This is a genomic window from Ningiella ruwaisensis (genome assembly GCF_004798935.1).
GTDB lineage: Bacteria > Pseudomonadota > Gammaproteobacteria > Enterobacterales > Alteromonadaceae > Glaciecola > Glaciecola ruwaisensis.
This window is the reverse complement of record NZ_RAHT01000001.1, coordinates 519,044-576,714: the sequence shown is the minus strand read 5'-3', so window position 1 is coordinate 576,714 and position 57,671 is coordinate 519,044. Positions and strand designations below refer to the sequence as shown.

Genomic DNA, 57,671 nt, shown 5'->3' with positions numbered 1-57,671 from the left:
CTGGATAAAGACGATAACAAGATTGTTGTTACCACAATCCAAAAGCTCAACAACTTAATCAAAAGTGAAAGCGATTTAGCTATCTACAACAAGCAGGTTGTCTTTATTTTTGATGAGTGTCATCGAAGCCAGTTCGGTGAAGCGCAGAAAAACCTGAAGAAGAAATTCAAAAAGTACTACCAGTTTGGCTTTACCGGTACGCCAATTTTCCCTGAAAACGCCTTGGGTGCTGAAACCACGGGCAGCGTGTTTGGCCAGCAGTTGCACACTTATGTGATCACTGACGCCATTCGTGATGAAAAAGTACTCAAGTTCAAAGTGGACTATAACGATGTTCGTCCTCAATTTAAGAGCATTGAGACTGAGCAGGATGATAAGAAGCTCAGTGCGGCGGAGAACAAGAAAGCTTTCTTACATCCAATGCGCATTCGTGAAATCTCGCAGTATATTCTGAACCATTTTAACCAGAAAACGCATCGAGCCTATTCTGGTGCCAAAGGGTTTAACGCCATGTTTGCGGTCAGTAGTCTTGATGCAGCGAAAGCGTACTATGAAACCTTTAAAACATTGCAGGCCGAGGCCGAAAATGGACCTACAAGTAAACCTCTGCGTATTGCGACTATCTTCTCATTTGCTGCCAATGAAGAGCAGGACGCCATTGGTGATATTTTAGATGAGAGTTTTGAAGTCAGTGCCATGAACAGCAGCGCAAAAGAGTTTTTGAGCGCCGCGATTAACGATTACAACGCCATGTTTAAATCTAACTATGGCGTGGACAGTAATGGTTTTCAGAATTATTACCGTGACCTTGCCCAGCGAGTTAAGAATCAAGAAATTGATCTACTCATAGTGGTCGGTATGTTTTTAACGGGCTTTGATGCGCCTACGCTTAACACCTTGTTTGTTGATAAGAATTTGCGCTATCACGGCTTGATGCAGGCGTTTTCTCGCACCAATCGCATTTATGATGCAACGAAGACCTTTGGCAATATTGTTACCTTCCGGGACTTGGAACAGGCAACCATTGACGCCATTACCTTGTTTGGTGACAAAAACACCAAAAACGTGGTGTTGGAGAAGAGCTACAAAGAATACATGGAAGGCTTTAACGATATTGCTACTGGCCAAGCGCGTCGAGGTTTTGTTGATATCGTAAAAGAGCTGCAAGAACGCTTTCCAAACCCAGAAAATATTGAAAAAGAACAAGATAAAAAAGAGTTTGCCAAGCTGTTTGGTGAATACCTAAAAGCAGAAAATATTCTACAAAACTACGATGAGTTTGCTGGATTAAAAGCGCTGCAAAGCTTAGATACCAGTGATGAACAAGCTGTTGAAGAGTTCAAGGCAAAGTACTATCTGGACGATGCTGACATCGAGACAATGCAAGCTATCGATATGCCGAGCGAACGTGCTATCCAAGATTATCGCTCTACTTACAACGATACCCGTGACTGGTTGCGACGCGATAAAGAAGGTCAGGACAAAGATAAGTCAACGGTAGACTGGGACGATGTGGTCTTTGAAATTGATTTGCTTAAATCGCAAGAAATCAACCTCGATTACATTCTTGAACTGATTTTTGATCACAATAAGAAGAACAAGAGCAAAGAAGGCTTGATTGAAGAAGTCCGCCGTATGATCCGCGGTAGCCTTGGCAATAGAGCGAAAGAGAGCTTGGTGGTTGATTTTATTAACCAGACAAACCTAGATGAGATCAATGACAAAGCCAGCATTATCGACGCATTCTTCAAATTCGCCCAGGCGGAGCAGAAGCGCGAAGCCGATGCCATTATTGCCTCTGAAAAGCTCAATATCGATGCTGCCAAACGCTATATTGCGTCATCACTCAAACGTGAGTACGCCTCTGAAAATGGAACTGCTCTTAATGAAGCGCTGCCCAAACTTAGCCCATTGAACCCACAGTACCGAACCCAGAAGCAAACGGTTTTTCAGAAAATTGCCGCTTTTGTTGAAAAATTCAAAGGTGTGGGTGGGCAGATATAAGTGTTATGACGTGCTGTTCAGGAACGAAGTCAAATAGCGCAAGCGTCTGAAATTTATTGATTTATAGGCTAGTTGTCTTTTACGTGGAAGGTGAATTAACAAAATGGAAAATGAAAACATAGTAAGGTTTTTGTCATCAGACATAAAAAGGAACTCCGCGTCTTCGAAGAGAGAGCCAATCGAAATTGATCTTTCTAATGATGACTTAGATGACGAGCTGGCCACATTCTTTCGTTTTATCAATAAAGTTTTAGATACTGATAACTTAGTCATACTGGCTGGTTCAGGCACGTCTTTAACATTTAATAAGCTTTCTCAGCAGAACAAAGCGCCTATCGCTCCAAGTATGTGGCACCTTTGGGACTATTGTAAAAAAGCAGATGAGAATCTTTTCCAATTGGTTTTGAAGGCAACAAATTATGATGCTATTCAAAAACATCGTGAAGAAAACGGAGATGCAAAGCCTGACATTGAACTATTATTGTCTCTATGCGATTCCTCTTTAGCCGTTGGGAACCTTTCAAATCAAAGAATTAATCAAGTAAGTAAGTTCCTTGAGCAAGCCAAAAACATAATTTTAGCTAAAACTAGCTTTACTGAATCGATCCCTGAATCAGACTGGGTTAGTCATAATAAATTTATGCGTGCAGTAGGTAGGAGGAGTGCTCAGCAACAACGACTTAAACTTTTCACGACTAATTATGACTTGGCTTTTGAGTACGCTGCATCAAATACTGGTTTTGTTGTTATCGATGGTTTTGAGTTTTCTAACCCCTCTTTTTTTAATCCTATGTGGTTCAAGTATGACATAGTGAACCGTGGACATTCCAAGAGCAGTGAAGGCGCATACATATCCAATGTGGTTCAGCTATACAAGATGCATGGCTCTGTGGACTGGAGAAAATTTAACGGTAGAGTTAGAAAGCTAGGTGCTGATAGCAAAATTGGTGAACCTGTTTTTATCTATCCAAGCAGTAGCAAGTATCAGACATCTTATGATTCTCCTTACTTAGATATGATGACTTCTTTTTTGGAAGTAGTTAAACAACCAAAAACGGCTGTATTGTGCCTAGGTTTTGGTTTTAATGATAAGCATATAAATAATGCGCTAACTATGGCGCTTAGGACTAATCCTGAGTTTATGCTGATGGTTGCAACGAAAGACCCATTCAGTGTAACGGGTTCATTTAATAATGAGATTAGGAATCTGCTAATGGCCGCTATTGACCATGGGGATGGCAGAATCGCGATAATGGATTCAACGTTTAAACAGTTTTCTAGTCTGCTACCTGAACGAAGATCAGCAACTCCCGAGGACGAACTCTTCAAAGCATTTGAGAAAATCACAGCGAGTATTAAATAAGGGAGACTATTCATGGAGCGGAAAAAGTGGTTTTCCCCGTACGATCCAACAAGACGGATTGGTAGCGTCATTAGCGTATCTGCAACCGAGCTTATCATTAACTTATCTAAAGCGGGATCTGGTGAGCCTAGTTGGTCATTCGGAAATCGAATAGCCGCTGGAGAAGTAAATGAATTTGTATTCATCGACATAGGTGAAACAGCGATACTTGGGCGCTTAGTGAAAGTGTGGATTGAGGGTGGTGAGAGATTAAGTGTTGACGGTTTGGCTGATAAACCATCTGAAAATCATCCAATTGGACTTGTTCAATTATTGGTGAGTTTGAACCCAGCTAATGGTCGTAACTACAAAGGAATTAAGCAGCATCCGAGATTAGGTAGCCAAATATATTCAGCTCACCCGTATCTGGTATCAATAATCGCTGAAGGTAAACAAGATGAAGAGCCAGGCCAAATTCATTTACCGTTAGCTTCACTTCCGCATGATGAATCCGTAACTGTTCACGTTACCCCAGAAAAATTATTTTCACGCCATTGCGCTATTTTAGGAGCAACAGGTGGCGGGAAAAGTTACTCGATGACAAACATCATAGAGCAAGTGATTAAGGCTGGAGGCAAAGCAATTATTATTGACCCGACGGGGGAATATGAGTCACTTGGCTGTGACAGTTACTATGTTGGGAATCATGCAAAAGCAACTCCATTGAATCAGTTAACTTTTCCACATTGGCAGTTTACAGACTCAGATATTAGAGCCTTTTTAAGGCCTTCAGCACAAAGCCAAGCGCCTAAACTGGAGGCTGCTATCGAGAGTCAGAAAATAGTTTGGCAATTTTGGCAGCAACAAAATCATGGCCTTGATATCAATGCAAATTACCTTTTGAACAAATCTGGCCAAGCAAAGGCTCCTTACGAAGCTGCTCTATTGTCTATGAATAGCTCTATCCAGACAGCCCCATGGATGTTTAAATACATTGCTGACCAAATTGTAAACGAGTGTGTGTGGCCAAATGGCGGTAATGCTAGTAATCCTAACCCAACTATTTGGGGCGGTAGAGCTGATAATGATGTTGGCCACTGTTTAAACCTGATAGCTCGGATTAAAGCCTATTCAAACAACCCAAATTTAAAATGGATGATTGACCCGGATGATAAATTAAAGACATTACCTAATCTTATTGATGATTTCTGTTCGCCAATAAGTAGCAATAATGTGCTGAGATTAGATCTTTCTGAAGTTCCATTTGAAGCAAACTCAAGAGAAATACTTGTTAATGCCATTGGTAGAAAATTGTTATCCGTAGCCAGGCAAGGCGCAATAAATCATGGTGCACCTCTATTAGTATTTATTGATGAAGCTCATCAATTTCTCAATAAGCGAATTGGTGAAGAAACGAACAGGTTTGAGTTGGATGCCTTTGGGAATATTGCTAAAGAAGGTAGAAAGTATGGTTTAAATACCATCATTGCTACTCAGCGACCACGTGACATTCCTGAAGATGTTTTAAGTCAGATTGGTACACTTATTGTGCATAGGTTGACCAATCAGCTGGACCAAGAAATTGTAAAAAAGGCTGTTGGCGCTATTGATCAACGTTCAGCATCTTTTCTCCCTGTCTTGGGTCAAGGAGAAGCGTTGTTGTTAGGAGTCGATTTCCCATTTCCTATGACTGTGAAAATGAAACGTCCTGCAAATGCGCCAACTTCGAAAAGCGCTGGCTTTTCTAAAAGTTGGAAACCTTTGCAAAATTAGTTTCAATTAAGACAAAACTGCTTCGCCACTTCCTAGTCAAATAGGTGCGGTTCTTTTACATCTAATTCACCGCCGGTGAGTTTATGAACCTTCACACTATCGTGTCGGAGGTTCACTATGTTCAAAAACCTATTTTTTCAAGCCAAAGCATTACCAGAGCTGTCATCTCAACTGGATACAGACATTCCACGCTACCCGCCATTCCTAAAGGGGTTGCCAGCTGCGTCACCCGAGGATTTGCAGTCCACACAAGACGAGCTAATAGCCAAACTGCGCCAGGTACTTGGCTTTAATCAGCGTGATTTTCAAAGGCTAATTCAGCCCTGCATTGATCATCTGGCTGCTTATGTCCACTTGCTGCCAGCTTCTGAGCATCATCATCACAGTGGCGCTGGTGGTTTATTACGTCACTCGTTGGAAGTTGCTTTCTGGGCGGCACAAGCTGCTGAAGGGATCATATTTGTTGCCAGTGGCACACCGGTTGAGAAAAAAGAGCTAGAGCCAAGGTGGCGTGTTGCAGCGGCTCTTGGCGGTTTGTTCCATGATATTGGTAAGCCCGTTTCAGACTTGTCCATCACGGATGAAGATGGACGCTATCAGTGGAACCCTTTTTTAGAAACCTTATCCCAGTGGACCAGTAACAACAGCATTGAACGCTATTTCATTCGCTGGCGCGACGGACGGTGCAAGCGGCACGAGCAATTTTCAATTCTGGTGTTAAACCGGGTGATGACACCTGAGTTGCTCGCCTGGTTAACCCAGCCGGGCCCTGAAATTTTGCAAGCCATGCTGGAGGCAATTGGCAATACCGATCCCGAGCATGTCCTGTCTAAATTGGTTATTGAAGCTGACCAAACCAGTGTACAGAGAGATCTTAAAGCTCAACGAATTTCCATTGACGACAATGCCCTTGGTGTCCCAGTCGAACGCTATCTACTTGATGCCATGAGGCGATTGCTTGCCAGTTCCCAGTGGTTAGTCAATCAGCGAGACGCCAGAGTCTGGGTACGAAAATCGAATCAATCAACCAATCTTTACCTGGTCTGGAAAAGCGCGGCTAAGGACATCATTGAGCTGTTGGCCAAAGACAAGATACCTGGCATCCCAAGAGATCCCGATACCCTTGCGGACATCCTCATTGAGCGAGGATTGGCCACTAAATTCGCCTCAAATGAGCGATACGAAAGCCTTGCCCCTGAAGAGCTGATCAAAGACGACAAGCCAATCTGGCTACCCATGCTGCATATATCTGAGGCCGATTTATTGTTCAGCTCGAATGTACCAAGTAGCGTGAGACTGTTTAGCAAATCTGAGTGGGAATCAACACAGCAAACACAAGCAGAGCCACAGAGTCGCTCCAGTGAGCATTCAGACTTGCCTGAAGCGTCATCATCAATCGAACACGGCAATTCGTCTGAGTCGCCATCGACAAAACCGTCCGAACAAGATGATGAAATTCGTCTTGCCAGTGATGTTAATCACCTTCAGGCAACTGAATATGCTCCAGGTGATGAATGCGAAAAGCTTAACAATTCATATGATGGCGCTATCTCAAATAACGTAAACCAGCACGATGCAGAGGCATTGAATCTGCCTGAATCTTTGGCGTGGCTCCCAGAGGCCAGTAGTGCGTTGGTTATGGTTGATGAACAGATACTGATCCGCTATCCCGATGCCGTAAGACATTGGTGTGCTCCCCGAAAACTGCTTGCTGAACTCAGTCGATTAGATTGGCTTGAACTAGATCCGGCAAACCCGACGCGTAAAGCCAGAACTGTGACTACAAATGATGGAGTTCAGGAGCAAGGGTTACTGCTGAAACTATCGATTTCTAAAGGGCTTACTGTACTGATAGACCTTTCCAATCAAGACACAGAGCCGGCGGCAGCAATTCAGAACGAAGAAGCTTCACCGCGACCGAGTCGAACTGAGACAACCAATGCCCAAGCAAAAGAACCCGCCACAAGAACGGAGCGAAAGCAAAAGCCGATTGCGGCCAATGCGAACTCAAGTACCGACCCCAAACACGCGCAGCGGCAACAGATGGTTAATTTTGTGAAAGATTTGCCCATCTTACTGACCGATGGTGATTACCCAGACGTGGATCATAGTGCCGATGGTATTCGCGTCACGATTCAAACCTTACGCCAAGTCGCCAATGAGCATGGTATTCCAGCCGGACAGCTGCTTCGGGGGATCTCGGCCAGTGACCAATGCCAGTTTGATGAGGGGGAAACGGTTCTGTTTACCGCTCACGCTAAGCGTTAATCCATTTGAAATTAAGCGATTGCAAACGGTTATTTTGCGGAGAATGAATGAAAGAAAACGCATATGAGATGCCCTGGCGCACGAACTATGAAGCCATGGCAGCAGCTGGTTGGCTGGTTGGAGCCACTGGGGCGATTGCCGCAGAAATGCTGACAGAGCTACCACCTGAGCCATTTTGGTGGATGACAGTGATTTCCTCGGGCATGGCGTTGTATCGCCTGCCTGAGGCTTATCGTCTTCATAAGTTACAGAAGGGATTAAAAGGCAAACCTTTGGCTTTTATGGAGCTGTCGCATTTGCAAAAAGTGATGGCAAAACATCCTGATGAATTGTGGTTAGGATATGGCTTTGAGTGGGATCAACGTCATGCTCAACGCGCTTATGAAATATTAAAGCGGGATAAGCAAACCTTGCTTAACCAAGGTCACGGCAAACAAATGGGTTCGACCTGGATTCATGGTGTTGAGCCCAAAGAAGAAGATGTGTACCAGCCAGTTGGTCACACTGAGGGGCACACCTTAATTGTCGGCACGACCGGTGCCGGGAAAACCCGATGCTTTGATGCGATGATCACTCAGGCCATTTTGCGTAATGAAGCCGTGATTATTATTGACCCTAAGGGAGACAAGGAACTTAAGGATAATGCACAGCGAGCCTGTATTGCCGCCGGTAGTCCTGAGCGCTTTGTGTATTTTCATCCGGGTTTTCCAGAGCATTCAGTACGTCTTAATCCCCTGAGAAACTTTAACCGGGGTACTGAAATTGCCAGCCGAATTGCGGCATTAATCCCCTCTGAAACCGGTGCTGATCCATTTAAAGCCTTTGGCCAAATGGCACTGAATAACATAGTGCAAGGTTTGTTGCTTACGTCACAACGTCCTGATCTGAAAACACTGAGGCGTTTTTTGGAAGGTGGCCCAGAAGGCTTGGTAGTAAAAGCCGTCACAGCCTGGGGGGAGCAGGTGTATCCCAATTTTAGTGTGGAGATCAAGCGCTTTACCGAAAAGGCCAATACCTTGGCTAAACAAGCCATGGCGATGCTACTTTTCTACTACGAACGCATTCAGCCCGTTGCCGCCAATACTGATTTGGAGGGCCTTTTGAGTATGTTTGAGCATGACAGAACCCACTATTCAAAGATGGTGGCCTCATTGATGCCGGTGCTCAATATGCTCACATCAAGTGAACTAGGTCCATTGCTATCACCGATTGCAAACGATGTGGATGACAGCCGGTTAATTACGGATTCTGGCCGTATTATCAACAATGCCCAAGTGGCGTATATCGGCTTGGATTCATTGACCGACGCCATGGTTGGCAGCGCCATTGGTTCGTTGCTTTTATCCGATCTCACCGCCGTGGCCGGTGACCGCTATAACTATGGTGTTGAAAATCGTCCCGTAAATATCTTCATCGATGAGGCGGCTGAAGTCGTCAACGATCCCTTCATTCAACTGCTCAACAAAGGCCGTGGCGCAAAAATGCGTTGTGTGATTGCTACTCAGACCTTTGCTGACTTTGCAGCTCGAACAGGCAGTGAAGCTAAGGCTCGCCAGGTGTTAGGTAACATCAATAACTTGATAGCCCTTCGGGTGATGGATGCCGAAACGCAGCAGTACATTACCGACAATCTGCCTAAGACTCGGTTGCAGTACATCATGCAAACTCAAGGTATGTCGTCCAACTCGGACAGCCCCGCGTTGTTTACCGGCAATCATGGCGAGCGCTTGATGGAGGAAGAAGGCGATATGTTTCCACCGCAGTTATTAGGCCAGCTTCCCAACCTGGAGTACATCGCCAAGCTTTCAGGTGGCCGCGTGATCAAAGGCCGCATTCCTATTTTAACCAGCTCTACACAGGCAGCATAAGGAGTCTGTATGCATCATTCTGTCTGTCTGAAAATGACAACACTTACCAGTAAAGAAATGCTCGCTCAGTGGCAGCAACATAACCCTCAGTTCAAGGAAGCTTTAAGACTGCTTGAAACCGACTGGCCTCATGCTCTGGCTTCAGTACACTGTTTGGCGGACTATTTAACGGATGCGCTCACGTTAGATGGCCATTCCATCTTTGATTTGTGTCTGTGCAATGGCTTGGGTAGTTATGAAGAAGTCAGTTGTGATGATGACAGTGTTCGCCTTTGGCATTTCATTGAGGCACTGACCTGGACTGCCGCCAGTGCTTTAACGGGGATTCGGCTGCGTGATCCTGACCATTTCGAGTGGGCCGCCGTGGATGGTGTGTATTTCCACACCTGGATTCGTAATCGTCCAAATCGGATGGCGTATTTGGCTGAAGGACGCATCGACGTGCGTTATGAAAGTGGTCACACGACGACAAAGCGGCTTCAACAAGTGATTAAAGCCCGGATTATGACGCCGACCGTTGCAGCCATGCTGGCCCGAGTAGAAGAGGATGTTTGGCATGAGCAAGCATAAGTCGGTTTGGCTACTGTGTCTGGCACTGATGCTGGAGATTATTGCCATTGGCGTGTTAGTGCCCGGTGATTGGACTGGCCGGGTCATTAGTAAAGAGAAGCAGATGATCCAAAATCAATTGGGCGCTCAAACAAGCTATTGGATTGGTCAAACTAGCCATCGCTGGTATCAGTCATGGATTGTGGATACACAGATGGAGCAATCTGTGCGTGATTTTCTAATCCCCACTGAAGAACAACGACTTCGTTCTAAAGGGATGGAGAACATGGGAGGCTTTTGGTTCGTCTGGGTAGAAGACCGTATTCAGTCATTTTTTGATGTGTTGTACCAAGTGTTCACTCGATTTGCTTTGCTGATGGTCTGGTTGCCCTTTGCGCTTATTCTCATGTTACCAGCGTTGTGGGATGGCTTAATGACCTGGAAGATTAAGAAGACAACCTTTGATTTTTCGAGCCCTATCATTTACCGCTACAGCATGATTATCCTGGGCTCAGGTGTCATTTTGCTGTTTATGGGATTGTTTGCCCCGCTGGCCATTCCTCCAGTGGTGTTACCGTCGATGATCATCGGTTTAGCATTGATGGCGGGATTAGCGTTAAGTCACTTGCAGAAGAAGATATGAGGCCAGTTAGACCTCATCTTGTAGAGCTAAAACCTTACGCCTACGGTATTACCGTTCTCGTCTTCAGCAGGCAAATGGTAAGTATCAATAAGGTGACCTTGAAGCCAAATATATTGAGGCATCCAAAATGAGTACTGTCGTATAAGAGCCAATACTTCTTTCATCGGTTTGTTTGCATGAGGTTCGGCAAGACGGAAGTACATGAATGAGCAATCATCTCGAAAATACTCATGAAGCTCTGAATCCGATAGCGTTTCTTTTAGCGGCCTGTTTTGTTCGTCGTCCTCATCAGGGGAATTGGCATAAATTTCGAATAGCTGCTTTTCAGTGAGCATCTCCAAGAAGTGGTCTTCAATTAAAATTCCATCACTGGTATCGACATCCATACCATCTTTGACATCAAAAGCCATGACACATCCTGAAGATAACGCCACTTCTGATGGCTTCAGTAAGTCATTAGCTTGTACAACTTGATGCCAATGATTAAAACCAACAGAGATTGCAATTTCATCGAGTGCTTGAGTGTGTGGAATAGATTTTTCACGTTTAAGCTTTCGTGCTTTTTGCTTTAAACGTTCAACCGTGGCAGAGGAAATGATTTTAGTAATTTGCATTGAGTTTCTCCTATTAGCGAATACGGTGCCCACTGCCGAGGTCGCAGAAAAAACCTAAGCAAAAAATAAATTTGATATGCATGTCGTCCCGTCCGGGTTTGCTAAAGTGGGCAGCTGGTCTCGACACGACCAATATCCTCATCATATCAACCGCATCAAAAAGATCAATTGTTAGTATTGTCTGAGTAGAACCCTCAAAACCTTCAAAAATTCGGCATCTAGCTGACCACCGAACCTGCCAATCCCAAGGCATTCTTCACTTCTCAATTCAAACAACGAGGAGTGACTATGGAACCTGTGAGTATTCCGTCCTATATCGATGATCCGCCGCACTTCCTGCTTTGGAGTGCCGATGAGATGGCTCCCATTCTGTTGGGGCTAGTGATCGGCATTTTTACCGGTAATGCCTTGGTTTTATGCCTGTTGGGGTTGGTGACAACCAAGCTCTATCGGCGTTTTCGTGATGGTCGCCCAGATGGTTTTATTCTTCACGCCATCTACTGGGCCGGACTGTTGCCAACCAAAGCCAAGACGATCCCTAACCCATTTATCAGGAGCTATCTGCCGTGAAGTTCGACGTGTTTTTAAAATCATGGCAAGGCACGCAATTAGAGAACCGATGGCAGCGGTTCCTGATTGCAGTGCTGGTGCTATCTAATTTGCTGCTTGCGGTAGCGGCATTTTCTCGCAATACCGTGGTGGCCATTCAACCACCAACCTTGTCTGAAACGGCTGAAGTGTCACGAAACCAAGCCACTCAACCTTACCTGGAGTCCTGGGGGCTCTATCTGGCTGAGCTTATGGGCAACGTGACGCCGGGTAATGTGTCTTTTATCCGGGTTGCTATCGAGCCGCTACTTTCACCTGCGGTGTACCAGCAAGTGGTCGATGCACTGGAGATTCAGGCAAGACAGATCCGTGAAGACCGAGTCACGCTCAAATTCCAACCCAGACAAGTGGAGTATGAGTATGAAACCGGCCATGTCTTTGTGACCGGTTATTCCTTGGTCTCTGGACCATCTGGAGATGAACAGCGCCAAACTCGCACTTATGAGTTTGACATCGATATTGAGCAATACCGTCCAAAGCTCAGTTGGATGGATACGTATGAGGGGCAAGCTAGAACGAAGCGAGATCGTGAAAAGTTGACCCAAGAGCAAAACCGGAGGGTGAATGATGCGAACCAAAATTAGTCGATGGATGACACCAAGCTTAATCGCAATCAGCTTGTGTGGAGTTCTGTTATCTCAAGCGTCGTATGCAGATGTGGAATTGCCAATTGTGCCAGCCAGTGTGATGAAACAGTCTGCTACTGCACATCCACCGGTTCAAAGCAATACGGTTGCAGCGGATACGCCAACAACGCTACTGATGACACCGGGGGTTAATGAACTGATCCCTGTAGCACTTGGTCATCTGAATCGAATTGTGACGCCGTTTGAATCGCCTCAGGTGAGAACAACCAGTGATGCTCAGACGCAAATTAAGGGGAATGTTGTATATGTGGCCACGGACAAAGAATCACCGGTTTCACTCTACATCACTCCGCCTGGTCAGGAAGCGCCTGCATTATCTGTCACTTTAGTACCTCGTCGTATTCCACCGCGTGAAATTACCTTAGCTATTGATGGTCAGCAGTGGCCTATCAAGGGCGTCGTGAACCGAAAAGCCGCCACTTGGGAAACGGCTCAGCCATACGTCGATAGCTTACGTGATTTACTCAGAAGCCTTGCACTAAATGAGTTACCACAAGGCTATGACATCCGTTTAGCTGGCCAAACTGACACAAGCCCGAAATGTTTTCAGCCTGGCTTAAAGTTTGGTTTTAAGCAGGGGCAAATTGTGACGGGACATTACTTCACCGTCTATGTAGGACTGGTTGAAAGCTTTGCCGATGAGCCGATAGAAGCCAGTGAAATAGCCTGTCATACACCAGATATAGTGGCAAGCGCCTACTGGCCTCGCAATATCTTGTTGCCGGGTGAAAAGACTGAGTTGTATGTGGTTGTTCGCAATCATCGTGAAGAAGCGGTGGAAAGTCAGCGACCTTCGCTTCTTGTGGGAGGTGAATAACGATGAAAGCACAATGGGAACAAATGAGCCCGAACATGAAGCGGGGCCTATCGGTTGCCGGTATTGCTGGTGGTCTCATCCTTATGGTGATGGTGTTTTCACCTAATCCTGACGATGGCTCAAGCAGTCGGAACCGACAGGAAACGATCCGGCATATTCTTACGGATACCAATACTCGTGATGTTGGGGTCGATAGTTTGGCTGCGAACGTAAAACTACTCAGTGAGCGCAATGAACAGTTACGTCGTGAAGTTGAGCGCTTGCGTCGTGACGTCGATTCAGGACGGCTAAGCCCAGGTTCGCCTTCAATACCAAGTGAGGTTAATGCGGAGTTGGCTCGGCTTAGAGCGGAGCTTGATGATGTTCGCGCTGGAGGTGATTCAGTAGCTGAAGGCACAAATAGCCGTTTTGAAGTGCCTTTATCTGCCATGGAATTGCCTAAAGAAGAAAAGCCACTGCCGTCTAACCCAGACGACTATTTTGCCAATGCGCCGCTGCCTGATCCGCTCTATCAGCAGCCAGCCAATGGCCAAGGTACACGAGCACGAGATGTTCCATTGCCGCCAATCACGATTCGTATGATTGAGCCTGAAGTGGTTGCTGAACCAGAAGTTGTAGTGCAAGAAGCGCCGCCTTTGTATTTACCGGCGGGCAGCATCATCTCAGGTACTTTGATCACGGGTTTGGATGCTCCTACTCACGAGTCTGCAAGACGTGAACCTTTTCCTGCATTGCTGAGGATTCAAAAGGAAGCCATTTTACCCAACCGATTTAGAGCGGATATCAAAGAGTGTTTCTTGATCGCCGCAGGTTACGGTGATTTGAGCTCTGAGCGTGCTTATTTGCGAGGCGAGACCATTTCATGTGTGAGAGAAGATGGTGGCGTCATTGAAACGCGACTGGATTCTTATGCCGTGGGTGAAGACGGCAAAGCAGGTATTCGTGGCCGATTGGTGTCGAAACAAGGCCAGCTGGTGGCCAAATCAATGATGGCCGGATTCCTTCAGGGCTTGGCAGGCGCATTTGATGTAAATCCTGTACCGACGATTCAGACGGGTAATGCCGGTGATACTCAGTTGTACCAGCAAGTCATGAGCCAAGAAGCATTACAAGGCGCTGCGATTAAAGGCACTGGTAAAGCATTGGATCGAGTGGCCAAGTTCTATTTGGACATGGCTGAAAATATGTTCCCAGTCATAGAGGTAGACGCTGCAAGGAAAATTGAAGTCATCGTCACTCGTGGGGCCTCATTGTCATTGGCCACTTCACAAGGGGTAGGTGCAAGAAGATGAAAAAATCCTGCATGTTGCTAACCGATCGAAGTCCGTTTCAGACAATAAGATGTGTATCCAGAGGAGAGTTAACCATGACGACATCAATGCAGAACAACCCAAAGCACCAGTCAAAACAGTGGTCTAAAGCTGGATTACTTTTATTGGCAGTCGGCTCAACCTTATTGTCTGGCTGTAGTTCATTGGGTCTTGGGAGTAGTGAATATGGATGCCCAGGTATGCCTGACGGTGTGCGCTGTTTATCCGCTCGTGAAGTCTATGAGCTTACCAGTAATGGCGCTGCACCCAAGACGATTGATGCTGTGGCGACTCGAATTGGTTCTCCCTCTGGGTATTCACAATCTGATTTAGAGACAGGACTGCTGAGCCATCCAGCATTACCTGAGACGCAGCAATCTGCACCTCTTCGCATTCCTTCAAGGGTGATGCGAATTTGGATTGCGCCTTGGGAGGATGACCGTGGAGATCTGAATTTATCCAGCTACGTGTTTACCGAAATTGAACCGCGCCGGTGGGATATTGGGGGGTCAGCACCTCGAACGGTTTCGCCAGTGCTACGTCCACTTCAGACTCAAAGCGATTCAGCCTCAGCGGGAGCTGATGGTAAGCGCGATAACTTGAGTATCTACGGAGAAACTAACGAATGACAAATGCAGTTCGCACCATTCAAACTCAGCGCCTAATGACCATTGGAGCGCTTGGTTTAATGGCGTTAATGATTTCGGAGCCCTCATTTGCGGGCACCGGTGGTGATGCTTTCACTGATGTGTGGGATACCCTAAAAGATTGGACCCAAGGTACTTTGGGACGGATCGTAGCGGGAGCCATGGTTCTGGTGGGTATTGTGGGCGGTATCGCTCGCCAAAGCTTGATGGCTTTTGCCTTGGGCATTGGTGGCGGTATGGGTCTCTACAATACGCCAACCGTCGTTGAAAGTGTTATGTCTGCAACCTTACCTGTTGTTGCTAGCACTCCAGAAGTCATTGGCACAACAGTTCCAGCAATCAGCGCCGTTTTACTGGGCACCTGATAATATAGACGGCTTCTCTTGTGCAAGGGGAGCCGTCATCTCAGTCTATCGACAATGATTTTTCGATATCGCAGATCCTTGCCATGAGTACTAAAGGATCAAACGTCGATTCTTTGAAGCCAAATTTCTTGTAGAACGTTTGCGCACTACCATCAATAGCATGGACTAAGATTCCTGCTCCACCGACAGCGTTCATTGCTTGTACTGAGCGAATGATACAATCTTTTAAAAGACCGGCTGCAATGCCTTGACCTTGATGGGCTTTATCTACTCCAAGCCTGGCTAGAATCACCATGGGAATGGGATCTGGACTATTTCTTCTTAATGAACTGAAAGCTTGCTCTCTGGAAACTGATCCCATGGCAATGGCATAGTACCCAATCACTTGATGGACTTCAGTGTCATTGACCACATACACTCTCGCGGTTCCCCGCTTTTGACTCTTTAACGCCTGCTTTCTTAACCAAGTATCGAGTTCTTCGATGCCACATTGAAAGGCGTTAATCTCGTGATCAGCAGTGAGTAGGGTTGGTGCACTTATTCCCAAGGCGCTTTCCTTTTAAACAGATCTTTCATACCTTCAAGAGTCTGTGGCTCCGCACGAAGTTCGTTATCAAACGCTTCAAAAGCCTTTGCTTCTAGAACAAAATCCCGCTGTTCTGCCAGTATACTATGCGCTTCATTGAGCGCTGCTTGCTGAATGAATACGGTTCTATCGACTTTCTTTAAACTTGCTGCGGCATCGATGATGTCTCTTACCGATGGCAGTACTCGCATGTTGATTGGGGCTGTCTTTGTAGCCATGACACCATCCTCCGTATATCTACTTAATACACAGTTTAAACGGTTTTGGCGTGTAGTCAATAGATACACGCGGTGTTGTTCTTGGAACTTTGAGAGTTGGTTAGTTGTATTTCGACGGTATGTAACTATTTTTGGTTTAAACCATTGTGAAATTTAACACCTAGAGTATGAAAAAATAGACTTAAGTAAACCAGGGGTCTAGCAGGGAGGAACCTTTCAACTTTCAGAATGATAGCTATACCTTTACTAATAATGCGTAACAACAAGTGGCACCCTAGCAAGGCACCCAATTCTTCAATCTATCTAACCGAGTCCACATAGGTGTAAAAAAAACGGGCTCAGCTAAACCGGTTGGCTAGCAACGGCGTTTCTATCATCGCTTGTCGGCGATAAAAGTGTTATGTCTGCAACCTTACCTGTTGTTGCCAGCACTCAAGAAGTCATTGGCACAACAGTTCCAGCAATCAGCGCTGTTTTACTGGGCACCTGATAAACTCAAAATATGCCTTTAAAAGGTTTGGGTCTACAAAGTCACTGCTTTGTGGGCCTTATTTTTTATCAGGATTGGCTTATTTGATCAGTCTTGGTGGGTAAATCTGTTTAACTTCAAGCACAATGCTCCTCCCTTTATGTACGCCTTTAGGTGATGTTGTTAGTTCATAAAGCCCAGAGACGGAACCATTTTCTTTATGGCGTTTTGAAAGTTCATGTTTCAACTTGTTGACTTTTAGTTTTGTTGGATTTGTTCCCTGAAAATGGCTCAATGCCTCAAGAGAACATAGTTGTCTTATGTGATCTATGATGCCCATACCAACAATAAAATCATACCGTTCAAAGCTCATCCACTTTAAACTCTCTGCAATCAGATCAATGTATTCGTTTAAGCGAATGATGCTTTCTTCCGGGGTCGTAGGACCTAAGCGAATAATATTTCCACCACCGTCAACAGTATCACGTATTTTCCAGATGGGTTCATAGTGGCCAACCCTGTTTCTAAAGTCCTTTATAAATTTAAATCGATGATGTAATGCAGTCCTTGTTGCGTTCGTGCTTTTTGCATTTGGGAATACTTGTGGAATCAATGTCGGCCAAAGTTTGGTATTTTTCACTGGGTCATCGTAGTTCTGCGTAAGTAAATTAACCCAAAAGCCAAAGCTCAAAGATGCTACAACGGTATCTGAAGAAGGTCTGGGAGTAATTGGTGTTTTACGATCTTTTTTCAGGTATTGCTTCTCAGCCTCTTTTTTCGCAGAGGGGAATTTCTTCATTAGAAACCATTCTTTGTTTCCACTGAAATGGCCGGATGCAGCTGAATGAATTGAATTTCGTAAAGTAATTTCAGTCGCCTGAAGAAGGGGGTAAAATGCTGTTGATAAGGACTTATTCCAAAGATACGTTCCAAGAGCTTCAGCATCATTTTGACAGCTGAAGTATCTGCGGTAGGTGTCCAATCGGGACTTCGAAAGCGTTACCTCTAGTGCGTTGATGAACGCTTGATCTACTTGCAAATCTTTATCTCCAATCCTATACTGTGTCTGTAAGTCCTAGATACACCCCCTCCGAGCATCGGCTCGTGATATGGCTCTAGGGCAGAATCTGACTAGAAATTGCTTTAAAATCATAGGTTTTTTGGCGAAATCTAGAAGAATTTGAAGAGGCTGCTGAAAGGCGGCCTTTTTCATTTCTGCTCGTTATAAGCTGTACACTGTTTATTCCTCCTAATTCTAACAGTTATTTCCAAATAGTTAAGCACCCTAGCAAGGCATCCAATTCTTCAATCTATCTAACCGAGTCCACATAGGACAACTGCATAGACTGGAGCCTCGATTTACATTAACGAGGACTCCTCATGCGAAAACTATCTCCAATCATTCTGGCGCTTGCGCTGTCTCCTTTGGTTCAAGCTGAACCTGTGTCTGAAGTGTCGCCCGTTGGCAAAATTGATGGCATGGTTTCTTTACCTGTCACGGGTATGAAAGCGGTCGAAAGCAATGGCCGTATTGTTTTCATGTCAGACAGTGGCCGGTTCGTCATTGATGGCACGCTCTATGATGCCTGGTCGAAAAAGCCGCTTACCAGCCTTGAAGAAATTCGTGAAGCGGGGAACACGCTGGACTTAAGTCGTCTTGGCTTAAAAATGGATGATTTGAACCCACTTACGCTGGGCGAAGGCAAAAAGAAAGTGGTGGTCTTTGTTGACCCACGATGCCCGCACTGCCATGAGCTTTTGAAACAAGCTTTACCGCTAACCAAAGAATACACCTTCCAAATACTCCCTGTGCCAGTACTTGGTCCTGATTCAGAGCGTCAGGTTCGCCAGCTTGGCTGTGCGCGTGACAAGAAAGCGGCCACCGATGCATTGCTGAATGGCCGGATTGGTAACCTAGAACAGGATGATGCCTGCAACTTAGAACCAATGCAGCGTACCTTGGTGACAGCTCAAATCCTGGGCATTCAAGGTGTGCCTTTCATCGTCGCCAATGATGGTCGCATCAGCCGAGGCCGTCCTTATGATCTTTCTGCTTGGTTGGAGGGGCGTTAATGAAAGCCTCTCTGTATTCAGGGCAACGCGCTTCAGAGCTGTTGCCAGTCTTGGCCTATTCAGACGATGAGCAACTGTTTTTCATGGAAGACCAGAGTGTTGGCTTTGGTTTTCTATGTGACCCATTGCCCGGTGGTGATGAGTCTGTTGCAGACAGGGTTAATGTTCTTCTCAACAACGACTGGCCAAAAGACACTTTGCTGCAATTTGGCCTGTACGCCTCGCCTGATATTCAAACCGACCTTCAACGCATGATGGGCTTACGGCATCGTCAATCCGATCCATTGCTTAGGGCGTCGATACGCAAACGTGCGGATTTCCTCGATGGGGGCACGGTTCAACCGATAGAAGAATCGACCCAGACTCAGGTACGCAACTTTCAACTGATCGTCACCTGCAAATTGCCTTTGGAAAGTCCTATACCGACCGAGCGTGAGTTAAGTCGAGCATCCGCGCTTCGTGCTTCTTTCTCGCAGGCGCTGGCAACGGTTGGTTTTCGCGTTACTGAGATGACTGACCGGAACTGGCTCGCGGCATTAAGTGCGCAGCTTAACTGGGGAAAAGATGCTTCTTGGCGCAATCCATCACCAATCCGCAGTGAGGCAGATAAACCACTTCGAGAGCAAGTGTTGGATTATGACCGAGCTATCAAGGTGGATAGCCAAGGTCTGATGCTGGGTGATTACCGAGTTAAAACCTTATCGTTTAAGCGCTTGCCTGAGCGGATCTGGTTTGGTCATGCCGCAAGTTTTGCGGGCGATATGATGACGGGCAGTCGCGGTTTACGCGGAAGCTTTTTGCTGAATGTCACCATTCACTTTCCTTCAGCTGAGGCGATGCGATCTCGTTTAGAGACGAAGCGTCAATGGGCGGTCAATCAGGCCTATGGCCCGATGCTCAAGTTTGTGCCGGTGCTTGCAGCCAAGAAAAAGGGATTTGATGTTCTTTTTGAAGCCTTGCAAGAAGGTGATCGTCCTATTCGGGCAAACATGACCTTAACGCTGTTTTCACCAACAGAAGAAGCGTCGATCAGCTCTGTTTCAAATGCCCGAACTTACTTCAAAGAACTCGGATTTGAGCTGATGGAAGACAAGTACTTTTGTTTGCCCATTTTTCTGAATGCCTTGCCATTTGGCGCTGACCGCCAGGCGATGAATGACTTGTTTCGATTCAAGACCATGGCGACACGGCATGTGATCCCTCTGTTGCCTTTGTTTGCGGATTGGAAAGGCACGGGCACGCCAGTGATTAACTTTGTTTCCCGTAATGGCCAGATCATGAGTGTGTCCCTTTATGACTCGGGCAGTAATTACAACTGTTGCATCGCGGCGCAATCGGGGTCGGGCAAGTCATTCCTGGTGAATGAAATCATCTCCTCCTACTTATCAGAAGGCGGGCAATGCTGGGTGATTGATGTTGGCCGCTCCTATGAAAAGCTGTGTGAAGTTTATGACGGAGAGTTCTTACAGTTCGGGCGGGACAGTGGCATTTGCTTAAATCCGTTTGAAATCGTTGAGGACTATGACGAAGAAGCGGATGTACTGGTTGGATTATTGGCCGCAATGGCCGCGCCTACGCAGTCATTAACTGATTTTCAGATGGCCAACCTAAAGCGTCAGACCCGTGAACTGTGGGAGAAAAAAGGTCGTGCCATGTTGGTTGATGATGTGGCAGAGGCCTTAAAAAATCATGAAGACCGTCGTGTGCAAGACGTGGGTGAGCAGCTCTATCCGTTTACGACACAGGGCGAATATGGCCGCTTCTTTAATGGCCACAACAATATTCGCTTCAAAAACCGTTTCACCGTTCTGGAGTTAGAAGAGCTCAAGGGGCGCAAGCACCTGCAACAAGTGGTGTTGCTTCAGCTTATCTACCAAATCCAACAAGAGATGTATTTAGGTGAGCGGGATCGTCGCAAGATTGTGTTCATCGACGAAGCCTGGGATCTGCTGACTCAAGGTGATGTCGGTAAGTTCATCGAAACCGGTTACCGTAGATTTCGAAAATATGGCGGCAGTGCTGTAACGGTAACGCAGTCGGTCAACGATTTGTATGACAGCCCTACAGGTAAAGCCATCGCTGAAAACTCGGCCAATATGTACCTGCTTGGCCAAAAAGCTGAAACCATCAACGCGCTCAAAAAAGAAGGCCGTTTGCCATTAGGTGAAGGCGGCTACGAATACCTAAAAACGGTTCATACCGTCACGGGTGTCTATTCCGAAATTTTCTTTATTACCGAAATGGGCACCGGGATTGGCCGCCTCATCGTCGATCCGTTTCACAAGCTGTTGTACTCGTCCCGTGCAGAAGATGTAAACGCGATTAAGCAGTTAACGCGCAAAGGCCTTTCTGTTGCTGATGCCATCTCCCAGTTGTTAAAGGAGCGAGGCTATGAATAAGACCACGCTTTGGCCATTTATGGCTTCTATTACTTTGTCTATTGCTGGTAGCGGTTTAATGACCAGCTGGCTCTTAATGAAAACACTCGAACCTATCCACAGCCAGTTGGCGTTAAGTACGCCCATTGCAGTCGTGGATTTTGGGGAGGCGGTGTTGTCACTGGGCCCCAATGCCAGCGAACAAGACATCGAATCCAGGTTGCTTCAGACCAATCAGCAAATTGAAAAGCTAAAAGCAGCCGGTTTTATCGTGCTGGATGCCCAAGCGGTGGTGGGTGCTGATGATTCTGTATTTGTGCCAGTAGGCTCAAAGGAGGTGTCTCATGCAGATACTCCGTAAAAGAATGCCTTGGCGGCCATATCTCATTCGGTTGACCGTTCTTGCGTTAATCATGGCCTTGGTAGGCACCTACGCCATGATGCGCTACCGAATAGGTATTGATACCCAGCAAGAGCGCTGCCTGCCTGATACCACGGTGTACCTGATTGACCTATGGAATAAAGAGCCCGTTAAGGATGGTTTGTATGCCTTCCACTCAAAAGGACTCGCTCCGTTATATAACGACGGTACTCGTATGCTGAAACGCCTAACAGGGATGCCTGGGGATGAAGTCAATGTGACGCCTGAGCATGTGCTAGTGAACGGTGCTGAAGTCTCTACCGGCATGGCATTAGCCCAGCGTCTTGGTGTGGCTGAAACAGAATTTAGCCGTTCATTGACGCTGCAAGAAAACGAATATTGGTTTTCCGGCGAGGCTGCAACAAGTTTCGACTCCCGCTATTGGAATGCCGTTAAGCGCGAGCAGATTGTCGGTCGCGCTTGGCCGCTTTGGTAGGAGGTAGATGATGCAAAGACTATGTCTCTTATTTTTATTGGTTGCTCCATTGTCTTGGGTGCAAGTTTCCTGGGCACAAGAGCCTTTTCCGTTGTCTGACGAGGACAAAAAGATCGTCGAAATGAGCCGCAGCATTTTACAAAGTGCTGTGGATGGTTCATCTGAATTTATCGAGCCTTTTGCGCCGGTTGAACAACCTGTGTCGCTCAAACACAGCGATGAATGGTTGATATTTGCGTCGTCCTCATTGGGTGATTCGTCACTGAAGCAGCTATTTAAAGAGGCCAGTGCTACCGGCGCTATTGTGTTGTTTCGGGGCATTCCTGAAGGAAAGACTTTGGGGGCGGCTATCCGTGATTGGCATACCCTGATGGCGGGACTTGATCCTGTTCCTCAGGTTCGAATCGATCCGAAAGCCTTTGTGCACTGGCGGGTGACTAGCGTGCCTGCCATTTTCCGCATAGAAGATGACAAGGTGACTGCAAGTGCACTAGGGGTTTACAGCAAGGACTGGTTGCAGCGCCAAATTGAAACTGGCAATAGCGGTTCATTGGGTCAACGAGGTCCAATTCATTCGATTTTAGAACCGGATTTGATGCAAGTGGCGATGCAGCGTTTACAGTCGCTTGACCTGGGCGCGTTAAAGAAAAAAGCCATTGAGCGTTTCTGGTCTCGCCAAACATTTACTGACTTACCCAAAGCCACGCAGTATCGGATAAGAATGGTTGATCCAACCATCGTCATGCAGCGGCCACTATTGGATGCCAATGGCCGAACATTGATCCCAGCAGGAACGCGTATTAACCCGCTAAAAGCCTTGCCATTTACTCAGCAGCTCGTGGTGTTTAATGCGTCGAACGCTGAAGAAGTGGACGCAGTAGCGCATTGGCTTGAGACGCAAGATAGGACACTGCGCCGCATTACGCTTATCACCACGCAGCTCGACCGTGCCCAAGGCTGGAATCGCCTCAATGCGCTTGAAAAGACATTGGACAGTCCGGTTTACCTTCTCAATGCCTCGCTAAAGCAGCGCTTTGATTTGCAAGTCACCCCGTCGTTTGTTCAAGCAAAGGGGCTCGCGTTTGAAATAGAAGAAATTCCAGCAAAGGAGCTTGTTCATGAAAAAGCTCAATAATACGTATCGTCGGTTGCGTACTCTCGTTGTCATGCTTGTCCTGGGTGCATCTATTCCTGCTAAAGCCGAACTGACCTGCCCAGACGCGGGTTTATTATCGGGCAAGTTGCTGACGGATGTTTGCTGGTCATGCATTTTTCCTATCCGGGTTGCAGGGCTTCCTCTTGGCTCTGGCAATGTCCCAAGCGGCGCATCAAACAAGTCATTTTGCTTGTGTGAAGACAACTTAGGCGTGCCAAGGCCAGGTATTGTTACCAGCATGTGGGAGCCAGCGCGTCTGATTGAATTGGTCAGAACGCCGGGTTGTTCGCCTTCCCTGGGAGGGATCCGTTTACCGTTAGGTGATAGACGACTGCAAGGTGGTCATGGTGAAGGTGAATACGATACCGGCGATCTTGCGTTCTACCATTACCATTATTACGCCTTTCCGCTTTTGGTCATGCTCGATTTGTTCATGGATGGCAATTGCAATGCCGATGGTTACATGGACTTTGACTTGATGTATTTGTCGGAATTGGACCCAACATGGCTGAACGATGAACTGGCCTTTTTTACTCAGCCTGAAGCGGCTGCTGTTGCTAATCCATTGGCTATTTCGGCTTGTACCGCTGATGCTGCTTCATCAACGCTTGGTAAACCCATCGATCAGTTGTTTTGGTGTGCTGGCAGTTGGGGCCATCTCTACCCGTTATCTGGCCACACCTTAGCCTTTGGCTCATTAGCAGAAAACACTAGCCATTTAGCGGCGCGTGCAATCGCGGCTCAACACAGGCGTGGTCTTGCAAGGCGAACAATGGGGAACAGTGCGCTATGCCGACCTGTTATCGAACCCATGCTGCCGAAATCTCAATACAAGATGAGTATGTTCTTCCCAGTACCGGAAACTGAAAGTGCGCATGTCATCGGTGAAAGCACCATGAAATGGGGAGAGTGGCGAACGATCCCCGGTGCCGGAGAAGATGCGCTCTACATTTTGTGGCGCTGGCAAGACTGCTGTAACTCGGGAGGTTAACCATGAAACCAACACTTTTTACCCGAGTTTTAGCGGGTGTTTTATCAATCACTATGGCGTGCTTGCCCTTACATGGTGTGGCCGCTGATGTGCAGCGCCAATCCGGCTTAAGCGGACAACAAGAAGGTAAGCAATTGCTGCAAAACTGGACGATGCCCGCACTCAATGGCAATACATTGTCGGTGCCGAATGGCAGTGGTAATGAGACGATTAACTTGCAAGAGCTTTTCCCTGGTATGGATCAGGGCTCATTGGATGTCTTAACGGGCGTTTATGGCTCTGATGCCAGTATGAATCAATTGGGGACGCAGCGCCAAGAGAGCATGGCATCCGAAAGTGGCGCTACGGGTGAAGCATTTCGCTCGCTACAGCAAATCAAAGACAGGTCTCGGCCAGATATGGTCAATGATCCGCTTTGGGCATTAACTGACGCGGTTCAAACTGACCCCAATCTATTAACCCAAAGCTTCCCCGGCTGTGAGTCTCAAGGTGAAGGCAGCCCAAATTACCAGCAATGTGACAGGCTCAATACAGCGGTTAACAGCTGCACGATTACTCACGATTACACGGCAGGCATTATTGAGCATGTTTCAGGGCCGATGAACCTTCGCTCTTGTGGTGAGGGTTGTCTTGAGGTTTGGATAGGGCGAATTGGTGACAACTACTGGAGTGGCCGTTGTAAAGTATTTGAACAGGCCATCACACTCAAAGTCGTGAATCCCGATGCGATTACCTCTGCCGTTCTTGAGTACGCCAAATGGGATGACTACATGCAAGTGTGGCTTGGCGATCAGAAAGTCTGGTCTGGGCCGAACAATAACTTTCCACCAGAAACGGCAGGTCGCTGCGAGCTCAGTACCAGTTGGGAGCGCAATCCAAATACCGATCTCACTGCCAAGCTAAAAGCGGTAGAACCAGGTTTAGAAGTGCCGGTAAAAATTCGCGTATCGGTTACGGGTAGTGGTGAGGGGTATGCTCGCATCAAGGTGCGCTTTGATCCAACCAAGGTGGTGATGAATGATGGTTGGTCACCGCAATCCTGTATCGAACAAGCAGCGGATATACCGGCGAAGTTTTCAGATTATAGTATTCAATGCACGGATCAGCCTTCTTCAACCAACGGATGTACGGTGGTCAATGGTGTTTCAGTTTGTGAATCCTATTTTGCCCCAAGCCCTGTGGCTGGCATATCGCCTTTGTGTCGGCGTGTACAAGTGAGTGTGGATGACGAAAGCTATAAGGGAATTGAAAATCAGGCCTGCCAAGTGCTTGAAGCGAACCCTTCCTGTGGCTTCATGTCGTCAGAATGTGCCGAGACCAATGATAGAGGTGAATGCATTCGTTTTACCGATACTTATGACTGTGGATTACAAACCAGCGATCCAAAGTGCGTAGTATCCAATCTTATGCCGAGTAGTTTTGAGGCCTGTGAGCCTACTCAGACGATTACGCCATTTACTGAAACCAAGCATGTACCGGATTACCAGGTGTGCGAGAAGATCAGCACGCTTACTCAGTGTCAGTTAGAGCGACGTGTATCCGCTGAAACCCATCAACAAAGCTGGTCCATTGAGCGTGGTTGCTTTAGCTCCGAAACGCTCAGCTTTGTTCCACAGCACAACAGTACTATGCAAACTGGAAACGCGACGCTGAGGATTTTTGATAATCAAAATACTGAGATAAAAATTACCGAGTCGCCATCCAAGGCAAATGGTTGGAAAACGACACTCTCACTGACGGGCAATAAGGAAACGGTGACTGAGACGAAACCGTCCATTAAATACCCTGAAATGACGTGTCCAAAAGGAACCTTGGTTGGTTCATTGTGTAAAGTCGCCAATGGGTCGATTATTTCGTGGCATGAACCTCAGGAAGTTACTCGTTCCAGATGTGAATCCGGCTGGAACAAAGTCGATTTCGATACTTGCAGCCGAGAAGTTCAGAAGTGTTTGGCTCCTGCGAAACTGAGCGCTTCATTGACCTTCTCTGGCAAGTACTTAGAACAGGACGTTGTTCATCAATCAAGTGATCCGGGCATAGACCAATGCTTGATGCAAACGGATCAGTTTACTGCCGTGCAGTGGCAGTGTTTGGATACGGGCACAAAACGAATCGACGGGTTAACGGTTGGTAGTGGCGAGTTGGCCAATCTTGGGAGCCTTTATCCAGCGGTTGTTTCGTCTCCTGTTCATTTAACCAGTCGCGGCAGCTCTGATGGACTGGGACTCTCATGCTGGAGGGCAAGAGCAACCTACAATGCTTCGACTGCTCATCCAGAGTTCAACATGGGCAGCTCAGATAGCTGGGTAGATGCCAATGGTAATACACAAACCATCGTTAATAACGGACAAAACACGACCACCAATACGTGTGCCGCGCTGGAGCAAAACCTGGCCTGCCAGTACGTCAGAACCGAATGCACTGAAGGCGGGGCTGGTCATGAAGGCTTCTGCTATATCCAAAGTTTGGTGTATGACTGCGGACAAAGCGTTGAAGTGCAAAATGCACGAATGGAAACTCAATACAACTGTGAGGGGCCAGTTCGCTGTATGGGCACAGATTGTTTAGAGCCAGAGTCAATCAAGCAGGCTAACTTTGCAGAAGCCGCAGCGATGCTTAATGCGGCGCAGTTTATGACCAATGATATGTCATGTACGGGAGCTGATGGCCAAGATAACGTCGAGTGTACGGTCTTTAAAGGTAATGCTGGCCAGTGCAAAAAAGCCGTTGGTGGCATAGTGGATTGCTGTGAAAAGCCAAGTGGCGTGTCGTTATCGGATTACATCACGATGATAGTGGCGGTTAACAAGCTTGATACGGCAGTCATGGCCATGAATCCGTCTTCGGCAATCTATGGTTCGTGGAATACGCTCAGGGAACCAATCACCAGTACCTGGAGTGCGGTTAAAGAGCCTTTTGTGTCTGCATGGGACTCTCTCATGGGGGCTGGGCCATCAACGGCTGCTGGCGCGGGAGCGGAGCAAGCTGCGACTGGCTTTATGCAGGTGTTGACCAACAAAACGGCTGAGTGGGTAGGCTCTACGTTTGGTTCGGGGGCGCAATCGGCACTGTTTAGTAACGTTGGTGGTGCGGTTGGAGCCGATGGTGTCGTTTCGGGTGGTAACTTTGCCCTGGGGGGCGCTGCGGGCGCGGTTCTGAGTACGGTTATGACGGCCTACATGATTTATTCAGTCACTATGATCCTCATTCAGCTTATCTGGAAATGTGAGCAGAGCGAGTTTGAAATGAACGCCAAGCGGGTATTGAAGAGTTGCCACTATGTAGGCTCTTACTGCAAGTCTAAGTTCTTAGGTGCCTGTGTTGAAAAACGGCAGTCATATTGCTGCTTTACTTCGCCGCTTTCACGGATCATTCAGGAACAAGTACGTCCGCAATTGGGCCTTGGCTGGGGCAGTGCCAAGTCACCAAACTGTGAAGGTTTAACCGCGAGTCAGTTAAACCAGGTGGATTGGAGCCAAGTCAATCTGGATGAATGGATAGGTATCTTATCGATAACAGGCAACCTACCCGAAGTACCGCCACTGGATCTGGAAAGACTCACTGGCTCAGGAAGTACCCTAAACGTTGATGGAAACCGTCAAAGTACCGCAGACAGAGCCATTGAACGGCTAAACGGAATGGATGCCCAGAAACTGCGTCAGGAGGCGACAGAAGAAATTTCGGGGAATAATTAAAAGAAGTTGCTTCATCAGTATTAATGGAACCAGTACTGATGAAGAAATAGAAGTGTTTGATTCATCATTCTTCCGAAGTTTACTAAATAGCTTGATCGATTAGCATAAGCTTGAGTTTTAGGGAAGCTGCGAATAGGTCCTGCGATTTAGGTATCGAGCGAAGCTTTGAGCTGACCGCCTAACTTTTGAACACCAAATTTCCAATTCTCCCCAATTTTCGGCCGGATTTCGACCCTATTTCGGGCGATTCCCGGATTTCAGACAGATCTTGGCTGTCGTCGCAACATTTGGTCTACTTTAAACAGGTTTGCCAAGGTGAATAGCATGGCTAACTGAGAGTCATTTTTCATCAGTCCTTTATAGCGTGCTTTGATAAAGCCAAACTGACATTTGATGATCCGAAACGGATGCTCTACCTTTGCCCGGATGCTGGCTTTTAAGTATTCGATGTTAATAATGGTTTTGTTCTTACGAGGATGCTTTTTCAGGGCTCGCACCTTGCCGGGACGCTCGGCAATTAGCCATTCTACATTCGAGTCTTTCAGTTCTTCCCGCTTCTCTGCGCCCTGATAACCAGCATCACCAGAGATGAATTCCTCGTCGCCGTGCAACAGGTTTTTCAACTGATTCAGATCATGTTCATTGGCGGCAGTAGTCACCAGCGTATGGGTTAAGCCGCTCTTGGCATCCACGCCAATATGGGCTTTCATGCCGAAGTGCCATTCGTTGCCTTTCTTGGTCTGATGCATATCCGGGTCACGTTGCTTGTCTTTGTTCTTGGTGGAGCTAGGCGCTTCAATAATCGTCGCATCCACCAACGTGCCCTGTGTCATCATCACACCACAATCCGACAGCCATTGGTTGACGGTTTTAAATAACTTGCGCGTGAGTGTGTGTTTTTCCAGTAAGTGCCGGAAATTCATGATGGTGGTGCGGTCAGGAATGGCCTTATCCAGTGACAGTTGTGCAAACTGGCGCATTGAAGTAATCTCGTACAGCGCGTCCTCCATGGCTTCATCACCAAGACTGTACCACTGCTGCATACAGTGAATGCGGAACATGGTTTCCAGCGGATACGGACGGCGACCATTACCCGCCTTGGGGTAGAAAGGGTCTATTACATCCAGCAATTGAGACCACGGTAGCAGGTTATCCATTCGGGATAAAAATATCTCTTTACGAGTCTGACGGCGTTTGCTGGAAAACTCGCTATCGGCAAAGGTGAACTGGTGGCTCATGGAACATTGGTTCCTGCTGGATTGCTATGTCACTATGATCTCACATCAGGAACTTATTCGCATCTTCCTTAGATGGCACTGTGTTGAGTTAGATTGAATTTAACCAGTTCAATGCTTCAAGTTCATCTGAAAACTGTTTTACTCTATATTGAGTAAGTTGGACATTATCTTTGATTGCAGGATAGATACCATTTTGAGGTTCATTATCGAGTATTGCAATTGCAGCGTGTTTGAATTTTAGTTCTGATGTTACAAATCTCGCGAAAATAGTTTGTTCAACTTTTGAAGCTTTTAAATTGGCTAATCGATAATCAATGAGTAACTTATAAATGGCTTTTTGTTTGTAATCAGTAATTATTGTTTGAAAGATTTGAGTGCGTTCATCGAAGTCTATCTCTCCTTCATATACCACCATTATAATGTGAGAATTATCAATTTTTGATATATGGTGTGGCATAACAAAGTTTACTCTATACAAGGCTCATTCATAGGGTTGATTATAGATTAATATGCCAGTGAATCGCTACCAATAACTTAGACACTTCCCAGCCTTTCTTGGTAACGGTTTTCATACTCTACTGGTGACAGCAGATTATTGGAACCATGTTTTCTTTTGCAGTTATAAAACATCTCGATGTATTCAAAGATATCGCTTCTGGCATCGTCTCTTGTTGAGTAGATTTTTCGCTTGATGCGTTCACGTTTCAGTAGTTGGAAGAAACTCTCAGCAACAGCATTGTCGTGACAGTTTCCTCGTCTGCTCATGCTACCTTCCAGGCCATTAGCTTTGAGGAATGCTTGCCAATCATGGCTGGTGTACTGGCTTCCCTGGTCGGAATGCACCATCACTTGTTGTTTAGGATTACGCCGCCAGACAGCCATCAGCAGCGCATTCAGCACAATGTCTTTGGTAATGCGTGACTGCATTGACCAGCCAATCACTTTGCGTGAGAACAAATCCACGACCACTGCCAGATATAACCAACCTTCGTGAGTGCGGATATGTGTAATATCCGTTACCCAGGCTTCATCTGGCGCCGTAGGATTAAACTGACGCTGCAACCGGTTGGGAACAACAATGTGACTCTCACCACCACGATGACGTGGCCTGCGATAGCCCACCTGAGCCTTCAGATCTTCTGAGCATTACTTCAAACAGCTACGTATGATAATAGATTCCCCGTTTAACACGCTATTTACTCTCTATTGCATATCGACTCAAAATTAGTGCAACAATGTTCTTGGCAATATTCTTTTTAGCCTCGTCACTTAGCGCATCTTCAATTTTAAAAAGCTGTGGCCAGAAACACTGCCCTTTTACCAAACTGTCTATTTCATTCACCACGTATTTAACATCATCAAAAGCCAATCTGCCATCAGCCTTTGCATCATTGAGCCATCGATGCATGGCCGTTTCCTGAGCTTTTAACTGCGCTACTTCGTCTTTGAGTTTATCAGGTTCATAAAAGAAGTAGCCAATCGCTACACGGGCTAAATCAAGATGACTTTCACTTACCATAAACTCGATGTCTTTGAGAATGATGCTTTGCAGCTGTGTATCGAGAGGTTCGTTAGGTAAGTAATGCGCTGTGATATTCATTATGGCACTTTGCCACTGCTCGGTGACAAGATGCATAACTAAATCTTCTTTCGTAGAAAAGTGATTATACACAGTACGCTTAGACACATTAGCCAACTCAGCAAGCTTATCCATGCTAGTACCTTTCACGCCAAATTCTTGAAACGCTTGCGTCGCTGCTTGAATAATCGCTTCGCGTTTTAAGTCGCTAAGGGTTCGTGTATTGCCAGCCATTGGTCTACTCTCTTAATCATATAAAACTTCTTTTTACACCGACCAGTTTACTTTTCAATGCAGATGAACCATAATGCACTCGCCAGTTTACTTTTGCATTAGCATACTATAAGGCGCACAATGTTTGCAACGTAGGTTGTTTTTAAATGCAACGATACTGGTTATCTATGTTCAACATATTACTAATGGATGGCATACGACTATGTCCTTGAAACACTACTCACATACTCTAGCGCTAAGTCTCTTTTCTATTTCTATTTTTATTTTCACCGCTTGCTCACCTGAAAAAGCTCAGCAGCAACAATCGGAGGTAGTGCGGCATGTGAAGTTTGCTGAAGTCTCACCTATTCCCAATTTTGACGAATTTACGTTTCCTGCCGTCGTATCTGCTGTGAAAACTGTTGATTTGAGTTTTGAAGTCTCTGGCCGATTAATACAAACCGATTTAGTTACCGGCAGTGATATCACTAAAGGCAAGCTGCTTGCCACAATAGACAGAAAGCCCTTTGAGCGCAGAGTTGAAGAGTCTAAAACCAGATTAGAACAAGCAAAACGAGAACTCGATAGAATTGAAAAAATGTTCGCAAAAAATTTGGTATCTCAAAGCGCACTGGATTCGGCAAAAACATCCTATGAATTATCTGTTATTGACCTTAAAAACGCAGAACAAGACTTAAGTTATACTCGGCTTTACGCGCCATTTGATGCGAAAGTATCCCAACGTCTTGTAGAAAATAACAGTTTTGTAAAATCAGGGACTGCTATCGCCCGTTTGCAAGATGTGTCGAAAATCTACTTTAATATCAATGTGCCAGAGCGCTTACTTACCGCCAACATAGGGCGTGGCATTAAGCAAGCGAGTGCCACATTGGCGACAAACCGCAGTCAGTGGTACCCAGTAACTTATGTTGAGCATTCCACACAACCGGACCCCGTATCTCAAACCTACGAAGTAGTATTCGCCATGGAGCCTCGAAAAGAATTACCACTCACTCCTGGTGCTCGAGCAGTGGTTAAAGTAAGCCTTCAAGGTAGTTTATATTCCGACGGCTTAGTCGTGCCAGTGAAAGCACTAGTCGGTGATGAGAACGATGGCTTTGCCGTTTGGGTACTTGATGACAGTCTACAAACAGTGAAACAACACAGCGTTGATGTCAAACATATCGAGGGGGATATTGCTGTAGTAGAAGGGCCAATTTCACTTGGTCAAAAGGTGGTTGCCGCTGGAGCAGCACAAATGCGAGAAAACATGAAAGTGCTTCCGTATAAGGGAGAAAAATAAACCATGGATATCGCCCGCTTTTCAATCGACAAACCCGTAAATGTTTGGCTGATGGTCATCATACTGCTACTAGGTGGTGTGCTGGCTATGACCAAAATTGGTCGACTTGAAGACCCTGCTTTTACCATCAAACAAGTTAAGATATACACTGCTTATCCTGGCGCTAGCGCGGAAAAAGTTGAACGTGAAATCACAGAACGTTTAGAAATCGCTATTCAACAAATGCCCCAATTAAAAGAAGTGACTTCAATATCTTCTCCAGGGCGTTCTGAAATTACCGTAGAGGTAAAGAGTACTTACGATAGTGATGTGTTACCTCAAATTTGGGACGAATTGAGGAAGCGCCTTCACGACACCGCCAGTTCGCTGCCCACGGGCGCTCAAGACCCCGTAGTATTTGATGACTTCGGTGATGTTTATGGGCTTTATTACGCTCTCAGCGCTCCAGATTTCGACACCCATGAGTTACGTGAGTTTGCCCGAATTATTCGTCGAGATTTACTTACCACTGAAGGTGTGGCAAAGGTCAACGTAACCGGTATTCAAAAAGAGCAAATTGTTGCTTACATCAACCCATATCAACTCGCTGGGTTGGGTATTTCTTTCCCAGATTTGACCTCATTGTTCCAAGACAATCTTCGACCATTCAATGGTGGGCGCGTAAAGGTGGATGAAAAAAACGTGCGCTTGATTGTCAAGCGTGCACCAGACAGATTAGATGAAATTTCAAATCTATCACTGGTGATCCCTGGTACAAACCGTTCTTTGCGTGTTGCTGATGTTGCGACCTTAAAACTCGAACCTGCTGATATTCAGCCTGTATTAGTGCGATATAACGGTGCAGAAGCCCTTACGCTAAGTGTGTCAGCATTAACGGATGTGAACATCGTAGATGTCGGCGAGCGAGTAAATGCAAAAGTGGAGGCCCTGCTCAAACAACTTCCAGTTGGTATTACCCTGACTCCCATTTACGATCAAGCCTCAGTAGTTGATGATTCGGTGGACGGCTTTATCAATAACCTTGTGATGTCTGTGGCCGTGGTAACATTAACCTTGTGTTTATTCATGGGATGGCGCTCTGGGGTTGTGGTAGGCACTGTATTACTTGTTACCGTACTCGGTACCATCCTCATCATGTGGTTGATGGATATTCAGCTTCAGCGTATTTCATTAGGGGCAATGGTCATCGCCATGGGTATGCTGGTCGATAATGCAATAGTGGTAGCAGAAGGCATGATGCTGCGAATGGCAACAGGTGCCTCAGCAAAAGATGCAGCCAGCTTCATTGTTAAGCGCACACAATGGCCGTTATTAGGCGCAACCATAATAGGTATTGCCGCCTTCTCTGGCATTGGTTTATCTAACGATGCAACCGGCGAGTTCCTTTATTCATTGTTTGCCGTAGTGTTGGTTTCATTGATGATCAGCTGGATACTTGCCGTAACGTTGGTCCCCGTATTAGGCGCACATTTTTATCGCAAGGGCATGTCGCAATCACAAAGTGATGCGCCCTCCGCTGCACAACAGTGGTTTAAACACACACTTATCGGCGCACTGAAACTGCGTTGGGTAACCATTGCAGCACTCCTCGTTATTACCATTGTTGCCTATGGCAGTTTTGGTATGGTCAAACAAGGGTTCTTTCCACCATCAAATGCACCGGTATTTTTTGTGCACTATTGGGGGCCCCAAGACCGCGACATTCGCGCGACAGAGCAAATTGCCAAAGAAGCAGAGAAACGTATTTTAGCGCTGGATAATGTCAGTGCCGTAACCACATTTATTGGGCAAGGTGCTGATAGATTTACGCTGACATACGCGCCAAAAAGCGCTAATGAAAACTATGCATTCTTTATGGTCCGTGCCAGCGAATTAGAGCACATTCCTGCCATTCAACGTGCATTAACCAGCAAGCTAAGTGATTTGGATTTAGATGCCAATTTCTATATGGAGCGCATGCAATTTGGTCCAGGCTCAGGCGCTAAACTCGAAGCGCGTTTCTCAGGTCCAGATACTGAAGTGTTACGCCAACTAGCAGAAGAAGCCAAAGCCCGTTTATTTGAAGATGGTCAGGTGATTGATGTTCGTCATAACTGGCGAGAGAAAGGGTTTGCAATAAACACACAGTTCGACAACTACAATGCGGGAATTGCTGGGGTTTCGCATTCAGATTTTAGTCAAACCGTACAGTACGCAAGCAGTGGTGTGAAACTGGGCACCGTGCAAGATGGTGATTATGCCTATAATATCATGGCAAAAATGGGGAACGCCGATGACACGGCTCTTCAGTCTATTCGCGAGTCTCAAGTATGGTCTTCTCAGCAACGTCAGTATATTCCTTTTACCCAGGTATCACATGGCTTAGACCTTATGACTGAAGAGCTGCGCATTCATCGCAAAGATCGCCTGCGCACCATAACCGTTGAAGCAGAGCCTGGCGAACATGAAACCGCAGGCAAAGCGCTGGCGCGTATTCGCCCGTTAATTGAAGATATTGATTTGCCTGCGGGCTACAACCTTGAATGGGGTGGTGAGTTTGAAAGCGCTAGCGAAGCTCAACAGGCCTTAGGTGCAGGTTTACCCGCTGGTTTCTTAGTGATGTTCATTATCTCGGTGTTATTGTTTGGCCACGTACGCCAACCGCTTATTATATGGCTGGTTGTCCCCATGGCGGTAGTAGGTGTAGTCACGGGCTTGTTGTCTACTGATATGCCATTCGGCTTTATGTCGCTACTGGGCTTTTTGAGTTTATTCGGGATGCTGATTAAAAATGCCATAGTACTTATTGAAGAAATTGATCTTCAAATTGAAGAAGGATTGGCAATAAAAAGCGCCATCGTTGAAGCCACACTAAGCCGCGTCAGACCCGTAGCACTTGCGGCCGTGACAACTATATTGGGGATGGCTCCATTGTTGTTTGATGCTTTTTTTGCCGATATGGCTGTGACCATAATGGGCGGACTCACATTCGCGACAATTCTAACGCTTATTGCCGTTCCCGTTTTATATAGCCTGCTATTTAAAGTAAGTTATAGAAAAGCCTAGCAGCTTCTGAATAAATGTAACGTTAATTTGGCGCTTGCTCGATACGCTCTATCACCTTTGATAAAACGCTCGTCAAAGGTGCTAGCGCCATTTTAGCGTTTTGCTTCTACCCTTTTCTGCATAAACTTCATCACATTTCGCCACGACACTATACCCACTGGGTGATAATGTATGTCGACTATGGGTATGCACGATATCTTATTGTTATTGAACAATTCGATGGCAGTAAAAACGGAATCCTCCGGGGTTAAGGTGATGACTTCTCGGGTCATGATTTGATGGGCACGCTTATCTAAATGTTGCTCTGTCTCGCACTCGCTCACCAACGGTATCAATAAACGGACTTATCGCTTTTAAAAAATCGCGATCTGAAATGATTCCGGTAAGTACATTGTCATGTACCACGAGTAAATGATGAAATCCCGTTGCCGAAAATAGCTCTCTAAGCGACTGTAAGCTGTCATCCATGTGAACACTCACTACGCGCTTAGACATTATGTTCGCTATGCCCATGCATACCCTCTTGTCGACTACAAAGCACCTGTCTAATCATTGAGATTAAAAATCACACTGGCGAAAAGCAAGTATTATCTCAATAAAACAATTTTATTGATGAGCAATTCACCTGTGCATCTTTATTACCAAGCCTGAGCCCTAACGGGGTAAGATTAATGCACAAATTGAGTATTCCTTATATCTGCAACAGAATATTTATAAGAAGCGTCTAGCCACTGCTTGTAATAAGCCTTAGACTGCGAGCATAAAAATAAAAACGACAGTTATGGTGAATCCTCAAATCACGCACTTTTTCCCATTCGTCAACAGGGTCCATTCCTGCCCAATCTTCAAATAGCTGAGTTTGTTGCCTGCTTAGTCTTAGGCCGTATTGATCACGCATGTAGAAATAAATTCTAGCAATATCACCCTGACGGTTAACTGGTGGTTCTGCTCGACGGTCTTTGAAATCAACTTCGAAGTCACATAGACCATAGGATCTTGGTTCATTCGGAATCATGCCAAATCGTAAATTTGATCTATCCCCATTGAGCTCTCCTACAGATGGTACGAGGTTATGGAGATCCGAAACCATTTTAGAAAACTCAGGCTCATTCTTTTCGCAGTTCCGACGTCCGCCGTTTTGCCAGCATTGGCGTGGATGGTCAATTTCCCAAGCTGAGACAACGTGCTCCCACTCCAAGCGTTCTCCTAGTTTCGGTTGCTTCCTTGGTTCATATCCGCAAGATGCAGCATCAATCGCACCATCATTGTTATAGCTACATCCACAGTAAAACGTACTCTGGTTGTCTTGGTAAATTTCTCGGGCAAATCGTTTTGCCTGGCTGAACGATGTTGGGTGTTCTGCAAATGCAGGGATAGCGAACAACACTATCAAGAAAGTAACGAGAAAATTAGTTCTATTCATGTAAATTGGCCAAAAATGACAGTTAAATTCATTTTAATGATTTTGATAGAAAATACAGCAAGATGAAGAGCCCCTTCGAGAGGGGCTGGTTGATGGGAGCCTAGTTGGCTAGTTGGCGGGGGTATCTGTTTCCTCTTCAGTGATATCGTCATCGGTTGAAGGCACCGCTTGTTCAACTTCTGCTTCTTTACCTTTGGCTTGAGCTGATTTTCGTGCTCGAATTTCGATATCAATAATGCGTCGTGCAAGTTTGATAATGCGCTGTTGCCATGCGTAGTTGCCATCAACACGTTGTTTGTTGCTGAGCACGCTAGACAACCAGAGTGTGTCCATTGAGATCATCAACGCATCGAGTTTGCGAACTAAGCCGACAAACTGGCCAACCTGAGGCGAGCTGATTTTGGCGTTGAAGGTAATCGGGTCGGTGTAGTCAGGTACTTCATCGATGCCGTTGGACTCCATCAGTTTGTCCAAACGAGCTTGTTCGTTGTCTACCGCTTTAGCGCAATCCTCGATCAACTGGCTAATGATCTGTTCCACTTCATCAATTTCGTTCTCATCGCCAATGATGCGCAGGATGACATCGATTCCGTAAAGCGCACTGACCGTCCGTCTAAAAACACGGTCAACGACACGTTGCGCCTGTAAGCTGTTAATTGTGAATGATTGTTCAAAGATGGGTTTTGAGTAATTGGGTTTTGCTTGGGCCATAAGTTTGCTCCTGATATGACAAAAATCAGTCCCTAGCCTAATCCTCTGTGCGGTAATGGCCTTTCAGCTAGGTGGAAGAATTGAGCATCTTTCTGACTATCCTGTCTGGATAAGACGGTTATACTGACTATCAAATATTGCTGATCTGTTTCAGTGATATCTGCGCCTGAGAGCATGAGCTCAAAGGAAGCCCGCCGCTGAGTATTCTCAGTGGTACTAAGAGGTAGCTAGCCTCCCTAAACAAATAGCCTGCATGTTTTTACATGCTCAACCATGCGTTCCTTACGGTTCGCCTTTTCACCACCCAACTGGGGGAGTTTTCCCCAGTTGGGGGTGACTCCTTCAAAACCAACATAAGGAGTCACCAATGGAATATATCTTCGGATTTATTATCCAAATCGCAGGCATTATGTTGCTTGCAAAACTGAGCTGGTCGCTTTTGCGATTGCTTGCTCGTCAAAGCGTGCGCCCGTTTCGATTTGTATTTACTCAAATCAAGCGGTTGCTCACACCAACACCAAAACGTCGTCCAATGGCAGTGCCTAAAGCTCCTGGTATGCCCCATTTGACATCTGCGTTTTACAAAGAGCCACATCAGTACGACATGGCTTTACTCGAAATACCAACCTATCTGCGTCGTCAGTCTTCTTTGCCCAGCCGGGTAGAAGCGACTGTGTGCACAGAGTTCAACTAAGACGAGGAGAACATCATGAAAAACCAAGTAACACTCATAGGCTACGTTGGCTCTGAGCCAGAGACACGAGCCTATCCATCAGGTGATTTAGTGACCAGTATTTCACTGGCCACTTCTGAGAAATGGCGCGACCGTCAATCCAATGAGCTCAAAGAGCATACGGAATGGCATCGGGTTGTTTTTCGAGATCGTGGTGGATTTAAGTTAGGGCTAAGAGCAAAAGATTTGATCCAAAAAGGAGCGAAGCTTTTTGTTCAAGGGCCTCAGCGCACGCGCTCATGGGAGAAAGATGGCATTAAGCATCGATTGACCGAAGTGGACGCGGACGAGTTTCTGCTTCTTGATAGTGTGAACAAAGCATCCGAGCCATCACCGGCAGATGATGCGGGCTCCCAAGGTAATTGGGCACAAACTTATCCTGAACCAGATTTTTAACCGAGCGATAACGCTTTAACCCAGCCGGGAGTACTTTCCCGTCAGGGGCAGACTCCCACTTTGATTGTCGGAGTCCACAATGGAAAAACCAAAGCTAATCCAACGCTTTGCTGAGCGCTTTAGTGTCGATCCAAACAAGTTGTTCGATACCCTAAAAGCAACAGCATTTAAGCAACGTGACGGTAGTGCACCGACCAATGAGCAGATGATGGCGCTCTTGGTGGTTGCAGATCAGTACGGCTTGAACCCTTTCACCAAAGAGATTTTTGCGTTCCCTGATAAACAAGCTGGAATTATTCCAGTGGTAGGTGTCGATGGATGGTCTCGCATTATCAATCAACACGACCAGTTTGATGGCATGGAGTTTAAGACTTCAGAAAACAAAGTCTCCCTGGATGGCGCGAAAGAATGCCCGGAATGGATGGAATGCATCATCTACCGGCGCGACCGTTCGCACCCAGTCAAAATCACTGAGTATCTGGATGAAATCTATCGACCGCCTTTTGAAGGTAACGGCAAAAATGGCCCTTACCGTGTAGATGGTCCATGGCAGACGCACACTAAGCGAATGCTAAGACATAAGTCCATGATCCAGTGTTCCCGCATTGCGTTTGGCTTTGTGGGAATTTTCGATCAAGACGAAGCGGAGCGAATTATCGAAGGCCAAGCAACACATGTTGTTGAGCCATCTGTGATTCCACCCGAGCAAGTTGATGATCGAACCCGAGGGCTTGTTTACAAGCTTATCGAGCGGGCGGAAGCTTCAAACGCTTGGAATAGTGCATTGGAATATGCCAATGAACATTTTCAAGGTGTTGAACTGACGTTTGCGAAACAAGAAATATTTAATGCACAGCAACAAGCAGCCAAAGCGCTCACACAGCCTTTAGCTTCTTAGCGCCACGCATTCATTTTACTAACCCTGGCGGGATTATTCTCCCGTCAGGGGGAAGGTCTCGTCTTTTTTTGGAGATCTTCCATGACTAAATCAGCCTCACTTTTTCGCTTGGTATTGGTTGTTGCCCTTGTCGTAGGTTCGATTCAAGCCGGTATAGCGGCAATTGATTCGGTTCAAGCAAGTGTTGTTCAGCACCAAACAGCGTTAGCACAAGCTACAAAGTAACCACTTAACCCTGAAGGGGAGTTCTCTCCTTCGGGGGAGTCTCCCCTTAAAGGAGGCAATATGAAGGTTATCGACCTATCACAACGTACTCCTGCATGGCACCAGTGGCGCATTGCAGGGGTTACGGCATCTGAAGCCCCAATTATTATGGGGCGTTCACCCTACAAAACACCTTGGCGATTATGGGCAGAAAAAACCGGATTCGTATTACCGGAAGACCTGTCGAATAATCCTAATGTGCTTCGAGGTATTCGGTTGGAGCCTCAAGCAAGGCGAGCATTTGAGAATGCGCATAATGACTTTCTTCTGCCGTTATGTGCAGAAGCCGATCATAACGCAATCTTTCGAGCTAGCTTTGATGGCATCAACGATGCGGGTGAACCCGTTGAATTGAAATGTCCTTGCCAGTCAGTTTTTGAGGATGTGCAAGCTCACAGAGAACAAAGCGAGGCATATCAGTTGTATTGGGTGCAAGTACAGCATCAAATACTGGTCGCCAATAGCACGCGAGGTTGGTTGGTTTTCTATTTTGAGGATCAACTGATTGAGTTTGAAATACAACGAGACGCGGCGTTCTTAACTGAGTTGCAAGAAACAGCGCTTCAGTTTTGGGAGTTAGTACAGACCAAAAAAGAACCGTCAAAATGCCCTGAGCAAGATTGTTTTGTTCCCAAGGGTGAAGCCCAATACCGTTGGACATCGCTGTCTCGACAGTATTGCTCAGCACATGCCGAAGTGGTTCGACTGGAAAATCACATTAAATCTTTGAAAGAGGAAATGCGAGACGCCCAGTCAAAATTGGTCGGCATGATGGGTAACTACGCTCATGCCGACTATGCTGGGGTCAAACTCAGCCGCTACATGATGGCGGGCACGGTGGACTATAAGCAATTGGCCACCGATAAGTTAGGCGAGCTGGATGAACAGGTTTTAGCCGCTTACCGAAAAGCGCCACAAGAGCGGTTGCGTATCAGCACCAATAAGCCAGAGCAGCTCGTTGAAACACCAATCAAAATCAGCCTTGAGCAAGAGAACTTGGTTCTGCCAGGTGACTCGCCAAGCTCATTTTACTTTTAACGTTCACTTGGAGCCGGTTTCGGCTCCTTTCTCATGCGCTTATATGGAGTGCATCAGAAAGCAGTTTCACTCGTAGCCAATGCTGGGTACGAATGATAGAGCGAGCTGAACTCTTACATACACAGCCATACCACAATCAACACACCACCCGACGGGGACTTCATTCCCTGTTGGGGCATGGGGCCTCGTCAAAACTAATGAGGTTTACCATGACTGAACAATCCCCATTTTTGGTTCAAGTGAATCAAGCGTTTAATGTCCCGGCTCCTGATGCTTTCGTTCTGGAAGGATTTAGTGCCGACACTACCCATCCAAACATTCCCGTTCGCAAGGACGAGTATGTCTTTAGAAAAGAAGACTTACGTGACGTATTGGCGTTCTTGTCTAACCCAGACGGTGACGGTTTGTATATTACAGGCCCCACTGGATGCGGTAAGACCTCGCTAATTTGCCAAGTTGCTTCTCGATTGAATTGGCCTGTTCAGCAAATTACTGCACATGGTCGATTGGAGTTGTCCGATCTTATCGGTCACCACACGCTGGTTAATGGCAACATGACCTTTGTGTATGGACCGCTGGCACTGGCTGTCAAGCATGGCCATTTGCTGATCATTAATGAAATGGATCTTGCTGAGCCTGCTGAATTGGCAGGGCTCAATGACATTTTGGAAGGTGCCCCGTTGGTCATCGCACAAAATGGCGGTGAGATCATCATGCCACATGCCAAGTTTCGTTTTATCGCTACCGGCAACAGTGCGGGCAGCGGTGACCAAACGGGCTTGTATCAAGGTGTGCTCCAACAGAATTTGGCTTTTCTTGATCGCTTTAGAATCATCGAAGCGACCTATGCAGAGCCTTCTGTAGAGGAAGCCATTCTGGAGAACGTTGCGCCGGGCTTGCCAGAAGTCTTTCGCCAAAAAATGGTGAAGGTGGCTGGTGACATTCGTCGTCTTTTTATTGGGGGCGCGGATGGCGGTGCTGAGCTTAGTATCACCATGTCCACTAGGACCTTGGTGCGCTGGGCAAAGTTAACACTTGCTTTTAAAGGCGCTCCTAACGCAGTGGAATATGCACTGGTTCGGTCTTTGACGGCTCGTGCTGAGTTGGAGCAACGAGAAGCCATTCACCGTATTGCCGCTGATGTCTTCGGTGACCATTGGGAGGATTGATGATGGATAAGTGCTTTGCTCTTTACCGTTACAGTCATTCTGATGGGACAGCCAAAGAATGGGCCATTTACGTTGGATCGGATACCCAGGAGATTGAAGTTCGGTTTGGAAAAGCCGGTCAATTGTCGCAGCAGCGATTGATTGACTCGACTGATCCTAACGCTGAAGCAGACCGAAGAATCAATGAGAAAATCAACAAGGGTTATCGATTAGTTGGACAAGTCGGCATTGATCATCAAGGGCGGCCATTTGAATTCTCAAATGCGCTAGATATTGTCGCGTGCGCCAATAACGTCAGTTGGGAGTTTCGTACTCGCAAGGACGTCAATGGCCAAATATCGCTGGCGCAAAAAGCGTTGTTCGATATGGCAAAGCTGCTTGAAGCCTATGGCTTGGCTGTTATTGATGATAACCAGGTCAGGATTGGAGAATGGTCATTAGGGTTTTGCAAAAGCGGATTACCTAGTACCAATCAAATCAGCATGGTGTCAGGTGAAGGCGCTGGCATTGTTAACACTGATGATGGCCCGTGGCCATTGTTGCTGTTACTGGCCTTTAAGCGTCAATTACCACCTCTGTGTTCGCTCACAGTAGCGAGTCCTGAAGGGATAGAAGTATCCGACCAACTGAAGTTGGAAAAAGATGTATTGCGGTTGCTAGGCAGTGATTTAGAGCGGGTTCGCCCGATTGCTGAAGCACTGGACTTAATGCCTGCGAAAATCGATCTCAACCAATCGTCGCCTGATTCGCAAAATTACTATTTCTGATAGTGGTATTGCCATTAGCGCGTCAACTACTACCACCCAAACGGGGGCCATTGCTCCTGCTGGGAGTGGTGCGTCCCCATATCGCATGAGGATGCACTATGAGTATTCAAACCCTCGACAAACTTTTGATTTGTCACATCGACTGTTCCATCTGGAGCGGTAGAAAAAAGCTAAGGCCTGAAGATTTCAGACTTGCCAATGGCAGCCAACTTCCACCGAAGGATGTTGCCAGCTTAGGGAGTAAAAAAATTTGCGACCCTGAGGCATTGGCGAACTTTGAACGGCTTAAGAAAGAAGCGCAGCGCTTGTGTGAGCAAGTCGGTGTGCGGTTTTTAGGTGGCTATGCCGTCCCTGAAGACCGAATTGATCAGATTGTTCCAGAGCTTGACCGGATCGGTCAGGAGTTTGCGCAGTGCAAGCAGTTGTTCTTGGACAACTATGATCAGGTGACGTTTGACTGGGTTGCAAAACACCCGGAATTTGCAGATGCAATCCGACGTGCATTATCACCCATCGAAGACGTGGAACAACGGCTTCAGTTCGATTATGCCATCTATCGAATGCAACCAGCTGACCAAGCTGGTGGCTTAGATGACAAGGTCAATGGCATGGGACACACCCTCTTTAGGGAGGTGGCCCGTGATGCCAACGAACTGTTTGAGCGTTCCGTTGCAGGTAAGAATCAAATCAGCCAGCGAGCCCTTAATCCGCTCAAGCGATTAAGAGACAAGTTGGATGGTTTGTCCTTCCTGGATCATCGAGTTCAGCCGATGGTTGAAGCGATGGACAATTTATTTGTTCGTCTGCCGAAGACCGGCCCTGTGACAGACAATCTCTATCACGAACTGATGGCGACCATTTTAATTTTGTCTGATCCAGACAAGATGAGAATGCACGGTGAAGGTCAATTGGATATCAGACAACTGATGCCCAAACCTGAACCTAAACCCGCACAGCCAGTATCTGCTCAGGCAGATAACTTACGTGCAATACCACAACCAACCGTCAGACCAAACCTTGGTTCGACTGTACCAAACTCATTTTATTTCTAACGTCCTTGAGGGCATGTTGCCCTTAAGGGCGCATGTCCTCTGAACTATGTAAGAGGAAATTATGCAATCAACCATCCATAACCCCAGCCAACTGAACCAGTTTGAAGCACATTTTCGTGGTGTGACTGATGCGGTTGAAAGTGAATCGATACCAGAAGTGGCGTGTTGTCGAACGTTAGTACAACGGTCGTACTCAACACATAGTGTCGTGATCCCCAAGAACCCTGTGCTGATCGCAGATGCGGACGCACATGGAGCTTGGGTAACGGCCATGGTATTTGTTCCAAACATGGTATTGCAGCAAACCGCTTATGAGCGGGCCTGGCTGCAATATCAACACGAGGTGTCTACTCAGTTACAAGACCAGTACGGTCTGACATTGGATGACATCCTGAGTTTAGACCAGCTTAAAACGTCATTTGAGCAGCACGAGAGTCCAGCTCAATTGGTGGCTTGGTTAGGTCAAAAATACGACCTGGAGAAGCTAAAAGCACAGGTTTAAACACTTACATTCCCAGCGGGGAAACGCTCCCGCTGAGGGAGTATTCCCCCTAATGATTAGGAGACTCCCATGAATCATCCATTAAAAAATGCACTGCCAATCGTTGCCGCCGCTTATGGCGAAAAGTTTGGTGTGAAGGTGCTTATTCAAGGACAAGATGCATTTACAGATGGTGAGCGGATTGTGATCCCAACAGCAAACCCAGACGACCCACACTATCAACAGATAGCTTGGGGTTATCTGGCTCATGAAGCGGCGCATATTCGGCATACCAATTTTGACATGGTGCAGAAGGCGTCGTCCAAGCCGATCCGTAAGGCACTTCTCAATATTATTGAGGATGTTCGCATTGAAAACGAATTGGCAAAGGACTACCCCGGAACCCGGCGCAGTATTTCGCAAGTGATTGAGTACATGGTGGACACACAGCAAATGTGTGTACCTGAACAGCTTGAGCCTGCATCTAACTTGCAAGCCTGGTTGTTGTTTCGCTTGAGATGCCATTTTCTGGGCCAGAAAGCGCTGACGCCTTTGTATCAAGCAGTCGATGAAAGAGTGAGACAACTCTTTCCTGCCGCAGCGATGAGCCGGTTAAGCGCCATGCTGACAGCAGTGCCTAGCCTGGCGTCTACAGGTGAAGTGCTAAAACTTGTCGATGCCATCGTTGCCATGTTGGAAGAAGAATCTCGTCCACCACAGGATGAGTCGGATGCTGATAGCGGTAATGAAATTGGACAAGATGCGAGTAATGACAGCAATTGCAGCAGTGACAGTCAAACCCCGGAAACAGGTTCGTCTGCAACAGGGGATGCTGCTGAAACGGGTGATTCAGATAACTCTGATCAAGCTGACAATTTGCGACAAGCCCTAGAAGCCAGTGCCGCTCAGTTTGAATCCGATACCTTTGCACAAGTGGCAGAAGTGTTGTCGGAACAAGCTGAAGGACATCAGGGCGTCACTCCACTCAGTTTGCCTCAAGCAGAGCAAGCTATGTTGGGTGATGAGGCCATTTTGACCTTATCGGCGTCTGAGTCCGCTCAAATTCGAGCCCGACTTAGGGGCATGGTTCAGTCCAGTCAGGACAATCGGAATCATGCCAAGCGGCACGGTCTTCGAGTTGCAACCCATCGTCTTGCCGCTTCACAAGCCGGTGAGTCGAGATTGTTTATTCAAAGGCAACCTCGCATTGCCCCCAATGCCGCTGTGCACTTGCTTGTCGATATATCGGGTTCAATGGGTAAACCCATTGGCGAAGGTAATCGAAAGTACTTTCATGTTGCCAATGAAGCTGCTTTGGCTTTAGCCATGGCATTGGAAGGCATACCGGGTGTTGTACCTGCGGTCAGTTATTTTCCTGGTATTCATCAGGAAGTTTCTATCGCGTTATTGCCCAAGCAATCGGTTCGACATCGGGCCGCCTGTTTTGACCAAAAACCACGAGGTTGTACGCCTATGGCACAAGCGATGTGGTTTGCGGCAAACAGTTTGTTAGCGCAAAAACAGAAGCGAAAGCTAATGATAGTGCTAACGGATGGTGACCCAGATGATTGGGCTGCCACGCATGACATTGTTGACCGGTGCAGACGCAGTGGCTTTGAGCTGCTGGGGATCGGGATTCAAACACGCAGTGTTGAGAAATTCTTTCCTCAAAGCATTGTGATTAATGACGTCAGAGATCTAAAGCGTGAGTTATTCGAAGTAACACAACAACTGTTAATTCAGTAACCACATCAATTTTACCACCCTGCGGGGACGATTCCGTCTCCGTCAGGGCATGGGTTCGTCTCCGCTTTTTTTGGAGACTCCTATGAAAAACAGAAAGTTCTTAGCTGGCGAAGAAGCCGGTACTTACATCGTTCCTGAGCAAGTGACTGAAGCAGATATATTAGATATGGCGCTCAAGCTTGCCCGTGGTCGATTGAGTAAAGGTCGCAAAATTGAACAGCCATCGTCGGCGTTTTCATACCTGCAAACACTGATGCACGAGTATGAGCACGAAGTCTTTGGCGTGCTGTTTCTTGATACAAAGCATCGCGTAATTCGATTTGAAGAGCTATTCAAAGGCACTTTAGATGCGGCGAGCGTGTATCCAAGGGTAGTAACAAAGCGGGCGCTAGAACTTAATGCGGCAGCAGTGATACTGGCGCATAACCATCCATCGGGTGATCCTGAGCCCAGTGAAGCTGATAAACGCATCACTCATCGACTCCGTGACGCCTTGTCACTTGTTGATATTCGAACGCTTGATCATGTCGTGGTCGCATCCGAGGGCTGCGTTTCGCTTGCCGAACGCGGTTATCTTTAATGAATGGGCGCATTGCCCGTTCTCCTTCATCACAAAAGCAGTTCCATCAACACACGTCATCACAGCTCGAATTTCTATTTGAGTTTGATGATGCCCCAGTCACTTGGTCTGACACGGAAATCTGGCAGTTACGCGAAGGCATTCTATTGGATGCGATCCGTGTATTGCTGGACGGTCGTGTCAATACTCGGTTGCGCAAGGATGTGTTGTCGTGGATTAAAAATGACGAAATAACGCCATTTTGCTTTCGTGTTTGCGCGATGGCTGCGGTTGTCGATCCTGATGTGCTTCGTGATTCCATCATGTGGCTATTAAGACGACATGGTATCCAGCTTGACTAACGTTCCTGTATTAACCAAACGGTTCAATTCAGGACCCAAGCTGACTTTTATCACTTGTGGTAGGAGTCGGCTTTTTACTTAAGGAGGTTATATGGCGTTACCTTTACAGATTGAAACAGTGAGGCCATATCTTAATGGTCAATGGCTTCAGGTATTGGCGGCATTGGTGCCAGAACTTGATGCCGCTATTGCTCGAAAAGGCCGTCATGTGGCTTGCCCTGTTCATGGCGGTCGTGATGGCTTTAGGCTGTTCAAAGATGCTGAATATACCGGAGGTGGCGTTTGTAACACCTGCGGTATCTTTCATGATGGTTTTGAACTGTTGTCTTGGATTAATGGGTGGAACTTTGCTCAGTCTATTGAAGCAATCGGCCAGGTTCTTGGTATTCAACCCGGACAAGTACCAACTCGGGTAATACCGAGCAACGCTGTTGATTGGAAGGCTAGAAAGCAGGACGAGGACAAAGCGATTATCCATCGCTTGAATCAAACCTGGGGAGAAACGTTTTCTCTTGCAGATACTCGTGCGCAACCAGTTTGGAACTACTTGCATCGTCGTGGCATTGTGACGCGGCTTCGTCCTGAATGGGATTCGGTGCTGAGGTTTCATCCAAGCTTGCCTTACCATGATGAAGATGGTCTGTTTATCGATAGCTACCCAGCGCTGCTAGGTAAAATCGTTACTCAGCAAGGGCGTTCGGCCACGTTCCATCGGATCTACCTAAGTGAAGATGGATTCAAAGCGCCGGTTGAAAAGCCTAAAAAGATGATGCCGATACCAAGTGACCGAACAATCACTGGTGGTTCCATTCCTATAGGTGAGCCTGGTGAAGTACTAGGTGTTTCAGAAGGTATAGAAACGGCCCTAGCGGTAACCAGAGCAACGGGGCAAACATGTTGGTCGGTTGTGAATGCAACGCTACTGGCTAGGTTTGAACCACCAAGTAATGTGAAAATGCTGTACATCTGGGCAGATCACGATCTCTCTGAGACCGGCCTGAATGCAGCGAATGAGCTCAAGAAAAAAGCTTGGCAGAAAGGCATTCTGACACAAGTGTTGATCCCTCCGATACCAACGTCACTCGGCGTGAAAAGTTGGGATTGGAATGATGTGCTGAATGTTTACGGTGCCATGGGCTTTCCGAAAGTTCATATCTGATCCAAGGGGCTTCGGCCCCTTTTTTTTGCGCCTTGCATATTTGAAAAAACATGGAGAATTAAAAATAGATAACCAATTGGAGAAACAAACATGATGGTATTAACCCTGTTAACAAAGCAGATTGATGGTGAGTTTACGGTTTACTGGAAGACCGGCCTTCGAAGAGGTGGTGAGCTAAAGGTCAATTTAGGTGAGCAATACGACATGCTACCTGAGCAGCAAAAGCCAATTGCCGCTGAGCTCTATGCAATTCACCACCTATTGTCAGTGAAAGAGGTGATGGGGAGTAACCGAAGCGGCAATGGGCTTCAAATCCGAGTCAGTAAAGGAGCCATCAAAAAGTTACAGAAACAACGCTCAACTCAGCATTCACTTTACAGCCTGACCAGGTTCTTGCTCACCCGTTACCAGGAAGCACAGATCTCGGTAGAGAAGCGGGACGATTGGCTCTCACATTCCTTCGAAGAATACAGCGTGGATAATGTCACGGTGAGAGATATTGATGAGGTCATCAACGTTCCGAACATTGGACCTGTCGTGGTGACTCATCATGCACTGGAGCGGTTTGTGGAACGGCTTTCAGACGGCGTACCTAAGCATCCTTGGAAGGCTTTGTGCTCAAAGCTGCTATGTTCGGGGCTAACTAAAACTCAGTTGCCAGAAAACGTCGCTATCCAAAAAGCAAAAAAATATGCCCAAGAGGCCGAGTTCTGGCAGCATGTGGGGAGCAAAATGTACTTTGTCATGGTTCCAAGTTGCTCAATTAAAATTTTGGTTACGGTTATTGCAGTAAAGTGAGCTAACGTAGTATTCGAAGTTTCTGAATATTGCTTTATGTGCCAGAAGTAGACGTTAGAGGTCTACCTTGAGCACTGATCTGGTCGATTCATCTTTTCCTTTTTTGAACTGCACGATCCATACGTTTTCAGTTTTTCTTTGTGATGGTTGCCTGAATTTCAAAAATCCTATATATTTTTTAGTGGCGCTAGCCACACTTGCACACGAGTGAAAAACAGCAAATTGACCTGAAAAGGCGTATAGAGAACCCAATATTTACTTAAATTTTAATTATACATACATGGCTTGAGAGATCATGTTGTAATCGTGTGTAGCAATGATTGATAACAGTTAATAACTGTCTCAAGCATATGGATATGTATATGAAAAGTTTAAAACCCATCATTTTTACGGCTCATTCTGAGTTAAAAACAGCAATTCCAGCAATAAAGAAAAGCCATTTATACGAAGCGTTCGCAGCATTTTGCGGCTTTAAAAGCTACGCGGCATTTCAAGTTGCCTCTGAATATAGAGTTGAAAACCTTGAGATCGCAAATAGACAGTGCTTTGAGCGCTTGCAAGCTTTGGATTTTGATGCAGGTGTTACGCTTCAAGTATGCCAGCGAATCCAGCAAGCTTGGGAGCAATTTAACATTATCTCTTTAGATGATGTTTATGCATTTTATGCTGAGGCTTCTTTTGAAAAAGCATTAGGTGAAACACGAATGCTAGGTGTTTTAACCTCATTCATAGATGCAAATGACTCAGAAGCGATATTGGTTGGTCTTGTTGTAGCTGCGACATTATTGGCTGAATATGAAGACAATCCGGATAACAGAAGTGGCGAGTTCTGGTATAACAAAAAACTAGCTGGTCATTCGCTTAATGTAATTCAGTCTGACGTTGCTGAGCAATACCAGAAAATCGTCCCTTATCGAGAGCTTTTAACGCTGGTATTAAAGAAATTTGAAAACAGTAATGATGCGGTATTTCCAATTCCTTCATCGTTGAAACCAATCTATGATCAATGTGGTGACGGCCATAGCCACTGCTGGAGTGGCTATTTTTATGATGATCCTTATGTTGTGATTGAGGCTATTGGATATGCTTTGCATTGTCATGACGAAGATGAGCCAGTAATCCCAATTAGTTTTTATCTTGATTGGCTAAAAGCTGAAATGATTGTTGCTCCGTCACGCGAAGGGTTGATTGAAATAATCGAAGCTACGATTAGTGAAACTGAAAAGTGGTTTTGGTATTACGTTGGTCTACAGGATGATATCGACGTAACCAAAGATTGTTACAGGGCAATCAATGCTGACACTGGTGAAGATTATGATGATTATGGGCCAGCAGTAGCTGTTGGCGATGACGGTGTAGCGCTTCCAATTATTTCTGACGACTTAAAACTTAAACTAAAAACTGTTGCTCAAAAGCTTATCTCTTAATCTTTGAGATAAAAGTGATGGCTATGCTGAGGCTTAGCCTTTCGCTCAAAGCGTAAATCATATCTTTTGTTCATTAACGTTAGCTGTTGTTACTAGTCACAACAGCTAGTCAGAAACACACACAATTCCTTCATCTATCTGGCCAATCGCTCTTACCGGGATCATTAGCATGTTAGCTCTATGAAATTTTCTGGAGCTGACAATGAGAACGCCTTTGTTACCTTGGTTTATCCTATGGGTGACCATCCCAATCATTATTTTCTTTCTATTCATCTTACCCGCCTATGCCAGTGACGAGCCATTCTATCAGCGTGGTCAGGAAGGCTGGTTTTGGTATCAGGTCATTCCTGAGCCAGCGGAGGCTGAAGAGCTTATTAAGCCGGAATCTGGTGCGGCAGAGTCGAGTCAGAGCGGGCTAAAGCCTTTCAGTGCTGCCTGGTTTCGTGAGCACATGCAGTCGTTCATGGACAAGGCAATTGATGAGCCGACGAATGAGAACGTCAGAGCCTATCTGTATCTCCAGCGCGTCATGATGGATAAGGGCTCACAGTTTGCTGATGTTAGTCAGCAGGTAGTCATGGGCGATCCAGTTTTGGATGAAATCAGTCGCAGACCCTTGGCTACCTATGCTGCCAATCGGATGGATCGAGAAGCTGGCGCTCAACGAGATATTGCTTTAGGTGAAGTAGCAAAACGGGCTGGCTTATTCTTCTTCTATCGTTCTGATTGCCCTTACTGCCATGCTCAAGCGCCTATCATCGAATCAATTGCTTTGAACTACGGTTTCGAGGTGTTTGCTATTGCAGTCGATGGCTTGCCTTTACCTGGTGGAGAGTTTCCTAATTACAAAGTCGATTCAGGACAAGCTCAATCCTTGTCCGTTACGACTGTCCCTGCCGTGTTCTTAGTTGATCCGCCTAATGTCATCACTCCGATTGGCCAAGGCGCAATGAGCCTTGATGAGCTCAATAATCGAATCATTCTTGCAGCCCATCAAGCCGGTTGGATTGACGATCAAACTTACTATGCCACCAGACCTGTTCAACCCGGCGTGTCACTCGCGATGTCAGCCAAAGAGCTTAACGAAAAGATATTACAGGACCCTGAGTTCCTTGTTCGCTATCTGCGTGCACAAGGAGGGTTATAACAATGAAAAAAGTATTCCGAGTATCGCTAATCGCCTGTGCGATTGGTTTTTCATCTATGAGCCAAGCAAGCTTGCAACAGGAGATGAACCAGTTATTTGGTTCAATGACCAACAGCACTGCGCCTGGTGTATTCGAGAGTCAGCGGCGTGGCGTTATATCTGGCGGAAGTGTTGTTGTTCGTAACAGGATCATGAACGAAAACCTCGTCTCTATGGTGCCTCCGTCATTCCAAGCTGGTTGTGGCGGCATTGATATGTTCGCTGGAAGTTTGTCATTTGTTAATGCTGATCAGTTCGTTCAATTGCTTCGCTCTGTGGCGGCAAATGCCAAGGGGTACGCATTCCAATTGGCGCTCAGCGCTATGTGTGAGAAATGCTCCCAGCACATGGAGACTCTGCAAAAGAAAATCCAGCAGTTGAACGAGTATTTTGGCAATTCCTGTCAAATGGCTCAGGGAGTCGTGAACGATACCTTGGCTGCTTTTGGTAAAAAGGGGCAAACAGAAGCCAGCATGTTGAGCTCTCTCAAAGGGGCTGGAGACGTTTTTACCAGTTGGAGTGAGTCCAACGGTAAGAACCCTTATGAGAATGCTTCAAGTGTCGCGGCATCTGATGTGAACAAAACGATTAAAGGTAACTTGGTCTGGCGAGCACTGAAACGTCACTCGGCATCAAGCTGGTTTGCATCGGGGGATGACCGTTTTCTTGAAGCGGTTATGTCCGTGACGGGCTCGATCATCGTTGGTGATTTAGCGAATGCGGCTGATGGTCAAGGTAAAGCCCCAAAACTGACCAGACTGAATGGCAATAAAGTGACTATTGAGCATCTAATTCATGGCGGTAACGTCGCTATGTACCGATGTGACACAGTGACACAAGACGGCTGTCTAAATCCGACAATCGCTAACGTGACCCTAACCGGGTTATCAACCCAGGTAGAAAATTTACTTCTAGGTACAGGTTCTAGTAACGGCATCATTTTTAAATTTGCTCGAAATACAGGGGCTGCTAGCACCACCGAAAAGGCTTTTATGACCTCGGCTCCCGCGAGCATTGGCGGCATGATTAGAACACTTTCTGCATTAAATGAAGGGGCTGCTAGGTCCTTTGCTTCACGAGCGGCTCCATTTATTGCTGTTGAGATGGCCCGAGCATTGGTTGAAGACATGCTCAACGCAGCTAGAAGCACATCGGGTGTGGAAGATCATGCCTATGCGAAGTTGTTAACGGAAGATCTTGAACGTGCACGTCGCCAAATCAATGAGGAGTACGCCGCGTTGCAGCGAAGATACGGCTCAGAGCAAGAATTGCTGGCGCACTTTAACCAAGTGATTCAGACCATTCGCAAACAGCGTTATTACACCGTTAAATCTACGGCGCTGGGGGAATAGGTCATGTGGGAAATCTATTCCATCGGGGATTCGGCTTTTTTAGAGCAGGTCCTGAACGCTGTCGCGATGATCACTGGTACAGGCGATTTTACTTCAATGGTTCGCATTGGCTTGCTCATTGGGGTATTGATGGTCTCTGTTCAGGCCTTAATGCAAGGTGGTCGTGGGATTAACTTTCAACATGTTTTAGTCTCATGGCTAGTCTTTGCAACCATGTTTGGGCCCAGTACCCGAGTGAGCATTGAGGATGCGTACACGGGACAAGTTCGAGTGGTTGATAATGTGCCCATCGGTGTTGCTGCCGCAGGCAGTACGATTTCGACTGTTGGCTTTCAAATCACGCGATTGTTTGAAACGGCGTTCTCAACTCCCGCCATGACGGAATACGGCTTTGCATCCAGTTTACAGTCACTGATTAAAGTGAGAAAACAGGTGATGGATCGCTCTGGGTTGGGTGATGCAAATCGTGTCGGTGGCTCAGATATCGAGCAATCGTGGTTTAACTACATCAAAGAATGCACCTTGATTGGCATCGACATCGACCAAAAGAACCTAGATCAGGTGCTGAGTGATCCTAACCCGATGACTGCGATTAGGTTTGATTCGCGCATATATGGCACACGCATCATGCTCAGTGGTAGCAGTAGCGATCTGGACTGCACCGATGCCTATAGCCAACTGAAACTCATGACAGAATCAACCTTCATTCCAAGGCTTAAACAGGTTTTGTCAGCCTCATTGGGGACTTCGTCAGCAACGGATACTGATGACGTGATCCGAAATGCACTGAATAATCTTGGTTTGGCCTCGGTTAACACCCAAGAGTACATGACCTCGTCGGTGCTTTTGCCTATTTATGAGCAAAGCGTGACGGGTAAGTATATGGATGATCAAGCTTTCACCGCAGCCGTGATGGTTAACCAAGCGATTGAGCAGCGCAATACGCAATGGGCGGCGGAGCAGACCCTGTTCCAAAGTATCGTTCGTCCGATGATGACGTTTTTTGAGGGATTCATTTACGCCATCACCCCTTTGATGGCCTTTGTGATAGCCCTTGGCCAAATCGGGATGCGAATGGCCGGGAAGTACTTGTTAATCCTGCTTTGGATTCAACTTTGGATGCCTGTCATGGCCATCATTAACCTATATATCCATTTAACTGTTGCTGTGAAAATGTCGGCTCTTGATGCCTTTGCAGGTACAGAAGTGCCATCTTTTGCTGGGATGATGCAGATGGATTCAGTGCTGCAAACCTGGATAGCTACTGGCGGCATGTTGGCGTCGAGTGTTCCGGCTATTTCGCTCATGCTCGTTTATGGCTCAGCAATAACCGCTACCCACTTGGCTGGGCGTCTTCAAAACGGTGATGCCATTGATGAAAAGATGGCAAGTCCAGATGTCGCGAAAAATGCCCCGGTAATGCAATCACAGTCAATGTTCCAAAATTCAGCCCTCACTGGTTCTGCTATGACCGGCGCGTCAAACCTACTAAGCAGTTTCTCTGTTGGAAACGCAGTGGGTTCAATGGTCGGCTCTACAAAAGAATCCATGACTCAGGCAACTCAAGCCTTTAGCCGTCAGGTTGGCAATACCATGAGTCGAACCTTTGGTGAAAAGCTAAGTTACGACAACCTTTCTTCGGTTGGACGTCAGATCGGTTCTTCTAATTCCTCATCTAGCGCCGTTGTTAATCAGGTCACTGATGACCTGCAAACACGGTATGGTTTCGGAGACGATAAAAAAGACGCTGTACGTGGCTTGGTATCTGGCGTGTTATCGGGAGGCCTAAGGGTCGGTGGAGATGGAACCATTACAAATACCGATGATAAAGAAGTAGCAGATAAAGGGTTCTTGGGAAGATTACTTGGTACAGGGGGGAATGACTCCCGACAAGGTAACTTGCCTGGAGTCGATAAGCCCGAATCCTCAAGAGTGCCAAAAATATCACGGTTACGAGCAGGCTTGGATTTAGGTGGAAACTTTAGTGGCCAAGTTGAGTCGTCAGAAGGCAGTTCTCGATCCACGACCGCAAATACGCTCACTGGGGAGATGCAAAGCTTGGCATCGAGTGATTCACGACGTGCTGAGTTTCGCGATGCCATGGTTAAGGACCTTTCAGATTCAAGACGTTCTGGCGTTGAAATGTCGTTGTCTAACCAAGACTATCAGTCACTTCAGAGTTCAGCACAAGACGTTATCACGGCATCAAACCGCTTTAGTGAGCTTGATCAGGCCAGCTACAGTCTATCAGGACAAAGGAACACGGATGGTGCGACGTTAACTCGATTAGCAGCGGATAATCCTGAAGTCATGGATTATTTAGGTCGCTATATGAACCAGCATGTTGAAGCAGGTAACCGATTACGTGAAAACCTTCCAATGTATCAGCGCTTGCTACCTGATGATAATCAGGCGTATGTGGCCGCAGCTATGGAGTCTTTAACCTATAGCAACTCATCGACGCCCGCTGAACGAGACAATGATTATCAAGCAGCAATGACGGTTATGGCCATGGCTACCGGAGCCGATTTACGATCAATTCAACCGCGCTCTAATGAAGGCTTGTCATCAGCTGCACCTACTTTTGGTGGCACTCAAAGCCAAGTGGAATCGGGTGTATTGGGCGGCTACGAGGATGCTGCAACTGTTCAAACTCAGTTCAACGCAGCTCAATCAGCTTACCAAACTAATTTGTCTGGTGTTGATGGACAACTGAATGCGCATCAGCAACAAGCCCAGCAGGCCGTAGCTTCTGACACAAGTACCTATCAATCTGGACTAAACAGTGAAGCTGGCTCTCAGTGGCGATCTCGCATTATGGCTGATGATAGCGGAGTCTCTGGTGCTGAAATGTTCTTCAACAGCGCCAGTGCTATTGGTGATTTCAGTGGCAAGCATACTGATGCAGCACTGCATACCTTGAATCACTTTGGCGAAGACTATGAGAGTTACAAAGAACAAGCGCTTGAAGATCCTGGCTCACGAGGTTTCTTGCACAACGCTACGGTGGCCAGCAAATCAACCTGGGATGGCTTAAAAGCCGCCGTTGATGCAGGAACCTCTTTGGAAAACCCATTGACGGCGTTTAATGATGCATACAGTGGATCGAGTTCGCAGTATGCTTCCGAAGTAAACTGGGGCACTAAGTCTGAAGCCATGTTGGCGGGGGCATTCGGTGCGGCAGTTAACAATCGATATGGTGAGTTCCTAGAGCAGTATGCTGATGATTTTAAAAAGGAAGCATACAGCGAAGGGCAGAGAATGGGATTGACCCCGATTCAAAGCCAAGTGTTCGCTCAAGCTTTCAATGAAGGTTTGGCGGGGCGCGTATTCAACTCTGAAGACTCATCGAGTTGGTCGCCTGAAATGCTTGGCCTAAGGGAGCAAATGCTAAATGAGTATCGTCAAAAAGATGAGAGTGGCGCTTACATCCCTGACAGTGTGTCTGAAGAAGATAAAGCATTTGTGGATAAGCAGATAGCGGTGATCTCAAATGCATCCCTTGCGGGAGATTATGCTCAGAACAACTTGATCGATATTAGGGCTTATAACCAGGCATCAGGAAGGAACTGAAAATAGAAGGTAGCCAGCTTGTGGTTGGCTGGCTATTTTTTTGGCCTTTTGGGGAGGATTGATGAGCGACCGTCTGCAAATTCGTTTACCCAGTACCAATATTTTTTTTCGCTCAGGCTTAGTTCTCGACCGGTATCTTTCAGTTGTCTTTGAAATAAATGGATTAGTCCGCTTAAGCCTAAGAAAGCTAAACCGACACATAAAATTGCCCAACTCGCTTGCCAATATGCGATTGCTAAAAACATAGTGGTGATGGTTATAAGGCCGATAGGACTAGCAGTTGCTTTGAATCCCAAGTAGCTGAAAAAAACGACGGTGCAGAACAGAAATGGCAGAGCCGCTAACTTGGCAGATGCCGTTAATATTTCTGATGGAAAAAAATGAGCCGCAGTCAAAGTCGCCAGAAAAAGCCCCAGTGATATAAACCAGCAGCGTGCTGGTAAAGATTTAAGTAAGTTTGTCATCTTCTTAGTACTCTCAAAGTGCACGGGAGGTGCACAATCAAATCATGCATCAGCATGTTAGTTCTCAAAAAGTGCTCTAGTGGTTTGCTCGGCCATAATCTCGCACACAGGGCATTTAAGCTGAATGCGCTGTTGAGATACCGTCAAATACAGACTACCGCATCGACACCGGTGTAAGGATGCAAGCTGTGATCTTAAATCACGAGCTAGAACCCAACCTTCATTGATGGTCAGTTTTTTCCAGGGGATCTCAGCTGGAAGATCTGCTTCTTTTCTTGCAACCAAGTACGCATCGTAAGCCTTCATCAAAGCATCAATATTTAATTGCTTGTAGACATTGTCACCACCAATATTGACATAAAGCGCCATCAGCAGGGAGCCTTCAACCAAGGCTCTTCTACTTTTAACGATGGCATCAGATTCTGGCAATTGACCAGGACAAGGTGACTTGCCAGTCACTTCTTTGTGCAGCCTTCTGATAATGTGGATTGGCAAACCTGTATCGAGCGCGATAATGGTTGTTCGAAATCCGTATTTAATAAGCAGCGAGGCTCGGGTAAATAGCTCACTTTTGGACAGGTTATCAATCATGCATCCCCCTTGTTGTTTAGGGTTGATAATAAATAAGCGATTCTTGGGATACCTGTGCCTTTGCTCTTCACCATCTCAATCAGTTGGCTTTGGTTACCCCTTGGTTGAAACAGCATGAATGATGAGGTCGCCACTCGTTGCAGGTCGTCAACACCAGCATTAATCAGAGCATCAACCACGTCGCGTGTAAGTCCAAAGCGCAAGACGGCCTCTTGCGGATCAATTCGCGCCAATTCTCGTGCTGTGTGTAGGTACGCCAAATTTA

Annotated in this window: 52 protein-coding genes and 2 pseudogenes (2 of these 54 running past the window's edge); 40 read left to right on the top strand and 14 right to left on the bottom strand. The window is 46.5% G+C overall.

The window, feature by feature from the left end; genetic code table 11:
- The 7 genes from D6V41_RS02465 to D6V41_RS02435 all read left to right on the top strand — a co-directional run.
- A protein-coding gene (locus D6V41_RS02465) for an HsdR family type I site-specific deoxyribonuclease (RefSeq protein WP_136249873.1) crosses the window boundary here: on the top strand, nt 1-2,004 show its 3' portion. Its footprint begins 1,110 nt before the window's first position; the window shows 2,004 of its 3,114 coding nt (coding positions 1,111-3,114); its start codon lies off the left edge, out of view; its stop codon occupies nt 2,002-2,004.
- A 103-nt stretch (nt 2,005-2,107) separates the two neighbouring features.
- Nucleotides 2,108-3,367: an SIR2 family protein gene (locus tag D6V41_RS02460; RefSeq protein ID WP_136249872.1), complete on the top strand. Its 1,260-nt coding sequence runs from the start codon at nt 2,108-2,110 to the stop codon at nt 3,365-3,367.
- Nucleotides 3,368-3,379: 12 nt separating this feature from the next.
- On the top strand, nt 3,380-5,119 hold the full coding sequence (locus D6V41_RS02455; protein ID WP_136249871.1) for an ATP-binding protein: 1,740 nt from the start codon (nt 3,380-3,382) through the stop codon (nt 5,117-5,119).
- Between the two features lie 117 nt (nt 5,120-5,236).
- Complete coding sequence (gene mobH / locus D6V41_RS02450; RefSeq protein ID WP_136249870.1) at nt 5,237-7,387, top strand: MobH family relaxase; 2,151 nt, start codon at nt 5,237-5,239, stop codon at nt 7,385-7,387.
- A gap of 47 nt (nt 7,388-7,434) precedes the next feature.
- Entirely contained in the window at nt 7,435-9,255 is a 1,821-nt protein-coding gene (gene traD, locus D6V41_RS02445) for a conjugative transfer system coupling protein TraD (RefSeq protein WP_136249869.1), read from the top strand.
- Between the two features lie 9 nt (nt 9,256-9,264).
- Nucleotides 9,265-9,825, top strand: a complete 561-nt coding sequence (locus D6V41_RS02440) for a conjugative transfer protein (protein WP_136249868.1) — start codon at nt 9,265-9,267, stop codon at nt 9,823-9,825.
- Nucleotides 9,812-10,447: an IncC plasmid conjugative DNA transfer DtrJ family protein gene (locus D6V41_RS02435; RefSeq protein WP_136249867.1), complete on the top strand. Its 636-nt coding sequence runs from the start codon at nt 9,812-9,814 to the stop codon at nt 10,445-10,447. The genes D6V41_RS02440 and D6V41_RS02435 overlap by 14 nt, the downstream gene beginning before the upstream one ends.
- Nucleotides 10,448-10,473: 26 nt before the next feature.
- Here the strand turns inward: D6V41_RS02435 and D6V41_RS02430 are convergent, their stop codons facing one another.
- Nucleotides 10,474-11,061 carry a plasmid-related protein gene (locus D6V41_RS02430; protein ID WP_136249866.1) on the bottom strand — a complete coding sequence of 196 codons (588 nt, stop codon included), beginning with the start codon at nt 11,059-11,061 and terminating at the stop codon, nt 10,474-10,476.
- 288 nt (nt 11,062-11,349) lie between these two features.
- Between D6V41_RS02430 and traL the strand changes: the two genes are divergently transcribed.
- From traL to traA, 6 genes are all read left to right on the top strand, one after another.
- The gene (gene traL, locus D6V41_RS02420) at nt 11,350-11,631 is read left to right on the top strand and encodes a type IV conjugative transfer system protein TraL (RefSeq protein ID WP_000433891.1); all 282 of its coding nucleotides are present in this window, start codon (nt 11,350-11,352) and stop codon (nt 11,629-11,631) included.
- On the top strand, nt 11,628-12,254 hold the full coding sequence (locus D6V41_RS02415) for a TraE/TraK family type IV conjugative transfer system protein (RefSeq protein WP_136249865.1): 627 nt from the start codon (nt 11,628-11,630) through the stop codon (nt 12,252-12,254). The genes traL and D6V41_RS02415 overlap by 4 nt, the downstream gene beginning before the upstream one ends.
- Nucleotides 12,238-13,134 carry a TraK domain-containing protein gene (locus D6V41_RS02410; protein WP_136250078.1) on the top strand — a complete coding sequence of 299 codons (897 nt, stop codon included), beginning with the start codon at nt 12,238-12,240 and terminating at the stop codon, nt 13,132-13,134. The genes D6V41_RS02415 and D6V41_RS02410 overlap by 17 nt, the downstream gene beginning before the upstream one ends.
- A 2-nt stretch (nt 13,135-13,136) precedes the next feature.
- Complete coding sequence (locus D6V41_RS02405; protein ID WP_136249864.1) at nt 13,137-14,426, top strand: TraB/VirB10 family protein; 1,290 nt, start codon at nt 13,137-13,139, stop codon at nt 14,424-14,426.
- A 74-nt stretch (nt 14,427-14,500) separates the two neighbouring features.
- Nucleotides 14,501-15,073 (top strand): type IV conjugative transfer system lipoprotein TraV, encoded by a 573-nt coding sequence (gene traV, locus D6V41_RS02400; protein ID WP_168710938.1) that lies wholly within the window; start codon nt 14,501-14,503, stop codon nt 15,071-15,073.
- Nucleotides 15,070-15,456, top strand: a complete 387-nt coding sequence (gene traA, locus D6V41_RS02395) for a TraA family conjugative transfer protein (protein WP_136249862.1) — start codon at nt 15,070-15,072, stop codon at nt 15,454-15,456. Before traV ends, traA begins: the two co-directional genes overlap by 4 nt.
- A 40-nt stretch (nt 15,457-15,496) precedes the next feature.
- Here traA and D6V41_RS02390 read toward each other — a convergent pair whose 3' ends face one another.
- The 3 genes from D6V41_RS02390 to D6V41_RS02380 form a co-directional block, all read right to left on the bottom strand.
- The gene (locus D6V41_RS02390) at nt 15,497-16,003 is read right to left on the bottom strand and encodes a GNAT family N-acetyltransferase (protein WP_055464769.1); all 507 of its coding nucleotides are present in this window, start codon (nt 16,001-16,003) and stop codon (nt 15,497-15,499) included.
- On the bottom strand, nt 15,994-16,260 hold the full coding sequence (locus D6V41_RS02385; protein WP_000212004.1) for a type II toxin-antitoxin system TacA family antitoxin: 267 nt from the start codon (nt 16,258-16,260) through the stop codon (nt 15,994-15,996). Before D6V41_RS02385 ends, D6V41_RS02390 begins: the two co-directional genes overlap by 10 nt.
- Before the next feature lie 569 nt (nt 16,261-16,829).
- On the bottom strand, nt 16,830-17,768 hold the full coding sequence (locus tag D6V41_RS02380; RefSeq protein WP_168710937.1) for an Abi family protein: 939 nt from the start codon (nt 17,766-17,768) through the stop codon (nt 16,830-16,832).
- Nucleotides 17,769-18,109: 341 nt separating this feature from the next.
- Between D6V41_RS02380 and D6V41_RS02375 the strand changes: the two genes are divergently transcribed.
- From D6V41_RS02375 to traN, 7 genes are read left to right on the top strand one after another with little or no spacing between them, the layout of a single operon-like run.
- Entirely contained in the window at nt 18,110-18,802 is a 693-nt protein-coding gene (locus tag D6V41_RS02375; protein WP_001228924.1) for a DsbC family protein, read from the top strand.
- The gene (gene traC / locus D6V41_RS02370; protein WP_024008831.1) at nt 18,802-21,201 is read left to right on the top strand and encodes a type IV secretion system protein TraC; all 2,400 of its coding nucleotides are present in this window, start codon (nt 18,802-18,804) and stop codon (nt 21,199-21,201) included. The genes D6V41_RS02375 and traC overlap by 1 nt, the downstream gene beginning before the upstream one ends.
- Nucleotides 21,194-21,541, top strand: a complete 348-nt coding sequence (locus D6V41_RS02365; RefSeq protein ID WP_001044650.1) for a hypothetical protein — start codon at nt 21,194-21,196, stop codon at nt 21,539-21,541. Before traC ends, D6V41_RS02365 begins: the two co-directional genes overlap by 8 nt.
- Nucleotides 21,525-22,037, top strand: coding sequence for a S26 family signal peptidase (locus D6V41_RS02360; RefSeq protein WP_025574398.1), 513 nt, complete (start codon nt 21,525-21,527; stop codon nt 22,035-22,037). The genes D6V41_RS02365 and D6V41_RS02360 overlap by 17 nt, the downstream gene beginning before the upstream one ends.
- Before the next feature lie 7 nt (nt 22,038-22,044).
- On the top strand, nt 22,045-23,172 hold the full coding sequence (locus D6V41_RS02355; RefSeq protein WP_479680814.1) for a TrbC family F-type conjugative pilus assembly protein: 1,128 nt from the start codon (nt 22,045-22,047) through the stop codon (nt 23,170-23,172).
- Entirely contained in the window at nt 23,156-24,184 is a 1,029-nt protein-coding gene (locus tag D6V41_RS02350) for a TraU family protein (protein WP_052921260.1), read from the top strand. Before D6V41_RS02355 ends, D6V41_RS02350 begins: the two co-directional genes overlap by 17 nt.
- A gap of 2 nt (nt 24,185-24,186) precedes the next feature.
- Nucleotides 24,187-27,879, top strand: a complete 3,693-nt coding sequence (traN, locus tag D6V41_RS02345; protein ID WP_136249860.1) for a conjugal transfer protein TraN — start codon at nt 24,187-24,189, stop codon at nt 27,877-27,879.
- Between the two features lie 257 nt (nt 27,880-28,136).
- On the opposite strand, the gene D6V41_RS02340 is transcribed toward traN, so the two are convergent.
- From D6V41_RS02340 to D6V41_RS02325, 4 genes and pseudogenes are all read right to left on the bottom strand, one after another.
- Complete coding sequence (locus D6V41_RS02340; protein ID WP_136249859.1) at nt 28,137-29,117, bottom strand: IS5 family transposase; 981 nt, start codon at nt 29,115-29,117, stop codon at nt 28,137-28,139.
- Nucleotides 29,118-29,205: 88 nt separating this feature from the next.
- Complete coding sequence (locus D6V41_RS02335) at nt 29,206-29,574, bottom strand: hypothetical protein (protein ID WP_136249858.1); 369 nt, start codon at nt 29,572-29,574, stop codon at nt 29,206-29,208.
- A gap of 77 nt (nt 29,575-29,651) precedes the next feature.
- A pseudogene (locus D6V41_RS02330) lies at nt 29,652-30,251 on the bottom strand (IS3 family transposase); the annotation flags it as partial.
- A gap of 58 nt (nt 30,252-30,309) precedes the next feature.
- Entirely contained in the window at nt 30,310-30,930 is a 621-nt protein-coding gene (locus tag D6V41_RS02325) for a TetR/AcrR family transcriptional regulator (RefSeq protein ID WP_136249857.1), read from the bottom strand.
- A gap of 208 nt (nt 30,931-31,138) precedes the next feature.
- Here D6V41_RS02325 and D6V41_RS02320 point away from each other — a divergent pair, with 208 nt between their 5' ends.
- Complete coding sequence (locus tag D6V41_RS02320) at nt 31,139-32,212, top strand: efflux RND transporter periplasmic adaptor subunit (protein ID WP_136250076.1); 1,074 nt, start codon at nt 31,139-31,141, stop codon at nt 32,210-32,212.
- A gap of 3 nt (nt 32,213-32,215) precedes the next feature.
- Nucleotides 32,216-35,257 (top strand): efflux RND transporter permease subunit, encoded by a 3,042-nt coding sequence (locus tag D6V41_RS02315; RefSeq protein ID WP_116369200.1) that lies wholly within the window; start codon nt 32,216-32,218, stop codon nt 35,255-35,257.
- Between the two features lie 92 nt (nt 35,258-35,349).
- Here the strand turns inward: D6V41_RS02315 and D6V41_RS02310 are convergent.
- The 3 genes and pseudogenes from D6V41_RS02310 to D6V41_RS02300 form a co-directional block, all read right to left on the bottom strand.
- Nucleotides 35,350-35,770: pseudogene (locus tag D6V41_RS02310) on the bottom strand (CBS domain-containing protein).
- 211 nt (nt 35,771-35,981) lie between these two features.
- The gene (locus tag D6V41_RS02305; protein ID WP_136249856.1) at nt 35,982-36,680 is read right to left on the bottom strand and encodes an endonuclease; all 699 of its coding nucleotides are present in this window, start codon (nt 36,678-36,680) and stop codon (nt 35,982-35,984) included.
- Between the two features lie 108 nt (nt 36,681-36,788).
- Nucleotides 36,789-37,391 carry a hypothetical protein gene (locus D6V41_RS02300; protein ID WP_025574392.1) on the bottom strand — a complete coding sequence of 201 codons (603 nt, stop codon included), beginning with the start codon at nt 37,389-37,391 and terminating at the stop codon, nt 36,789-36,791.
- Nucleotides 37,392-37,758: 367 nt separating this feature from the next.
- Between D6V41_RS02300 and D6V41_RS02295 the strand changes: the two genes are divergently transcribed.
- The 18 genes from D6V41_RS02295 to D6V41_RS02215 all read left to right on the top strand — a co-directional run bounded on the left by D6V41_RS02295 (nt 37,759) and on the right by D6V41_RS02215 (nt 56,351).
- Nucleotides 37,759-38,085, top strand: coding sequence for a plasmid-related protein (locus tag D6V41_RS02295; RefSeq protein WP_136249855.1), 327 nt, complete (start codon nt 37,759-37,761; stop codon nt 38,083-38,085).
- A 15-nt stretch (nt 38,086-38,100) separates the two neighbouring features.
- Entirely contained in the window at nt 38,101-38,520 is a 420-nt protein-coding gene (locus D6V41_RS02290) for a single-stranded DNA-binding protein (RefSeq protein WP_040132793.1), read from the top strand.
- Between the two features lie 79 nt (nt 38,521-38,599).
- Complete coding sequence (gene bet / locus D6V41_RS02285) at nt 38,600-39,418, top strand: phage recombination protein Bet (RefSeq protein WP_136249854.1); 819 nt, start codon at nt 38,600-38,602, stop codon at nt 39,416-39,418.
- Between the two features lie 81 nt (nt 39,419-39,499).
- Entirely contained in the window at nt 39,500-39,643 is a 144-nt protein-coding gene (locus tag D6V41_RS18105) for a hypothetical protein (RefSeq protein ID WP_168710936.1), read from the top strand.
- 60 nt (nt 39,644-39,703) lie between these two features.
- Nucleotides 39,704-40,720 (top strand): YqaJ viral recombinase family nuclease, encoded by a 1,017-nt coding sequence (locus D6V41_RS02280; RefSeq protein WP_136249853.1) that lies wholly within the window; start codon nt 39,704-39,706, stop codon nt 40,718-40,720.
- Nucleotides 40,721-40,929: 209 nt separating this feature from the next.
- A complete protein-coding gene (locus D6V41_RS02275; RefSeq protein WP_022614428.1) occupies nt 40,930-41,889 on the top strand; it encodes an AAA family ATPase in 960 nt (319 codons plus the stop codon).
- A gap of 2 nt (nt 41,890-41,891) precedes the next feature.
- Nucleotides 41,892-42,656 carry a hypothetical protein gene (locus D6V41_RS02270; RefSeq protein WP_479680816.1) on the top strand — a complete coding sequence of 255 codons (765 nt, stop codon included), beginning with the start codon at nt 41,892-41,894 and terminating at the stop codon, nt 42,654-42,656.
- Nucleotides 42,657-42,754: 98 nt separating this feature from the next.
- Nucleotides 42,755-43,708: a DUF3150 domain-containing protein gene (locus D6V41_RS02265; protein ID WP_053426188.1), complete on the top strand. Its 954-nt coding sequence runs from the start codon at nt 42,755-42,757 to the stop codon at nt 43,706-43,708.
- A 61-nt stretch (nt 43,709-43,769) separates the two neighbouring features.
- A complete protein-coding gene (locus D6V41_RS02260) occupies nt 43,770-44,210 on the top strand; it encodes a hypothetical protein (RefSeq protein ID WP_136249851.1) in 441 nt (146 codons plus the stop codon).
- 69 nt (nt 44,211-44,279) lie between these two features.
- On the top strand, nt 44,280-45,935 hold the full coding sequence (locus D6V41_RS02255) for a VWA domain-containing protein (RefSeq protein ID WP_136249850.1): 1,656 nt from the start codon (nt 44,280-44,282) through the stop codon (nt 45,933-45,935).
- A gap of 82 nt (nt 45,936-46,017) precedes the next feature.
- On the top strand, nt 46,018-46,515 hold the full coding sequence (gene radC, locus D6V41_RS02250) for a RadC family protein (protein WP_136249849.1): 498 nt from the start codon (nt 46,018-46,020) through the stop codon (nt 46,513-46,515).
- Nucleotides 46,515-46,856 carry a plasmid-related protein gene (locus tag D6V41_RS02245; RefSeq protein WP_136249848.1) on the top strand — a complete coding sequence of 114 codons (342 nt, stop codon included), beginning with the start codon at nt 46,515-46,517 and terminating at the stop codon, nt 46,854-46,856. The genes radC and D6V41_RS02245 overlap by 1 nt, the downstream gene beginning before the upstream one ends.
- 91 nt (nt 46,857-46,947) lie before the next feature.
- Nucleotides 46,948-48,015, top strand: coding sequence for a DUF7146 domain-containing protein (locus D6V41_RS02240; protein ID WP_136249847.1), 1,068 nt, complete (start codon nt 46,948-46,950; stop codon nt 48,013-48,015).
- A 90-nt stretch (nt 48,016-48,105) separates the two neighbouring features.
- The gene (locus tag D6V41_RS02235; RefSeq protein WP_136249846.1) at nt 48,106-48,813 is read left to right on the top strand and encodes a hypothetical protein; all 708 of its coding nucleotides are present in this window, start codon (nt 48,106-48,108) and stop codon (nt 48,811-48,813) included.
- A gap of 362 nt (nt 48,814-49,175) precedes the next feature.
- Nucleotides 49,176-50,240 (top strand): hypothetical protein, encoded by a 1,065-nt coding sequence (locus D6V41_RS02230; protein WP_136249845.1) that lies wholly within the window; start codon nt 49,176-49,178, stop codon nt 50,238-50,240.
- Between the two features lie 202 nt (nt 50,241-50,442).
- Nucleotides 50,443-51,387, top strand: coding sequence for a thioredoxin family protein (locus D6V41_RS02225; protein WP_136249844.1), 945 nt, complete (start codon nt 50,443-50,445; stop codon nt 51,385-51,387).
- Between the two features lie 2 nt (nt 51,388-51,389).
- Nucleotides 51,390-52,778: a conjugal transfer protein TraH gene (locus D6V41_RS02220; RefSeq protein WP_136249843.1), complete on the top strand. Its 1,389-nt coding sequence runs from the start codon at nt 51,390-51,392 to the stop codon at nt 52,776-52,778.
- Nucleotides 52,779-52,781: 3 nt separating this feature from the next.
- Nucleotides 52,782-56,351 carry a conjugal transfer protein TraG N-terminal domain-containing protein gene (locus D6V41_RS02215; protein WP_136249842.1) on the top strand — a complete coding sequence of 1,190 codons (3,570 nt, stop codon included), beginning with the start codon at nt 52,782-52,784 and terminating at the stop codon, nt 56,349-56,351.
- 32 nt (nt 56,352-56,383) lie between these two features.
- Here D6V41_RS02215 and eexR read toward each other — a convergent pair whose 3' ends face one another.
- The 3 genes in view from eexR to D6V41_RS02200 are tightly spaced (at most 57 nt apart) and all read right to left on the bottom strand, a layout consistent with a single transcriptional unit that may run on beyond the window.
- Nucleotides 56,384-56,815: an entry exclusion protein EexR gene (gene eexR, locus D6V41_RS02210; protein WP_136249841.1), complete on the bottom strand. Its 432-nt coding sequence runs from the start codon at nt 56,813-56,815 to the stop codon at nt 56,384-56,386.
- A gap of 57 nt (nt 56,816-56,872) precedes the next feature.
- On the bottom strand, nt 56,873-57,406 hold the full coding sequence (locus D6V41_RS02205) for a FlhC family transcriptional regulator (RefSeq protein ID WP_000566755.1): 534 nt from the start codon (nt 57,404-57,406) through the stop codon (nt 56,873-56,875).
- Nucleotides 57,403-57,671: the 3' portion of a flagellar transcriptional regulator FlhD gene (locus D6V41_RS02200; RefSeq protein ID WP_136249840.1), read on the bottom strand. It continues 31 nt past the right edge of the window; only the last 269 of its 300 coding nucleotides appear in the window; the start codon falls outside the window, past its right edge; its stop codon occupies nt 57,403-57,405. Before D6V41_RS02200 ends, D6V41_RS02205 begins: the two co-directional genes overlap by 4 nt.

Coding starts and splice junctions, on each gene's coding strand:
- D6V41_RS02440 (WP_136249868.1), top strand. CDS start 9,265: ATGCATCATTCTGTCTGTCTGAAAATGACAACACTTACCAGTAAAGAA.
- D6V41_RS02290 (WP_040132793.1), top strand. CDS start 38,101: ATGAAAAACCAAGTAACACTCATAGGCTACGTTGGCTCTGAGCCAGAG.
- D6V41_RS02325 (WP_136249857.1), bottom strand. CDS start 30,930: ATGGCTGGCAATACACGAACCCTTAGCGACTTAAAACGCGAAGCGATT.
- D6V41_RS02255 (WP_136249850.1), top strand. CDS start 44,280: ATGAATCATCCATTAAAAAATGCACTGCCAATCGTTGCCGCCGCTTAT.
- D6V41_RS02315 (WP_116369200.1), top strand. CDS start 32,216: ATGGATATCGCCCGCTTTTCAATCGACAAACCCGTAAATGTTTGGCTG.
- D6V41_RS02260 (WP_136249851.1), top strand. CDS start 43,770: ATGCAATCAACCATCCATAACCCCAGCCAACTGAACCAGTTTGAAGCA.
- D6V41_RS02365 (WP_001044650.1), top strand. CDS start 21,194: ATGAATAAGACCACGCTTTGGCCATTTATGGCTTCTATTACTTTGTCT.
- D6V41_RS02430 (WP_136249866.1), bottom strand. CDS start 11,061: ATGCAAATTACTAAAATCATTTCCTCTGCCACGGTTGAACGTTTAAAG.
- D6V41_RS02335 (WP_136249858.1), bottom strand. CDS start 29,574: ATGCCACACCATATATCAAAAATTGATAATTCTCACATTATAATGGTG.
- eexR (WP_136249841.1), bottom strand. CDS start 56,815: ATGACAAACTTACTTAAATCTTTACCAGCACGCTGCTGGTTTATATCA.
- D6V41_RS02220 (WP_136249843.1), top strand. CDS start 51,390: ATGAAAAAAGTATTCCGAGTATCGCTAATCGCCTGTGCGATTGGTTTT.
- D6V41_RS02405 (WP_136249864.1), top strand. CDS start 13,137: ATGAAAGCACAATGGGAACAAATGAGCCCGAACATGAAGCGGGGCCTA.
- traD (WP_136249869.1), top strand. CDS start 7,435: ATGAAAGAAAACGCATATGAGATGCCCTGGCGCACGAACTATGAAGCC.
- D6V41_RS02215 (WP_136249842.1), top strand. CDS start 52,782: ATGTGGGAAATCTATTCCATCGGGGATTCGGCTTTTTTAGAGCAGGTC.
- D6V41_RS02295 (WP_136249855.1), top strand. CDS start 37,759: ATGGAATATATCTTCGGATTTATTATCCAAATCGCAGGCATTATGTTG.
- D6V41_RS02235 (WP_136249846.1), top strand. CDS start 48,106: ATGATGGTATTAACCCTGTTAACAAAGCAGATTGATGGTGAGTTTACG.
- D6V41_RS02385 (WP_000212004.1), bottom strand. CDS start 16,260: ATGGCTACAAAGACAGCCCCAATCAACATGCGAGTACTGCCATCGGTA.
- D6V41_RS02455 (WP_136249871.1), top strand. CDS start 3,380: ATGGAGCGGAAAAAGTGGTTTTCCCCGTACGATCCAACAAGACGGATT.
- D6V41_RS18105 (WP_168710936.1), top strand. CDS start 39,500: ATGACTAAATCAGCCTCACTTTTTCGCTTGGTATTGGTTGTTGCCCTT.
- D6V41_RS02270 (WP_479680816.1), top strand. CDS start 41,892: ATGGATAAGTGCTTTGCTCTTTACCGTTACAGTCATTCTGATGGGACA.
- D6V41_RS02435 (WP_136249867.1), top strand. CDS start 9,812: ATGAGCAAGCATAAGTCGGTTTGGCTACTGTGTCTGGCACTGATGCTG.
- D6V41_RS02350 (WP_052921260.1), top strand. CDS start 23,156: ATGAAAAAGCTCAATAATACGTATCGTCGGTTGCGTACTCTCGTTGTC.
- D6V41_RS02280 (WP_136249853.1), top strand. CDS start 39,704: ATGAAGGTTATCGACCTATCACAACGTACTCCTGCATGGCACCAGTGG.
- D6V41_RS02300 (WP_025574392.1), bottom strand. CDS start 37,391: ATGGCCCAAGCAAAACCCAATTACTCAAAACCCATCTTTGAACAATCA.
- D6V41_RS02460 (WP_136249872.1), top strand. CDS start 2,108: ATGGAAAATGAAAACATAGTAAGGTTTTTGTCATCAGACATAAAAAGG.
- D6V41_RS02245 (WP_136249848.1), top strand. CDS start 46,515: ATGAATGGGCGCATTGCCCGTTCTCCTTCATCACAAAAGCAGTTCCAT.
- D6V41_RS02375 (WP_001228924.1), top strand. CDS start 18,110: ATGCGAAAACTATCTCCAATCATTCTGGCGCTTGCGCTGTCTCCTTTG.
- D6V41_RS02240 (WP_136249847.1), top strand. CDS start 46,948: ATGGCGTTACCTTTACAGATTGAAACAGTGAGGCCATATCTTAATGGT.
- traA (WP_136249862.1), top strand. CDS start 15,070: ATGACAAATGCAGTTCGCACCATTCAAACTCAGCGCCTAATGACCATT.
- radC (WP_136249849.1), top strand. CDS start 46,018: ATGAAAAACAGAAAGTTCTTAGCTGGCGAAGAAGCCGGTACTTACATC.
- D6V41_RS02355 (WP_479680814.1), top strand. CDS start 22,045: ATGATGCAAAGACTATGTCTCTTATTTTTATTGGTTGCTCCATTGTCT.
- D6V41_RS02265 (WP_053426188.1), top strand. CDS start 42,755: ATGAGTATTCAAACCCTCGACAAACTTTTGATTTGTCACATCGACTGT.
- D6V41_RS02305 (WP_136249856.1), bottom strand. CDS start 36,680: ATGAATAGAACTAATTTTCTCGTTACTTTCTTGATAGTGTTGTTCGCT.
- D6V41_RS02230 (WP_136249845.1), top strand. CDS start 49,176: ATGAAAAGTTTAAAACCCATCATTTTTACGGCTCATTCTGAGTTAAAA.
- mobH (WP_136249870.1), top strand. CDS start 5,237: ATGTTCAAAAACCTATTTTTTCAAGCCAAAGCATTACCAGAGCTGTCA.
- D6V41_RS02360 (WP_025574398.1), top strand. CDS start 21,525: ATGCAGATACTCCGTAAAAGAATGCCTTGGCGGCCATATCTCATTCGG.
- bet (WP_136249854.1), top strand. CDS start 38,600: ATGGAAAAACCAAAGCTAATCCAACGCTTTGCTGAGCGCTTTAGTGTC.
- traN (WP_136249860.1), top strand. CDS start 24,187: ATGAAACCAACACTTTTTACCCGAGTTTTAGCGGGTGTTTTATCAATC.
- D6V41_RS02275 (WP_022614428.1), top strand. CDS start 40,930: ATGACTGAACAATCCCCATTTTTGGTTCAAGTGAATCAAGCGTTTAAT.
- D6V41_RS02340 (WP_136249859.1), bottom strand. CDS start 29,117: ATGAGCCACCAGTTCACCTTTGCCGATAGCGAGTTTTCCAGCAAACGC.
- traC (WP_024008831.1), top strand. CDS start 18,802: ATGAAAGCCTCTCTGTATTCAGGGCAACGCGCTTCAGAGCTGTTGCCA.
- D6V41_RS02225 (WP_136249844.1), top strand. CDS start 50,443: ATGAGAACGCCTTTGTTACCTTGGTTTATCCTATGGGTGACCATCCCA.
- traV (WP_168710938.1), top strand. CDS start 14,501: ATGACGACATCAATGCAGAACAACCCAAAGCACCAGTCAAAACAGTGG.
- traL (WP_000433891.1), top strand. CDS start 11,350: ATGGAACCTGTGAGTATTCCGTCCTATATCGATGATCCGCCGCACTTC.
- D6V41_RS02205 (WP_000566755.1), bottom strand. CDS start 57,406: ATGATTGATAACCTGTCCAAAAGTGAGCTATTTACCCGAGCCTCGCTG.
- D6V41_RS02410 (WP_136250078.1), top strand. CDS start 12,238: ATGCGAACCAAAATTAGTCGATGGATGACACCAAGCTTAATCGCAATC.